Below are 50445 nucleotides of genomic sequence, written 5' to 3'. Positions count from 1 at the left end.
CCCGCGCCGGCCGGCCGCGCAGGGCCGCCACGACGGTCGCGCTGGCGGCCAGCCACAGCCAGCCGGTGCCGACCAGCGCCACGGCCGCGCAGGTGCGCACCAGGGCCTGGTCGAAGGTCGGGCCGCCGCCGAGGGCCGCGGGGAGCAGGCCGGCGCCCAGCGCCGCGGCGAGTGCGGTCGCGGCCGCCCAGACCGCCAGGCACCGCGTCACCGAAGCGTGCATCCCGAGAACCTCACATTAACGTACGTTTTCCTCTGTTTGCTTTAGGAGACGCTTCTTTACTCGCATAGTCAAGAGTTCCTCCACAGAGCGCTGCGAGGGCTGCCGCCGGCCGCCGGGGCGTGGCAGGGTCGGCCCATGGCCTGGGAGGAGGAGCTCTTCGCGGTGCTCGACGACCTCGAGCAGCAGGCCGAGGCGCTCTACGACGCCGAGCGGGAGGCGGAGCTCGCCGACCGGAGCCGGGCGGAGTACCAGCAGGTCACCCTCGCCAGCCGGCTGATGGCGTCGGTCGGGACGCCGGTGCGGCTCGAGGTGACCGGCCCCGGTGCAGTGAGCGGGACGCTCGATCGGGTCGGCAAGGGCTGGTGCCTGGTCAGCGGCCACGCCCAGGACTGGGTGATCCGCCTGGATGCCGTCGCGACCGTCCGGGACGCCTCGGACCGCTCGCTGCCCGAGGTGGCGTGGTCACCGGTGGCGCGGCTCGGCCTCGGCTCGGCGCTGCGCCGGATCGCCGGCGCGGGGGAGCGGTGCGTGCTCCACCTGCTCGACGGCAGCGCTCACGAGGCGGTCCTGCGCCGGGTGGGGGCGGACTTCGTCGAGGTCGGGGTCGGTGCCGAGCAGACCGTCCTGGTGGCGTTCAGCGCCCTGGCCGCGGTCCAGAGCCGGGACTGACGCCGAGTCGGCGCAACGTGCCCGCGACGGGACGTCGAGTCGGCGCAACTTGCCCGCTCGAGCCGTTGCCGGGAACGGCGACGCGGGCAAGACGCGCCGACTCGCCCGGGTGGGGTGGGCAAGACGCGCCGACTCGCCCGGGTGGGGTGGGCAAGACGCGCCGACTCGCCCGGGTGGGGTGGGCAAGACGCGCCGACTCGATGCTTGCGACGGCGGTCAGGTCGCGTCGGGGTCGTACGGCGGGACCTCGCCGTCGTGGAGCGGCCGCTGGCCGCGCCGGGCCGGGCGGGGCGCCGTCTCCTCGTCGTCGTCCTCGAGCGCCTCGGCGAGGTGCCGCTTGACGATCGTGCGCGGGTCCAGGTCGCGCAGCTCGAGGTCGGCGTACTCGGGGCCGAGCTCCTCGCGCAGCTCGTCGCGGGCGGCGTTGGCGAGGGACCGCACGCGGCGCATCACCTGGCCGGCCTGACGGGCCAGCTCGGGGAGCTTGTCCGGGCCGAACACGAGCACGGCGACGAAGGCGAGCACCGCGAACTCCGGCAGGCCGACCCCGAACACGGGCTAGAACCTACAGCCTAGAACTTGCTGGTCGGCGTCAGTCCGAGCTGCATCCCGGCCAGGCCGCGGCCGCGGCCCGCCAGCTTCTCGGCGACGGCGTCGAGCGCCCGGGCACTCGGCGCGGACGGATCCGAGTCCACGATCGGCTTGCCGTTGTCGCCGCCCTCGCGCAGTGAGGTGTCGAGGGGGACCTCGCCCAGCACCGGCACGTCGTACCCGAACCGTGCCGAGAGCGTCTGGGCGACGCGGGCGCCACCGCCGGCACCGAAGATCTCCAACCGGTGCTCGGTGCCCTGCTCGGCGCAGTGCGGGCAGGCCAGGTAGCTCATGTTCTCGACGACGCCGACCACGCGCTGGTGCATCATCGAGGCCATCGTGCCGGCGCGCTCGGCGACCTCGGCGGCAGCCTCCTGGGGCGTGGTCACGACCACGACCTCGGCACCCGGCAGGTGCTGGCCCAGCGAGATGGCGATGTCGCCGGTGCCGGGCGGCAGGTCGAGGAGCAGCACGTCGAGGTCGCCCCAGTAGACGTCGGCGAGCATCTGCACGAGCGCCCGGTCGAGCATCGGGCCGCGCCAGGCGACCACCTGGTCGCGGCGCGGCTTGAGCATCCCGATCGAGATCACCGAGACGCCGCTGGCGGTGGGGACCGGCATGATCAGGTCGTCGACCTGGGTGGGCCGCTGGTCGGCGACGCCGAGCATCGCCGGGACCGAGTGGCCGTAGATGTCCGCGTCCACGACACCCACCTTGAGGCCCCGTCCGGCCATCGCGATCGCGAGGTTCACGGTGACCGAGGACTTGCCGACCCCGCCCTTGCCGCTGGCGATCGCGAAGACCTTCGTCAGCGAGCCGGGCTGGGCGAACGGGATCTCGCGCTGGGCCTGGCCGCCGCGCAACGTCTGGTGCAGGCCGCTGCGCTGCTCGGCGGTCATCACGCCGAGGGTGAGGTCGACGCCGGCGACCCCGTCCACGCGGGAGACCGCCGCCGTGACGTCCCGGTTGATGGTGTCCTTGAGCGGACAGCCCGCCACGGTCAGCAGCACGGTGAGGTGCACGACACCGGCCTCGTCGACGTCGACGGTGTCGACCATGCCGAGCTCGGTGATCGGGCGCTTGATCTCGGGGTCGTTGACGGTGGCCAGTGCGGCGTGGACCTGCTCGAGGGACGGGGTGCTCACGATGTCCGAGTCTAGGCGGTGGGTACGTCGCTCTCGTCGCCGCCCGGGTGACGCTGGCCACCCTCCTGCGCGCGGTCGTCCAGCTCACTGAGCAGCGCGCGCAGCTCCGAGCGCAGGAAGTCGCGGGTGGTGACCTCGCCCACGGCCATCCGCAGCGAGGCCACCTCGCGGGCGAGGAACTCCATGTCCGCGTGCGCACGGGCGTTCGCTTGGCGGTCCTGCTCGGCGACCACCTTGTCCCGCTGCTCCTGCCGGTTCTGGGCGAGCAGGATCAGCGGGGCGGCGTACGACGCCTGCAGGCTGAGCATCAGAGTCAGGAAGATGAACGGGTACTCGTCGAACCGCGAGCCACCCGGGATGAGCAGGTTCCAGACCACCCAGATGACCACGAACAGCGTCATGTAGATGAGGAACTTCGCGGTCCCCATGAACCGCGCGAACTGCTCGGCGAAGATCCCGAACGTGTCGGAGTCGTACGACGGGCGCCGCACCAGCGGCCGGCGCGCCTCCTTGGGCGTGTCCAACCGGGCCCGCGGCGTGCGCCCCTCAGCCACGGCGCACCCCCTGTGAGCGGTCGGAGGAGCGGATCGCCTGGTCGCGCCAGTTCTCCGGGAGCATGTGGTCGAGCAGGTCGTCGACGCTCACCGCGCCGAGCAGGTGGCCGTTCTCGTCGACCACCGGCGCTGCGACCAGGTTGTAGGTCGCGAGGTGGGCGGCGACCTGGTCGATCGTGGCCTCGGGCTTGAGCGGGTCCATGGAGTCGTCCAGGACGCCGGCGACCAGCGTCGACGGCGGCTCGCGCAGCAGCCGCTGGATGTGTGCCACGCCGAGGAACCGGCCGGTCGGCGTCTCGAGCGGTGGCCGGCAGACGTAGACGAGCGCGGCGAGCGCCGGCGTGAGGTCGGGGTTGCGGACGTGCGCGAGCGCGTCGGCGATGGTGGCGTCCGGGCCCAGGATCACCGGCTCGGGCGTCATCATCGCGCCCGCGGTGTTCTCGACGTACGACATCAGCCGCTTGACGTCCTCGGCCTCGTCGGGCTCCATCAGCTCGAGCAGGGCGGCGGCGGTCTCCGGGGGCAGCTCGGCGATCAGGTCGGCCGCGTCGTCGGGGGACATCTCCTCGAGCACGTCGGCCGCCCGCTCGGAGTCGAGGTGCTCGAAGATCTCGACCTGATCCTCCTCGGGCAGCTCCTCGAGGACGTCCGCCAGCCGCTCGTCGTCGAGCGCGGCGACCACGGCGATCCGGCGCTCGGGGGGCAGGTCGTGGATCATGTTCGCCGCGTCCGCGGGGCGCATCTCGTTGAGGGCGGCGATCAGGTGGGTGGCACCCTGTGTCTCCTCGCGCTGGGTCAGGCCCTCGACGTCGCGCCACTCGATGACGAAGGTCTGCCCGCGCCGACGCAGCCCCTTCGCCGGCTCCTGGACCGCCACCCGGCTGAGCACCCAGTCACGGTTGCGGGCCTGCTCCATGGCGACGTCGAACACGGTCCCGGTGACCCCGGAGCTGGTGATCCGCACGGTGCGGTCGAGCATCTGCCCGATCACCAGGGTCTCGGTCGGGCGCTGCTCGAAGCGGCGCATGTTGAGCAGGCCGGTCGTGTAGACCTGGCCGCTGTCGATGTTGGTCACCCGGGTCATCGGCACGAAGATGCGGCGCCGACCGAACACCTCCGCCACCAGTCCGAGGACGCGCGGCTGGTGCACCTCCGAGCGGACGGCCACCACGAGGTCGCGGACCTTGCCCACCTGGTCGCCCACGGGGTCGAAGATCGGCAGCCCGACCAGGCGGGCCGCGTAGACGCGGACGGGGGCGGTGCTCACAGTGATGAACGCTACCGGCCGGAGCGGGTGGCACGATGTCACCGTGCCGTCACCAGCGCCGCGCATCGTCGTCCACGTCGGGCTGCCCAAGACCGGTACGACGTACCTCCAGGGGCTGCTCGCCGGCCAGCGCGACCGGCTCCTGGCGGCCGCGGTCGACTACCCCCTCGTGCGGCCCGGCGCGATGTTCCACGGCGCGGTCGAGGTCCGCGGCAGCCACGCGAAGTTCGGTCTGGCCGCCGCCGACGTCGCGGGGGCCTGGGCGGCGCTGTGCGAACGGGCCCGCGGCTTCGGCGGTACGACGGTCCTGGGCCACGAGGTGCTGGCCGGCGCGACGACCGCGCAGATCCGCACGGCGCTTGCGCCGCTGGCGGGCCACGACGTGCACGTCGTGGTGACGGCGCGCGACCTCGGCCGCCAGGCGACGGCCCACTGGCAGGAGGAGGTCAAGCTCGGCGCGACCTGGTCCTTCGCCGAGTTCGAGCGCGACCAGCTGCGCGCCGACTCCGGCCCCGACGCCGGTCCGGACGCGGGCGGGGTGCGCCCGCACTTCTGGCACGCCCAGGACTTCGCCGACTGCCTGCGCCGCTGGGGATCGGCGGTGGGGCCGGAGCGGGCGCACCTGGTCGTGGCACCGCCTCCCGGAGCACCGCCCGAGGAGCTCTGGCGCCGGTTCGCCGCGGCCGTCGGGATCGACCCGGGGCTGCTCGACGCCGCAGGACCGCCGGCGAACCCCTCGCTGGGTGCCGCGGAGGTCGCCCTGCTGCGCGCGGTCAATGCCGAGCTCGCCGGCCGGCTGGAGCCGCGCATCTACAACCGGGTGGTCAAGCGCGGGTACGCCGAGGGCCGGCTCGCCGGCCGGCCCGGTCCACGACCCCGGACCCCGCACGAGCTGGACGGGCTGCTCGCGGACGCCACGCAGCGGTGGGTCGCGCAGGTCGCCGCGGCCGGCCACCCGGTGCACGGGGACCTCGCCGACCTGGCGCCGGTGACCGCGCCGGCAGGGACGCCGCACCCCGACGACGTCACGCTCACCGACGACCCGGTCGCTGTCGCTCAGGTTCTCCTCGCCGAGGCCGATGGGAGGAGCGGGTCGACGTCCGCGTCCGGTCCTCACGGCCGACGGTGGCCGCGCCTGGTCGGACGTCGCCGGCAGGGTTGACGCGGGGTCGTTCGGGTAGAGTCAGCGCAGCCAGTCAGGCGGCGAACCGGCAACGAACCGGTGTGGAAGAGGGATCGCGAGGCATGTCCAAGCACGCCGGTCCGCACGGCCCGGAGGAGCGCAACGGCGCCGCGGTCGCGACGATCGCCGTGGTCGGCCTGCTCGGTCTCGTCGTCTCGGCCCTGGCCATCTTCCGGCCCGCCGACCCCGGCTCCGGCGCGACCGACGTAGCCCTCGCGACCCAGCGGCCGAGCGTCACCCGGACCATCGGCTCCACGGCGCCCACCGAGGTGCCCGAGGAGCAGGCCGTGCTCCCGGCGCCCACGATCCGGCCGCAGCAGGTCGGCAAGGTGGGCCGTGAGCTGCGCCGCAAGACCCAGCTGGTCGCTCGGCAGGCCCCGACCACCTTCCGGGTGAGCACGTTCAACGTGCTGGGCGCCTCCCACACCAACGCCGGCGGCAACAAGCGCGGCTGGGCCGGCGCCTCCACCCGGATGGGCTGGGCGGTCTCCGTGCTGCGCTCCTCGGGGGCCGACGTGGTGGGCCTCCAGGAGTTCGAGGAGTCCCAGTTCCGCACGTTCAGCAACCTGACCGCCGGCAGCTGGGGCGTCTACCCCGGGGTGAGTGGCGACCCGCGCGCGGTCCGCAACTCGATCGCCTGGCGCACCGACACCTGGGAGCTGGTCGAGGGCGCGACCATCCCGATCCCGTACTTCCGGGGCCAGAAGGTCCCGATGCCGTACGTCCGGCTGCACAACATCGCCTCGGGGCAGGACGTCTACTTCATCAACGTGCACAACCCGGCGACCACCGGACGCTGGGGGAACAACGAGCGCTGGCGCGACGCGGCCACGGCCCTCGAGATCGGGCTGATCAACCAGCTGCACACCGCGGGCTTCCCGGTGGTCCTCACCGGCGACTTCAACGAGCGCGACGAGGTGTTCTGCAAGGTCACCGGGTCGGGTGCGATGCGCGCCGCGAACGGCGGCTCGGTCGGCGGCGCGTGCCTGCCTCCCCCCGACATGAACGTCGACTGGATCTTCGGCTCCTCGGTCATCGAGTTCTCCGACTTCCTGGCCTCCACGGCCGGGCTGGTGCAGCGCGCGACCGACCACCCGTTCGTGGTCGCGGACGCGGTGATCCCCCCGCTCGAGCCGGTGCTCGCCCGGCGCTGAGCGACCGCCGAGCCGGCCCCGGTGTCGCGGACCTGCCCGAAAGGGCAGGTGGTGACGCGAGGGACTGGTGTGACAATGGGTGACCGTGAACACTCTCCGGATCCCGTACGTCGCCGTCCTGGTCCTCCTGAGCGCGCTCGCCGTCGCCGTGCCGGCATCGTGGTCCGCGGCCGCGCCGTCGCGGTCGGCCGCGCCGTCCGCCGCGAGGGTCGGCAGCTACGTGCCGCCCGCCGGCCCGAGCTTCAACAACCCGCTCGGCGAGCCCTGGCAGCAGCGCAAGCTGCTCCAGCAGGTGATCCGCACGGTCAACAGCTCTCCCGCGGGCTCGACCATCCGGATGGCCGTCTACTCCTTCGGCGACGGACAGACCGCCGACGCGCTGCTCGCCGCGCACGACCGCGGCGTCAACGTGAGGCTGGTCTTCGCCGGCGAGAACGTCTATCCCGCCATGGCGCGGCTGCGCAACGCGATCGGCACCGACACCACCAAGCCCTCCTTCGTCGTGATCTGCCAGAACAGCTGCCGCGGCGAGAAGGGCCAGATGCACGCCAAGTACTTCTCGTTCAAGGCGGCGGGCTCGGCACGCTGGATCACGATGGTCGGCTCGGTGAACCTCACGCAGTACAACGCGCAGGACCAGTGGAACGACCTCTACACCCGGGTCGACGACCGGCCGTACTTCCGCGCCTACGGGCGCTGGTTCGGACAGCTCAAGAACGACCAGCCCGTCGCGAAGCAGTACGTCCACAAGGCGACGGCGACCGCCGACATCCGGATGACCCCGGTCGACCTCACCGCCGAGACCGACCCGATCGCCGATGCGCTCGGGCGGATCCGCTGCCAGGTGACGATGGGGGAGCTCGACCCGGAGAGCCCGACCCCGGACGAGGTCGTGGCGACGGCGCTCTACATCAGCACCCACGCGTGGAACGAGGAGCGCGGCAAGACCCTCGCCCGGCAGGTCGTGGGGCTGCGCTCGGACGGCTGTGACGTGAAGGTGTTCTACGGCACCGGTCTGGGAGCGGCGGTCCGGTCCATCCTCGAGAACAACGGGGTGACCCTGCGCAAGGGGCACAACCCGGGGATCCGCACCCACCAGAAGGTGATGATCGTCGACGGCGCGTTCGGCGACGACCTCGACACCGTGCGGGCCTGGACCGGCTCGCAGAACTGGAGCGACCGGGCGGCCAACCGCGACGACCTGATCGTGCAGATCAACGACGAGGCCGACGCCCAGCGCTACGTCGACCGGTTCCTCTGGATGTGGGACCGGGCGTAGCCCGGCTGGATGTGGGCTGACGCGGCCCGCGGGATACGATCACGCGTCCGCACGTTCCGTCGACCCGCAGGAGCCTGACACCCGTGAGGAGCCCGCTGTCCCGGCTCGGCCGGGTGTCCTCCGTCTCGGTCGACGCGGACGGCATCAGCGCCCGGAGTCGCCGCGAGGTCGTCCTCGACGTCTCCTTCGACGGGCGGCGCGTCTACTCCTTCTGGCTGCACCGGGACGGCACCCCCACCGGCGCACCCGGCACCTGGCAGGTGCCGTGGCCCGGCAGCCTGCACCGCTTCCTCTCCGGCACGACGAGGCTGACCCTGGCCGTCCACGAGAGCCAGGAGGCCGTGTTCGACCAGGAGGTGACCCTCGGCGGCGGTGCCGGTCGGATCGCGGTCGTCAACGCCGCCGGGCAGCCGCTGAGCCTGGACAAGTCGCTCCGGCTCGTGCAGACCTTCGACAGCCGCAGCGAGGAGAACGTCCGGCCGCTCCTCGACGCCATCGACCACGTGCTGGCCGGGCTCGAGCAGGCCGGGATCCACGCGTTCCTGGCCTACGGCACGCTCCTGGGCGCGGTCCGCGACGGTCGGCTGATCGGCCACGACAGCGACGCCGACCTCGGCTACGTGAGCGAGCACGAGCACCCGGTCGACGCCATCAGGGAGTCCTTCCGGGTCCAGCGGGCGCTCACCCGGGCCGGCTACCGGATCACCCGCTACTCCGCGCTGGCCTTCAAGGTCGACGTCGTGGAGAGCGACGGGGTGGTGCGCGGCCTGGACGTGTTCGGCGGCTTCATGCGTGACGGCTACCTGCACCTGATGGGGGAGATCCGGACCCCGTTCAAGCGCTCGTGGGTCACGCCGCTGGGCACCGCCACGCTCGAGGGCCGCTCGTTCCCCGTGCCGGCGGACACCGACCGCTTCCTGACGGCGACCTACGGCCGGTCCTGGCGGGTCCCCGACCCGGCCTTCCACTTCGCCACACCGCGCTCGACGCACCGCCGGTTCGACGGCTGGTTCCGCGGGATCCGGGTGCGCCGCCCGCTGTGGGACCGCGTCTACTCCCGGCGGCCCGCCCCGTCCGCGACCCCGTCCGACCTCGCCCGCTGGGTCGCGGACCGTGAGGACCCGACCACGCCCGTGGTCGACCTGGGCTGCGGCACCGGCAGCGACGCGCTGTGGCTGGCCCGCCGCGGCACGCCGGTCACCGGTCTCGACTTCGTACGGCGCGGCTTCGAGCGCGCCGAGGAGGAGGCCGTGGCCGAGGGGTTGGACGCGCGGTTCCTGGCCTGCAACCTGCTCGAGCTCCGCTCGGTGCTCGCGACGGGTGCCCTGGTGGCGGCCGACCGGGGGCCGCGGATCGTGATCGCCCGCCACCTCGCGGACCACCTCGGCGCCGGAGCCCGCAGGAACGCGTGGACCGCCGCCCGGATGATGCTCCACGACGGCGGTCGGCTGTACCTGGAGTTCCTGATCCAGCGCGGCGACGGCCGCCTCGCACGCAAGCAGCGCGCCCGGGTTCGCACGCCCAAGGCGGTGGCTCGGGAGCTGCGGGCCCTGGGTGCCACAATCGTCGAGCGCGAGACAGTACGAATCCCCAGGAGCGACCGCGGTGGCGGTTCGCCCGCCAAGACCTGCCGGATGGTGGCCACATGGCAATGAAGGACCGGATGAGGAACGTCGCCGGACGGTTCCGGGCACCGGCGACCCACGACCTGCGCCAGCGCGTCGTGGCGCTCGAGGCCGAGGTGCAGGAGTGCCGCCAGCTCAACCTCCGGCTCGCGGAGCTGACCGACGTGGTCACCGCTCTGCTCGTCCCGCTCGCCCGAGCCGACGAGGCCGAGCTGCGCGAGGTGCTCGCGAAGTACCACGAGAGCCTCTGAGAGTCGTGGCCGACCGGGTCTTCCTCCACGTCGGGCTGCCCAAGACCGGGACGACCTACCTGCAGGGCGTGCTCTGGGCCAACCGTGGGCTGGTGGCCCAGGACGGTGTGCTGCTGCCCGGCTCCGGGCACCGCGACCACCTCTGGGCCGCGCTCGACGCCCAGGGCCGCAAGAACCTGCGTCGTCGGGGCCCGAAGGCGAAGGGTGCCTGGGGCCGGCTCCGGGACGAGCTCAACCAGGCGGATGGCACCGGGCTGGTGACCCACGAGTTCTTCTGCGGCGCCTCGCGGCAGCAGGCCGAGCGCGTGGTGGCCGACCTGGCGCCGGCCGAGGTGCACGTGATCGTCACGGCCCGGCACACGGCCGGCATGCTCACGGCGGGCTGGCAGGAGATGGTCAAGAACGGCGGCACGGCGCCGATCGACCAGATTCCGCAGAAGTCCGGGCCCGGCTCGGAGTTCAGCTGGCGCACGTGGGACCTGCAGGGCGTCCTGAAGCGGTGGGGGAGCGCGGTCCCGCCGGAGCGGGTGCACGTCCTCCCGATGCCGGGCAAGGGCGAGCCGGTCGACCGGCACTGGCGCAACTTCGCCGGCGTCGTGGGCCTGTACTCGGAGTACCCCCTGCCGGCGCGGGCCGCCAACCAGTCGCTCGGCGTCGTCCAGGTCGAGCTGCTGCGCCGGGTCAACGAGCACCTGAGCGGTTTCAAGGGCCCCACCGCCCGGGGTCGGTGGATCCGCGGCTACCTGGCCGAGGGCCACCTCGCCGCGCAGCCCGGTGAGTCGTTCGGGCTCGACGAGGAGCTGCTGGCGGAGTGTCGACGCCGCGCGGAGCGCGCCGTTCGCCTGATCCGACGACGCGGCTTCGACGTGGTCGGCGACGTCGAGTCGCTGCTGGTGCCCGCCGAGCTGACCGCCCAGCGATCGGTCACGAGCGTCACCGAGGCCGAGCTCGTGGATGCGGCCGGCCAGCTGGTCGCTGTTATGCTCGCCGACGTTCGTGAGATGTCCGGGGGCGCGACGGGGCGCCGCAAGCGTCGTTCGGCGAGGACCGCACCCAGCACCTGACCGGTTGCCCCTCGACTCTGTCCTGACGCGACGGCGGTCTCGATGGTGCGAGGTGCAAGAGGTGTGGGTGTGGGTGTGGCTGTGAGGTCCAGGATCCTGGCGCTGGTGGGCGCGGTCGCTCTCGGCGCCTCGCTGCTCGCCGTGCCCGCCCAGGCCGGTGCCGGCACGTCCTCGGCCGGCGCGGAGCGGACGGCGGCGCGCACCGGCGTGACCAAGCAGCGCTGGATGCCGACCACCGGCGGGTGGTTCAACGACCCGTGGGGTGACGCCGAGGCCAAGTACCGGATCGAGCGGCAGATCGTCGCCGCGATCAACCACGCCCGGAAGGGCTCCTACATCCGGATCGCGCTCTACTCCTTCGACCGCGTCAACGTGGCGAAGGCGCTGATCAACGCCCACGACCGCGGCGTGCGGGTGCAGGTGCTGCACAACGACCACCAGTACACGACCGCGATGAAGATGCTCAAGCACGAGCTGGGCAGCAACCGGTCGAAGAAGAGCTGGGACTACATCTGCAAGACCGGGTGCCGCAGCGAGCAGGGCGTGCTGCACGACAAGATCTACCTGTTCGAGCACACCGGCGGCGCCACCGACGTGGTGATGACCGGATCGCACAACCTGACCGGCAACGCCGTCAACCACCAGTTCAACGACCTGTTGATCAAGGCCGAGGTGCCCCGTCTCTACGACCGGCTGCTCGACCTGTTCACCGAGCTGAAGCGGGACAGGACGGCCAAGCCGCTCTTCCAGCACAGCGACCTCGGCGAGTTCGAGCTCTGGGTGATGCCGCACCCGCGCACCACCGAGCAGAACGACCCGATCATGAACATCCTGCGCCCGATCCAGTGCCAGGGCGCTCAGAACGGCACCGGCACCGGCGGCCGTACCAAGATCCGGGTCTCCATGCACGCCTGGAACGGCGCCCGCGGGACCTACATCGCCCGGCGGCTGCGCCACCTCTACGCCCAGGGTTGCGACGTCCGGGTCCTGTGGGCGCTCGGCGGTGCCGAGATGAAGCGGGTCATCGGCATGTCGACGCCGCGCGGGACCGTGCCCCGGCACACCGACAGCTACAACACCGACTGCGACGAGCTGCAGCAGGTCGACATGTACAGCCACCAGAAGTACCTGACGGTCTCCGGCCACTACGGCGAGGACCGCTCGGCGTCGTACGTGTTCACCGGGTCGAGCAACTACACGCACTCCGGGCTCGTGGGCGACGAGATGATCCTGCGGGCGCCCGGTGTCCACCTGGTCAACCAGTGGAACCGCAACTTCGACTTCATCTGGAACGAGCGCTCGCGACCGGTCGGCGACAGCCCGGGACCGACGTTCGCCCCGACCCCGCCGACCTGCACCACGTACCGGACCGGCTCCTCCGCGGCCGCGCGTCGCGCGACGACCACGGACCTGTCGTTCTCCGGGCGCTACTGGGAGAGCGACTGATCACGTGGCCGAGCGGATGGTCCTGCACGCCGGGACGATGAAGTCCGGAACGACGTTCCTGCAGAACGTCGTCTCCCACAACCGCGAGGCCCTGCGCGGGCAGGGCGTCAGCTTCCTGGGGCGGAAGTGGCGCGACCAGATCAAGGCGGCCCAGGACGCGATCGAGCACGGCGGCAAGGGCCAGCCGGAGATCGCGCCCGACGGGCCCTGGGCCCGGATCGTCCGGGAGGCCGAGGCCTGGCCCGGCACCGCCCTGTTCTCCGTGGAGTTCTTCGGCGCCCGCAAGCCCAGCAAGATCGAGCAGATCGTCGGCTCCCTCGGCTCGACCCCGGTGACCGTCGTGCTCACGGTGCGCGACCTGGCCCGGAGCATCCCGAGCATGTGGCAGGAGTCGGTCCAGAACGGCGGCCGCGCGACCTGGGAGGACTACCTGGTCGCGATCCGTGAGGACCGCAACGACTCCGCCCTCGCGAAGTCCTTCTGGCGCCAGCAGGGCGTGGCCTCGATGGCGCGTCGCTGGGCGGCGGTGGTCGGCACCGAGAACGTCGTGCTCGTGACCGCGCCCCCGAAGGGTGCCCCGAGCCGACTGCTCTGGGACCGGTACGCCGAGGTCCTCGGGATCGACCCGGAGTCGTGCAGCCTGGAGGTTCCGGCCAACCCGTCCCTCGGGCTCGCCTCCACGCTCGTCCTGCGGCAGCTCAACGACGAGCTCGCCGCCGACCCGCTCTCGCGCGGTGCCTACCACCAGAAGGTGAAGCGGGCGCTGGCGAAGAACGGCATGGCCCGGCACCGCCGCGACGAGCCGGTGCTCGGCCTCGACGAGCCCTGGGTCTACCAGCGCTCCGAGCGGGAGATCGCCGCGCTCCGCAAGCTCGGCTGCCCGGTGGTCGGCGATCTCGGGGAGCTGACCTCCCACCCCGTCCCCGGGGTTCAGCCCGACGCCGTGTCCGTCGAGCAGCAGCTCGAGGCGGCCGTGCGTGGCCTTTCTCACGCGGTGCGTGATCTCACATGGGCCAGGACGGGGAAGAAGAAGTAGGTTACCCGCGAGTTGGTCCCGCTGCCGGGACGCCGCCGACCGAGAGGACGCCAATGGGCCGCCTGTGTGAGACCGAGGGACTGACCGAGGACCAGACCGAGATCCTCAAGGCGGTCCGGACGTTCGTGGAGGAGCGGATCCTCCCGGTCGCCACCGAGCTGGAGCACGCGGACGAGTATCCGCAGGAGATCATCGACGGGCTCAAGGAGCTCGGGATCTTCGGGCTCACGATCCCCGAGGAGTACGACGGGCTGGGCGAGTCGCTGCTGACCTACGCGCTGTGCGTGGAGGAGATCGCGCGCGGCTGGATGAGCGTGTCCGGCGTGATCAACACGCACTTCATCGTGGCCTACATGCTGATGAAGCACGGCACGGAGGAGCAGAAGCGCAAGTACCTGCCGAAGATGGCGACCGGGGAGGTCCGGGGCGCGTTCTCGATGTCGGAGCCGGGCCTGGGCTCGGACGTGGCGGCGGTGAAGACGAAGGCGACGAAGGACCCCGATGGTTCAGGCGACTACGTCATCGACGGCCAGAAGATGTGGCTGACCAACGGCGGCACGTCCAACCTCGTCGCGGTGCTCGTGAAGACCGACGAGGGTGCCGATTCGGTCTACAAGAACATGACGACCTTCCTGGTGGAGAAGGAGCCGGGCTTCGGCGAGACCGCCCCCGGCCTGACGATCCCGGGCAAGCTGGACAAGATGGGCTACAAGGGCGTGGAGACCACCGAGGCGGTCTTCGAGGGCCACCGGGTCTCCGCCGACCAGGTCCTGGGCGGCGCCCCCGGCCAGGGCTTCTACCAGATGATGGACGGCGTCGAGGTCGGCCGGGTCAACGTCGCGGCCCGGGCCGTCGGCATCGCCAACCGCGCCTTCGAGCTGGCCATCGCCTACGCCCAGCAGCGCGAGACCTTCGGCAAGCCGATCGCCGAGCACCAGGCGATCCTGTTCCGTCTCGCGGAGATGGCGACCAAGGTCGAGACCGCGCACGCGATGATGGTCCGGTCCGCCCGGATCAAGGACCGCGGCGAGCGCAACGACGTCGAGGCCGGGATGGCCAAGATGCTGGCTGCGGAGTACTGCAACGAGGTGGTCCAGGACTCCTTCCGGATCCACGGCGGCTACGGCTACTCCAAGGAGTACGAGATCGAGCGGCTGTACCGCGAGGCGGCGTTCATGCTGATCGGCGAGGGCACCTCGGACATCCAGAAGATGATCATCGGCCGCTCGCTGCTCAAGGACTACCAGCTCAAGGGCTGACGCGCGGACGCCGCCAATGGGGCCGGTGTGACGGATGTGACGTTAGAGTTCTTCCGTCGCCCTACCTTCCCCGGAGGACCTGATGCTGTCCGACCCCCGTTCGCGCTCTCGTGCTGCCGTCGTCGCGGCCCTGCTGCTGGGCATGGTGCTCGGCGCCCTGGTGCTCCGCGTCGCAGGCGGGGCCGGGGAGGGTGGCGAGTCCGCCCGCCTCGCGGAGGGCAACGCCACCACGAGCCCGACCCCGACCACCACGCCGACGCCGGGCCTGGCCACCCAGGTCACGATCAGCTCGCTCAACGTGCTCGGCGCCGACCACACGGAGCCCGGCGGGAACAGGACGGGCTGGGCCTCCGGCGAGCAGCGGATGCGGTGGCTGACGAAGGTGATCCAGGCCAACGGCGTCGACGTCATCGGGCTTCAGGAGTTCCAGAACCCGCAGTACCAGACCTTCCTCGAGGAGACCGCGGGCACGTACGCCACCTACCCGGGCCTGCTGTGGGGCAAGAGGGGGATGCGCAACTCGGTCGCCTGGAAGGTCGACGAGTGGGAGCTGGTCAGCGCGAGCTGGGTGAAGATCCCGTACTTCCATGGCACGATCCTGCGGATGCCGGTCGTGCTGCTGCGCAACCTGCAGTCCGGCCAGCAGGCCTACTTCTCCTCCTTCCACAACCCGGCCGACGCCCGCGGCCACGCGGCGAAGTGGCGCAAGCAGGCCACCGACATCGAGGTCGCGCTGGTCAACCGCCTGCGCGCCGAGAGTGGGCTGCCCGTCTACGTCACCGGCGACATGAACGAGCGCGACATCTACTACTGCCGGATGACGTCGGGCACCGACATGGTCTCGGCCAGCGGCGGCATGAACGACGGCCGGACGTGCGCGCCCACGCGCCCGACGTACATCGACTGGATCTTCGGCTCACCGGAGACCACGTTCAGCGGCTACGTCGCCAACCGCGGTCCCCGGATCCGCAAGTCCACCGACCACCCGATGATCATCGCCCAGGCCGAGCTGCCGCCGGTGATCACTCCGACCGACTGCCCGACGCCCACCACGTCGCCGACCCCGACGCCGACCGGCAGCCCGACGCCGAACGTGTCCTGAGCGACCGGCCGGGCGCGGCGGGACCGAAGTCCGTGGCGCGTTCGGGGCGGTCGTGCAAGGGTGGAGGGACCGGTTCGCAGGACCGGGTGGCAACACTAGATGGCAGCACTGGCCGGCTCGACCCGTGGAGGATCCATGACCGACTCGAACGCCAACGACGACCTCAAGACCAAGATGCGTGAGGCGCTCGACCGGAAGAACGCGAAGGAGAAGGGCGTCCACCAGGACGGCCCGATCCGGGAGAAGGCGCACGGCTCCGAGGTCTCCGGCGGTGGCCCGCGGCTGCATCGCCGCAAGGCCGGCGGCGGGGGCTCCTGAAGCCCACGTCCGGCTGCTGGTGAGATAGGCCACGGTGCGACCGGGTCCGAGGCCGGGCAGAGTGTGCGCATGCAGTTCGGACGCAGCTACGAGGAGTTCGAGGTCGGCGCGACCTACAAGCACTGGCCCGGGAAGACGGTCACCGAGTACGACGACCACCTGTTCTGTCTCCTGACGATGAACCACCACCCGCTGCACCTCGACGTGCACTACGCGGAGGAGACGACCCAGTTCGAGAAGAACGTCGTGGTCGGCAACTACGTCTACTCGATCCTGCTCGGCATGAGCGTGCCGGACATCTCCGGCAAGGCGATCGCCAACCTCGAGATCGAGTCCCTGCGGCACGTGGCGCCCACCTTCCACGGGGACACGCTGTACGGCGAGACCACGGTGCTCGACAAGTGGGAGTCGACGTCCAAGGACGACCGTGGCGTGGTCCACGTGGAGACCATCGGCTACAACCAGGACGGCAAGGTCGTGTGCATCTTCCGCCGCAAGGTGATGGTGCCCAAGAACAGCTACCTGGAGGCGCGCGGCGGCGAGCAGCCCGGCCGCCCGGTCCCGCAGCCGGACCGCAACTGGAGTGGCCCCGCACCGAGCTAGCGGTGAGCGGCCGACGGACCCTCAGTCCTGACGGGACACGAGTCGCGCGGCGATGCGAGGCGCGAACGCCGGCGCCAGCGGCACGATGCCGAGCACCAGGACCATGGGGACGGCGAAGCCGATCCGCAGCGAGTCGGCGCCGATGAGGCCGGTGAGCACCGAGCCGAGCAGCGCGCCGACGTAGTTGAACTGGTTGAACCGGGCGATCACCGCGTCCACGCGCGCCTGCCGGACGGCGGGCTCGAACTCCTCGCCGTCCTCCGCCGCGCCCGCGATCCGGGCCGCCGCCGAGAAGCTCAGCGGGGCGACCACCGCGACCCCGCCACCGAGCAGGGCGAAGCCGAGGACCGCCACCTGCCAGCCGGGCGAGAAGACCACGACGGCGAGCGCCGCCGCGCCCACGAGCGCGCCGGCCCGCAGCACCGGGACCGGGCCGAAGCGGCGCACCAGGCCGTCCCCGGCCAGCCGCACGGCGCCGCTGACGAGCAGGTAGGCCAGCGCCGCGAGCGCGACGTACCGCGCGGGGGTGGGGAAGGTGTGGTCGAGGAACAGCGGTCCCCAGGTCTGCACGGCGGTGTCGACCATGTAGAAGAGCACCATCGCGGTCCCCACCAGGAGGATCGGCCGCCACGGGACCGCGACCTGCGCGGCGAGCTCGGTAGGTCCGTGGTCACGCGGGAGGAACGGCAGGAACGCGACCAGCAGCGGGATCACGCCGACCGCGGCGTTCGCGGAGAGTGGCAGGTGCGAGGTCGCCAGGGTCACCGCGGCGCCGAGCACGCCGCCGAGCGTCCAGGCGCCGTGGAAGGACGGCAGGATCGGGCGCGCGTAGCGGTGCTCGAGCGCGACCGCCTGCATGTTGGTGCTCGCGTCGACGATGCCCAGTCCGAAGCCGTAGACCGCGATGCCGGCCACGAACATCCCGGTCGTCCGGGCCGTGCACAGCACGGGCACCCCGACCGCGACGATCAGCAGCCCGGTGCGGAGCAGCAGCGCGCTGTCGCGGCGCTTGGCGAGGGCCTCGGCGGCCACCGAGCCGGCGCCGGCCAGCAGGATCATCATCAGCAGGATCAGGGAGAGCTGTACGTCGGAGAGGTGCCAGCGATCCTGGAACTCCGGCAGGCGGGTCGTCAGGCTCAGCAGGATCAGGCCCTGGCTGAGGAAGCCGGCGGCTGTCGCCAGGCGCGCCCGGGGGAGGTCCATGCGCCGCATCGTGGCACGGGTTGGTCGAAAAGCAGTGCCACTTCGGCCAACGTGGTCCACCATTCCGTGAGCACGTGCCTGACGAGCGGGCCTGCGGGAAGAGGGACGATGGCGCGCACGGGGCAGCAGCTGCGGCAGCGTACGGCGAAGGCGATGGCCCAGCCGCACGGCACGACCGGCTCGGCGCCGGCCCGGGCGGCGAACGCGCCGCGCTCGGGCTGGGGCGACCGGCTCCGCTACGGCTTCGACAACAGCATGTCGCGAGGCACGCCCGCGCTGATCATGTGGCTGTGCGTCGCCACGGTGGCCCTGATCGTGGTGTTCACGGTCCTCGTGAGTGTCTTCAGCCTGCGCGGCGGGAGCGAAGGTGGGTTCTTCCGGGAGCTGATCCAGAGCCTGTTCCACGCGCTCGACCCCGGCACGGTCGCGGGGGACGGCGAGAGTCCCTGGCGGTTCCTGCTGACGATGCTGCTGCTGACGATCGGAGGCCTGTTCATCGTCAGCGCGCTGATCGGCGTGATCGCCGCCGGCATCGACACCAAGCTCGCCGAGCTGCGCCGTGGCCGCTCCATCGTGCTCGAGAGGGACCACACGGTGATCCTCGGCTGGTCGGACTCGATCTTCACGATCGTGCGCGAGCTGACGATCGCCAACGAGAGCCGCCGCAAGCCGGTCATCGTGATCCTCGCCGACCGCGACAAGGTCGAGATGGAGGACGACCTGCGCGCCAAGGTCGACGACTTCCGAGGCACCCGGGTGATCTGCCGCTCCGGGTCGCCGATGGACCTCGACGATCTCGCGCTGAGCAGCCACCCGACCGCGCGCTCGGTGATCCTGCTCGCCCCGGAGGGCTCCGACGACCCCGACAGCGAGGTCATCAAGTCGCTGCTGGCGCTGACCCACGCCGGCCCGGACGGCCCGCGGATCGTCGCCGAGATCCGCAACCCGACCAACCTCGAGGCGGCCCGCCTGGTCGGCGCCGAGCGCACCGTGCTCCTCGACATCCGCGAGACGGTGGCCAAGCTCGTCGTGCAGACCTCCCGGCAGTCCGGCGCCGCGGCCGTCTACACCGAGCTGTTCGACTACGACGGCGACGAGATCTACTTCCTCGAGGACCACCGGCTCGACGGGACGACGTACGCGGACGCGCAGCTCGCCTTCGAGAGCGCGTCCGTGATCGGCCTGATCGCGGACGGGGTGCCGACCCTGAACCCGTTGCCCGGCACCGTCATCGCCGGGCACACGCTGATCGTGGTCGCGGAGGACGACTCGACCCTCCGGGGCGAGCCCGACGCCGTCGCGCGCCCCGACGTCGACCTGCTCGGCACCGCGGTCGCGGGCGAGGAGCATCCCGCCCGGGCGCTGCTGATCGGCTGGAACGAGCGAGCGCCCATCGTCGTCCGCGAGCTCGACCACTACGCCCCGCCCGGTTCGACGCTGACCGTGCTGACGTCGTACGCCGTGCCGAGCGTGCCCGGACTCACCAACCTCGCGGTCACGGTGGCCCCCGGCCCGACCACCGACCGTGCGACGCTGGAGCAGTACGTCGTCGACGGGCTCGACCAGGTGATCGTGCTCTGCTACTCCGACGACCTGGCGCCGCAGGCCGCCGACGCCCGCACCCTCGTCACGCTGCTGCACGTGCGCGACATCCTGTCCCGCTTCGACGCGGCGACGCCGGTGGTCAGCGAGATGCTCGACGACCGCAACCGGGTGCTGGCGCAGGTCGCGCACGTCGACGACGTGGTCGTCAGCGGCGAGATCGTGAGCCTGCTGGTCACCCAGCTCTCCGAGGACCCCCGGCTGGAGCTGGTCTTCGGCCAGCTGCTCGGCAACGAGGGCAGCGAGATCTACCTGCGGCCCGCGGAGTGGTACGTCCAGCCGGGGGCCGAGGTCTCCTTCGCGACGATCGTCGCGGGCGCCGCCCGGCGCAACGAGACCGCGATCGGGTACAAGTCCGCGGCCCTGGCCGACGCGGACGCGTCGTTCGGGGTGCGGGTGAACCCGGCCAAGTCGGAGACCTTCCGGGTCCTTCCCGGCGACCGGGTCGTGGTGCTCGCCGACGACTGAGCTGTGTTCTGATGACCGGGTGAACCAGCCTCCCGCCCACGAGCTCTGGGTCGTCCGGCACGGCGCCACCGAGTGGAGTCGCGACCATCGGCACACCTCGACCACCGACCTGCCGCTGCTGCCGGAGGGCGAGGAGGTCGCCCGGTCCCTGGCGCCCCGCCTGGCCGCCGAGGACTTCGCACTGGTGCTGACCAGCCCCCGGCTGCGGGCGCGGCGTACCGCCGAGCTCGCCGGCTTCCCGGACGCCGTCCCCGACGACGACCTGGTCGAGTGGGCATACGGCGACTACGAGGGCACGACGACCGAGGAGATCCGCGAGCAGGTCCCCGGCTGGACGGTCTGGACCCACCCGACGCCCGGGGGCGAGACCGCCGAGGACGTCACCCGTCGGCTGGACCGCGTGGTCGCGCGCGTCCGCGGCGCGGACGGCCCGGTGCTGGCCTTCGGCCACGGGCACGCGCTGCGCGCACTGGCCGCGCGGTGGCTGGAGCTCCCTGCCGCCGACGGCCGGCACCTCCGCCTCGACACCGCCACGGTCTCGGTGCTCGGCTACGAGCGGGAGACCCCGGTCCTGCGCTGCTGGAACTCCTGAGTCGACTCCTGGCGGCGGCGCACCTGACGCACAGGTCGCGGATCGGCCCCTTCGCCGACCGGTACGTCAGGTGCGAGGACCGCACCGCCGAGCGGCACCCGGACCTTGTGCCCTTGACGCCTGACCGCACGATCCGCACCGTGGACCCATGTCGCTCGCGGCCAGCTGTGTGCGGTGCTCCGGTCCGGTGCTGGAGGCGCCGGACGACCCCGACGGACGTTGGTCGTGCCCCCAGCACGGGCTGACCCGCGCCCTGTGGCACGCCGGCGAGGCGACGTACGACGCGTTCGGCGAGCACCTGGCGGTCTCGCGGCAGTTCCCGACCTACCTGCCGTGGCCGCTCAGCCCGGGCTGGAGCGTGACCGACTTCGCGGCGGTCGGGGACGGACCGGAGCGGACCCGGGCCACCCTGACCTGCGTGTCGGGCACCAGCGAGCTGGACGGCCCGGTGGACGTCCTGGTGGTGGCCGAGGAGGCGGGCACCGGGCTCGGTGCGCGCTGCGCGAGCACCCGGTACGACGATCCCGGCGCCGAGATCGGGCACCGGCCGCCGGCGGTGCGGATCCGGATCGGCAGCCAGGCGGTGAGCCTCTGGGACGTCTCGACCAGCAGCGCGGACGACGAGTTCGACCGGTCCGTGGTGGCCGGGGAGGCCGGTGGACGGTGGCTGTGGATCGTGCTGCGGCCCGCGTCGGCGCTGCTGCTGCTGCGCGACGACTGGATCCTGCGCGACGTGTCCCACCTGGGACCGCAGCTGGTGGAGCTGCCGTTCGGAGGTCCCCGGCCGAGCTGGTGAGCCGCCCACCACGCACTCTCGCGGCGGCCGAGAACCGATCCACGCCCTAGGCTGCACGGGTGGTGGGTCCTGCGCGCTGTGCTCGGTCGGCGGGTGTGGGCGCCATGTCGCGACGACCATCGGCAGGCCGGGTGCCGGAAGGCCGCACCCACGGTTCGAGAGGGGGATGGGGAAGCGGGCCGGTCATGGCACCGCGTTCCTGACGACCGATGCGCATCGACCTCCACACGCACTCGCGGGCCAGCGACGGGACGGACACCCCGACCGAGCTGGTGCGCGCCGCGGCGGCGGCCGGCCTCGACGTCGTGGCGATCACCGACCACGACACCGCCGCGGGCTGGGCGGAGGCGACGCGCGCGGCGGAGGCGGCGGGCGTGCAGGTCGTCCTCGGCATGGAGATCAGTACCCGCCACCGCGGCCGCAGCGTGCACCTCCTGGGCTACCTGCCGGACCCGACGTACCCGCCCCTCGTCGAGGCCCTGGACCGGGTGCTGGAGGGCCGCGAGGCCCGGGTGCCGGCGATGATCGAGCGGCTCCGTGGGCTCGGCATCGACATCACCGCCGAGGACGTCCGCCGGGCCTCCTACGGCACCGCCGCGACCGGGCGGCCGCACGTGGCCGACGCGCTGGTCACGCTCGGCGCCGTGGTCGACCGGGACGAGGCGTTCGCGACCTACCTCGGGTGGGGAAAGCCCGCGCACATCGACCGGTACGCCGTGCCCCTGGTGGACGCGATCCGGCTGATCGCCGAGGCCGGCGGGGTCTGCGTGGTCGCCCACCCCTGGGGCCGCGGTGGGCTCGCTCTCGGCGGGCCGGGCCGCGCCGACGAGGAGGCGCTGAGCGGGCTGCAGGAGCTCGGCCTGGCGGGCATCGAGGTCGACCACCAGGACCACGACGCCGCGGCGCGGGACCGGCTGCGCGCGGTCGCCCGCAACCTGGGCCTGGTCGCCACGGGGTCGAGCGACTACCACGGCGACGGGAAGAACGACCACGAGCTGGGCTGCAACACGACCGACCCGGAGGAGTACGCCCGGCTGCTCGAGCTCGCCCGGACCGCCGCGCAGCGCTCGGGGCGGGTCACCCCCGCCGTACCGGGCCGAGCCGGAGGCTGAGGGTCAGCGCCGACCCATCGACTGGAACCGCTGCAGCAGGCCGGTCGGCACCAGCCGGGCCGCGGTGGCGATGGCCTGGTACTGCGCGCCCGGGATCGAGAAGGCCTTGCCGCGGGCGTGGTCCTTCAGCGCCCGCGCCACCAGCGTCTCGGCGTCGAGCCACATGAAGTCCGGGGCCGAGTCGCGGCGCACGCCCATCCGCTCGTGGAACTCGGTGCGCGTGAAGCCGGGGCACAGGCACGTCACGGTCACCCCCTGCGGCCCGTACTCGTAGTGCGCCCACTCCGAGAAGCTGTTCACCCACGCCTTGGCGGCCGAGTAGGACCCGCGGGGCAGGAACGACGCGACGCTGGAGACGTTGATGATGCCGCCGCTGCCGCGCGCCGACATGGGGGCGAGGGCGGCGTGGCTCAGGCGCATCACCGCGGTGACCAGGACGTCGAGCATCGCCTGCTCCTCCTCGACCGAGTTGTCGAGGAAGCGCTTCTTCAGGCCGAAGCCGGCGTTGTTGACCAGCAGGTCCACGGGCCGGTCCGGGTCCGCGAGCCGGGCGGCGACCACGTCGAGCTGCGCCCGGTCGGTCAGGTCGGCCGGCAGCACCTCGACGAGCACGCCGTACGCCGCGCGGAGCTCCTCGGCCTCGGCCTCCAGCCGGGCCCGGTCGCGGGCGACCAGCACCAGGTCGTGGCCCTGCTCGGCGAGCCGGTGGGCGAAGGCGCGGCCGATGCCCGCGGTGGGGCCGGTGACCAGTGCGGTTGTCGACATGACGCAAGTCAAACAGGTGGCTGCACCATCTCGGCACCCCCGTCCGGCATGATGGGCAGCGATGAGCACGACACTCGCGATCGCCAACCAGAAGGGCGGCGTCGCCAAGACGACGACGGTCGCCTCGGTGGGGGCTGCCCTCGCGGAGCTGGGTCACTCGGTCCTGCTCGTCGACCTCGACCCGCAGGCCTGCCTGACGTTCTCCCTGGGCATCGACCCCGAGGACCTCGAGCTCTCGGTCCACCACGTGCTCACCAAGGGCCTGGACCCGGCCGAGGTGATCATCGAGACCGAGGACGGCGTCGACCTGGTGCCCGCCACCATCGAGCTGGCCCGCGCCGAGGCCGAGCTGCTGACCCGCACCGGCCGCGAGCAGGTGCTCCGGTCGATGATCGAGGCGCTGGCCGAGGGCGAGATCGACTACGACTGGATCCTGCTCGACTGCCCGCCGTCCCTCGGCGTCCTGACCGTCGCGGCGCTGACCGCCGCGGACGGCGTGCTGGTGCCGTTGCAGTGCGAGACGCTGTCGCACCGAGGCGTGGGGCAGCTGCTCGACACGGTCCACGACGTACGCCGGTTCACCAACCGGGGTCTCGAGGTCTGGGGCGTGCTGCCGACCCTGTACGACGGCCGCACCAACCACTCGCGCATGGTGCTCGAGACGATCTCCGAGACCTACGACCTCGAGGTCGTCGAGCCGCCCATCCCGAAGACGATCAAGTTCGCGGAGGCGCCGGCGGCCGGGCGCTCGATCCTCGCGACCAGCCGCAGCAGCAAGGGCGCCCAGGCCTACCGGGAGGTGGCCAAGAGCCTGGTCGCGCGGTCCCAGCGGCCCAAGGTCAAGGCGGGCTCCGCGAAGGGCCGGGCCGGGAAGGCGCGGCCGTGAGCCGCCACCGCGGCGCCCCGGTACGCCCGCGCTACGGCCGGCTCGCGGCGCTGGGGTCCTCGCTCTCCGTGACCGTGATCGCGGTGCTGGGCGGCACCGGCGTGCTGCCCTCCGCGGTCGGCGACCCCCAGGGCTCGGCCGCGGCGATCGAGCAGGCGGCCGACCCGGCGCCGGCGTCGACGCCCTCGGCCGACCCGGACGCGGGCGCCTCGACCGGCGGCGGCGCCGCCGGGACTACGGACGGGACGACCCTCGCCGCCGAGGACGGAGCCGAGGACGGGGCCGAGGACGGGGCCGAGGAGACCGCGCTGCCCCCGGGCAGCGGCCACGGCAAGCGGATCGTGTTCAGCCAGAGCGGTCAGCGGGTGTGGCTGGTGAGCCGGGCCAAGCACGTCGAGCGCACCTACCTGGTCTCCGGCAGCGTCACCGACAACCTCGACCCGGGCACCTACACGGTCTACTCGCGCTCCGAGCAGGCCTGGGGGATCGACGACTCCGGCACGATGCGCAACTTCGTGCGCTTCACGCAGGGCGACACGGGCGCGGCCATCGGCTTCCACGACATACCGATCGACGAGGGCGAGCCGGTGCAGACCCTGGCCCAGCTCGGCACCCCGCAGTCGCACGGCTGCATCCGCCAGAAGCACTCCGACGCCGTCGCGCTCTGGGACTTCGCGCCGATCGGCACCACCGTCGTCGTCACCGCCTGAGCGCCGCTGCCCTCAGTCCCGAGGCCGGGTCGTGTGCCTGAGCCCGCGCCATGGCGCGGGCTCAGGCACACCCGGGAGGCGGCGTGCTACTCCGCGGCGGCCGCGGGCTTGCTGCCGCTCGAGCGGCGGCGGTTGCGCGAGCGGGACCGGTTGCGGGAGCCGTTCGACCGGGCCTCCCCGCCCTCGGCCTCGGGTGCCGCCGACGTGCCGGCCGGCGCACCAGCGGCGACGGTCTCGCCCGAGCGGGTCCGGGTCCGGTTGCGGTTGCGGTTGCGGTCGCCGGAACGCTCCCGGCGCTCGCCGCCACGGTCCTCCCGCGGCTTGCGCTCCACGGGCGCCGGGTCGACGATCCGGCCCTTGGTGCCGGGGGCGATGCCCTGGTCGTGGTAGAGGTGCTCGGAGGTGGAGTACGTCTCCTGCGGCTGTTCGAACGGCAGGTCGAGCGCCTTGTTGATCATCTTCCAGCGCGCCAGGTCGGCCCAGTCGACGAACGTGATCGCGATGCCCGAGGCGCCGGCCCGGCCGGTACGGCCGATCCGGTGCACGTAGGTCTTGTCGTCCTCGGGGCAGCTGTAGTTGATGACGTGCGAGACGCCCGCGACGTCGATGCCGCGCGCCGCGACGTCGGTCGCGACCAGCACCCGCAGCTTGTCCTCACGGAACTTGGTCAGCGCCTTCTCGCGAGCGACCTGCGCCATGTCGCCGTGCAGCGGACTGGCGCTGAAGCCCCGCTCGGCCAGGTCGTCGGCGACCCGCTGCGCCTGCCGCTTGGTGCGGGTGAACACGATGATCTTGCCGGCGTCCTCGGCCTGGAGCACACGCCCGATGATCTCGGGCTTGTCGAGGTCGTGGACCTGGTAGATGAACTGGGCCGTGGCCGGGACGGTGGCGTTCTCGTAGGACGACTCCGCGCGGATGTTCATCGGGTGCCGCATGTGGATGCGGGCCAGCGACACGATCGCGGCCGGCATCGTGGCCGAGAACAGCATGGTCTGGCGGGTCTCCGGCGTCATCGCCAGGATCCGCTCGACGTCGGGCAGGAAGCCGAGGTCGAGCATCTCGTCGGCCTCGTCGAGCACCAGCGCGTGCACGTGGGAGATGTCCAGGGCCCGGCGGTTGCACAGGTCGATGAGCCGGCCCGGCGTGCCGACGACGATGTCGACGCCGCTCGCGAGCGTGTCGAGCTGGGTGTCGTAGCCGACGCCGCCGTACACGGTGAGGACTCGGAGGCCGAGGTCCTTGCTGGCGAGGTGGAGGTCGTTGGAGACCTGGAGCGCCAGCTCACGGGTCGGGGCGACGACGAGCGCCTGGGGCTTGCCCTGCGGCAGGTCGGCGTAGGCGGGGTCGCTGGGTGCGACGCTGCGCTGCAGCACCGGGATGCCGAAGGCGAGGGTCTTGCCCGTGCCGGTGCGGGCCTGCCCGATGAGGTCCGTGCCGAGGAGGGCGACCGAGAGGGTCATCTCCTGGATGGCGAACGGGGTGACGATGTTGGCGCGCTCGAGCGCGTCGCAAATCTCGGGGAGCACCCCGAGCTCTCGGAACGTGGTCAGGGTCTTGTCGCTTTCGTGAGTCAGCCGGGATCAACCGAATGAGATGTCGGATGCGGCGGACTCGGGAATGCGGTCTGCCGCGCACATACGTGGGCCGCTTGGGCGACCTCGATCACTGGCAGTCTATCGGTAGGGTGCGCACGTGCCTTCATCCCCGCCGGACGACGCCCCTGTCACTGCTGCTGGCGGCACCGACGGTGTCGCCTTCCAGGACCCGGAGTACCGCGAGGCGGTGGTCGACCTGCTCGGGGCGATCGCGTACGGCGAGATCTCGGCCTTCGAGCGGCTCGCCGAGGACGCGAAGCTCGCGCCGACGCTGGCGGACAAGGTGGCCATCGCCACCATGGCGACCGCGGAGTTCGGCCACGTCGCCTGGCTCAACGAGCGGCTCGCCCAGCTCGGCGCCGACCCGTTCGAGGCGATGGCCCCGTTCGTCGAGGCGATCGACCGGTTCCACGAGCACACCGCCCCGAGCGACTGGTACGAGGGGCTGATCAAGGCGTACGTCGGCGACGGCCTCGCCAACGACTTCTACCGCGAGATCGCGGCGTACCTCGACACCGAGACCCGGGACCTGATCGTGGCCTCGCTGGAGGACAGTGGTCACTCGGCCTTCGCCGTCGAGCGGGTCCGGGCCGCGATCGAGGCCGACCACCGTCTCGGGGGCCGGCTCGCCCTCTGGGGGCGCCGGCTGATGGGGGAGGCGCTGACCCAGGCGCAGCGGGTCGCCGCCGACCGGGACGCGCTCTCGGCGCTGCTCGCCGGTGGCGTGGACCGCCCGGGCCTGGACCTCGCCGCGATCGGCCGGATGTTCACCCGGATCACCGAGCGGCACGCGGAGCGGATGGCCGAGCTCGGGCTCGCCAGCTAGCGGCCACCGCCGTCGGTTTCCCCGGGTACCCGGGGAAACCAGTACTCCTGGGCCGAAACTTCGGCCGATAAGTGCAGGCTTTGGCTGAGGAGACCCCGCCCGACCGACTACCTGGGTGCCGCGGCCCGCCCGGTGCTGCGGGCCGCGACCGAGACCAGGACCGCGGCGACGACGACCTGCCAGATGTGGCGCCACCAGTCGACGCCGCTGCTGTCGCCGGCGAAGGCCAGCCCGTAGAGGAAGTCGCCGATCAGCACCCCGCCGATGCCGCAGATCACCGTCAGCCACAGCGGCACGTTGTCGCGGTCGCCCGGAGCGACCGCCTTGCCGAGCAGCCCGATGATCGTGCCGCCGATCAGGGCCCACAGCAGCGCGGACACCATGTCTCGATCCTCTGCACGACCGGGCTCGGGACGCAAGCGGCCGTTCCGCTGAGCGGCTCAGGTCTCGACCCGCCGGCCCGCGGCCTTTCGGCCGGGCGACGCGCTCGACCCCCGCAGCGGATCCGCCGACGCACTCGGCTAGCTGCGGAAGCCGACCTGGCCGAGGGTGCCGTGGCCGATCTCGACGTAGGCGAGCTTGGCGGCCGGTACGACGACCTTGCGGCCCTTGGTGTCGGTCAGGGTGAGCACGCCATCGCCGGCGACCGCCTCGCTGATCAGCTTCTCGACGTGGTCGGCCGACTCGTCGGTTTCGACGGTCAGCTCACGGGCGGCGTTCTGTACGCCGATCTTGACCTCCACGAGGTCCTCCTTCTGCTCCGGGATGGTGCGGGGATGGATCAGTGCTCGTCGGACTTGGGGTAGCCGCGGATCCCGCGCCAGGCGAGACCCGCGACCAGGGCCGCGGCGTCGGCCTGGCTGATGCGGCCGGGGTCCGTGAGCCAGAACCGGGCGCTGACCTGGGCCATTCCCACCAGGGACACTGCGAGCAGCCGGGAGGCGTCGGCGGGCAGCCCGGTGTCGTCGGAGATGACGAGCGCGATCATCGACGCGCACTCGGTCGTGACCCGGTCGACGTGGCCGCGGACCGCGGGCTCGTTGGTCAGGTCGGACTCGAAGACGAGGCGGAAGGCGCCGGTCTCGCCGGCGACGTACTCGAAGAAGACCTCCATGGTCGCGGCGACCCGCTGCTTGTTGTCCTGCGTCGACTCCAGGGCCGCGCGACAGTTGTCGATGATCGTGTCGCAGGACTCGTCGAGCAGGGCGAGGTAGAGGTCGAGCTTGCCGGGGAAGTGCTGGTACAGCACCGGCTTGGAGACACCGGCGCGTTCGGCGATGTCGTCCATGGCGGCGGAGTGGTAGCCCTGGGCGACGAACACCTCGAGCGCGGACTCCATCAGCTGCGCGCGGCGCTCGCGCCGCGGCATCCGGGCGCCGCGCGGTCGCGCGGCCGGTGTGTCGTACTGCTCAGCGGTCACCTGCGAACTGTATCGGCAACGCATCACGGTGCCGGGGATGGCGGTCGAGCGGGCCGCGTCGGCGTCCGGATGACGGGACACGGCCGCCGTCGGCGTGATCCCGCGGGGAACATGGGAGGGCCGGGCGGCGTTGTGTCGAGGACCCGCCCGGGCGAACCGACCAAGTCAGGAGTACGCCGTGTCCTACCCCGCGCTCGTGGAGCCCGCGGACGAGCTGAGCATCGACGAGGTACGTCGGTACAGTCGCCACCTGATCATCCCCGACGTCGGGATGACCGGCCAGAAGCGGCTGAAGAACGCCAAGGTGCTGGTCATCGGCGCCGGCGGCCTCGGCAGCCCCGCGCTCCTCTACCTGGCCGCGGCCGGCGTCGGCACCATCGGCATCGCGGAGTTCGACGAGGTCGACGAGTCCAACCTGCAGCGCCAGGTCATCCACGGCGTCTCCGACATCGGCAAGTCCAAGGCCCTCTCGGCGAAGGAGTCGATCGCCGAGATCAACCCCTACGTCAACGTCGTCCTGCACGAGCAGCGCCTCGACAACGACAACGTGATGGGGGTCTTCGAGGGCTACGACCTGATCCTCGACGGCACCGACAACTTCGCGACCCGCTACATGGTCAACGACGCGGCGTACTTCCTCGGCATCCCCTACGTGTGGGGCTCGATCTACCGCTTCGACGGCCAGGCGTCCGTGTTCGCCCCGTCGATGGCGGACGACGCTCCCTGCTACCGGTGCCTCTACCCGGAGCCGCCGCCGCCGGGGATGGTCCCGAGCTGCGCCGAGGGCGGCGTGCTCGGCGTGCTCTGCGCGGCGATCGGCTCGATCCAGGTGAACGAGGGGATCAAGCTGCTCACCGGCATCGGCGAGCCCCTCGTCGGCCGGCTGATGATCTACGACGCCCTGGAGATGGAGTACCGCAAGCTCAAGGTCCGCAAGGACCCGAACTGCGCGCTGTGCGGCGAGAACCCGACCGTCACCGGGCTGATCGACTACGACACCTTCTGTGGCGCGGTCTCCGACGCCGCTGCCGACGCGGCTGCCGGCTCGACGATCTCGGTCACCCAGCTCGAGCACATGCTCAAGGAGCGCGAGGAGGGCACTCGCGACTTCGTGCTGGTCGACGTGCGCGAGCCCAACGAGTACGAGATCAACCGGATCCCCGGCTCGGTGCTGATCCCGAAGGGCGAGTTCCTCAACGGCTCGGCGCTCGAGCAGCTGACCTCGCTCACCGGGGGCGACAAGCAGGTCGTCATGCACTGCAAGTCGGGCGTCCGCTCCGCGGAGACCCTGGCCATCGTCAAGGGCGCCGGGTACGCCGACGCCGTGCACGTCGGTGGCGGCGTGGTCGCCTGGGTCAACCAGATCGACCCCTCCCAGCCCTCCTACTGAACCCGATCTCCTGCGCCGAGTCGGCGCATCTTGCCCGCTCACTGCGGCCGAGTCGGCGCATCTTGCCCGCTCACCACCGCCGAGTCGGCGCGTCGTGCCCGCTCAGGTGGGCAAGACGCGCCGACTCGGCGCGTTCAGGCGGGCAGGTTGCGCCGACTCGGCCGCAGTGAGCGGGCAAGATGCGCCGACTCGGCCGTGGTGAGCGGGCAAGATGCGCCGACTCGGCCGTGGTGAGCGGGCAAGATGCGCCGAGTCGACCTACCGGTGCGTAACCCGCGCGGGTGCGGTGTCGTTGGGCTGCCGTCAGGATTCGTGACCGGCACGCGCCGGCCTGCCCTACCGGGAGGGACCAGTCCCCATGATCAACGCCACCTCGTGGTCGGCACGTCGCGCCGTCACCGTCCTCGCGCTGCTGTGCAGTGCGGTGCTGGCCGTCGCGCTCATCTCGTCCTCGCCCGCGGACGCGAAGCCCCGCAAGCACCGCGCCACGGTCGCGTGGGCGCCCGCGGACACCGCGCAGATCCACCCCGGCACGATGATGTACACCGAGGGTGCCCAGTGCACCGGCAACTTCGTGTTCACCGACGGCGCCGGCAACGTGTACGTCGGCTACGCGGCCCACTGCGCCGGCACCGGCTCGGCCACCGACACCGACGGCTGCCTCTCGAACTCGCTGCCGCTCGGCACCAAGGTGACGTTCAACGAGGGTGGCAGCCTGGTCAGCGACGGCACGCAGGTGGGCACCGGCACCTTGGCGTACTCGTCCTGGGACACCATGGACAAGATCGGCACCACCGACGACAACACCTGCGCCTACAACGACTTCGCGCTGGTGAAGGTGGCCGCGGCGGACGTCGCCAAGGTCAACCCCTCGGTCCCGTTCTGGGGCGGCCCGGTCGGCATCGACACCGACGGCACCGCCGCCGGCGACCAGCTCTACACCTACGGCAACTCCAGCCTGCGCGCCGGCATCGAGCCGCTCTCCCCGCACACCGGCATCAGCCTCGGCGACGACCCGGCCGACGGCGGCTGGAGCCACCCGCTGTACACGGTGACCCCGGGCATCCCCGGTGACTCGGGCTCGGGCTTCCTCAGCGCCGACGGCTCGGCCATCGGCGTGCTGTCCACGCTCGGCCTGGCGCCGCTGCCGGCGTCGAACAACATCGGCGACCTGGCCAAGGAGCTGGCCTTCGCCCAGCAGCACTCCGGCATCTCGGGGCTGCAGCTGGTCAACGGCACCGAGCCCTTCTCGCCGATCCTCTGACGTGCTGAGCACCGGTTCAGCAGCAACCTGAGGGAGCGTCCCGGAGGCCCGCCACTTGCCTCCGGTGGTTCGACGACGACGGCCCCGCCCACCCGGGCGGGGCCGTCGTCGTGGTCGGGTAGTTTGCGAGCCATGACCGCGCGGCAGGCAAGCAGGCTGGCGGTGGCGTCGGTCGTCGTGACCGCCCTGCTGGTCGTGGTCCTGGCGGCCTGGGCCGCCTCGATCGGCCCCAGCGGCGTCCTGCGCGGGGAGGGTCCGTCGCCGGCCGGCACGCCCACGCTCACCCAGTCCGCCTCCGCCTCGGCCGGCCAGGGCACCACCGTCGACACGCCGGCCGAGCCCCGCGGCGCGCCGCCGTGGGTGCGGGCGTTCGCGCTGCTGGTCGACCTCGCGGTCGTCGGCGGCCTGGTCCTGCTCGCGGCCCGCTACGGCGTGGTGCCCGCGGTCCGGTCGGCACGGCGTCGCCGTGCCCGGCGACGGCGTACGACGGAGCACCTCGAGTTCCCCGTCCTGGAGCCGCCGGCAGCGGTGGCGCGGGAGATGCTCGCGGACGCCTCGACCCAGCGCCGCCTGCTCGCGGAGGGCGGCACCCCTCGCAACGCGGTCGTCGAGTGCTGGCACCGGTTCGAGACCCAGGCGGCGGCCGCCGGGCTCGCGCGCGGCGCCTGGGAGACCTCCTCGGAGTACACGATGCGGGTGCTCGACCTGGTCGACGCCCACCAGCCGGCGGTGACCCGGCTCGGCGAGCTCTACCGCGAGGCGCGGTTCTCCGAGCACGAGCTCACCGAGGCCCACCGGCAGGACGCGCTCGACGCGCTCGACACCATCCACCGCACCATCGGCCTGACCGCGGGCGCCGACACCGGAACCGGGGTGCCCGGGTGATCGCGCGGCGCTGGTGGCGCCGGCTGGTCGGGGGTGCGGTGGCGTACGCCGCGCTGGAGGTCGGCCTCGAGCTCGCGCAGGCGGACCCGGACCCGGTGCGGCTGGCTCTGCTGGTCGCCGGCTCGGTGGCGGTCCTCGGCCTGCTCCGCGACGCGCTGGCCGACGGCGGCGCGTCCTGGGACATCGAGGTGGAGCGACCCTCGCTGCGCGAGCGCGGCGACCCACGACTGCGCCAGTACCTCGGGCTGCTCGAGGCGCACCTGGCGGCCCGCACCCCCGACCCCGCGCTGCGCGACCGGCTCACCCTGCTGGCCACCCGGGCGCTCCAGCGGCCCGGGATCGAGCCCGGGACCCAGCCCGAGACCCCACCCGAGACCCAGCCGGCGTGGCTGTGGGACGGGCCGGCCCGCCGGCTGACCCCGGCCGAGATCGACCGCTGCCTGACCCAGATCGAGGAGCTGTGAACATGCCCGAGGACCCCGTGTCCGAATCCGTGCCCGTGCCCGTGCCCGACCCCGTGCCCGAGCACCTGTCCGTCCCCGCGGCCGCCGAACTGGCGGGCCGGGTGCTCGACGAGGTCGAGAAGGCCGTCGTCGGCAAGCGGGAGCCGCTCCTGCAGGTGCTGGCCGCCGTGCTCGCCAAGGGCCACGTGCTGCTCGAGGACTACCCCGGCCTCGGCAAGACCCTCGCCGCCCGCTCCCTGGCTCGGGCGCTGGGCATCGACTTCGCGCGCGCCCAGTTCACCCCGGACCTGCTGCCCGCCGACCTGACCGGGTCGTTCATCTACGACCAGCGCCGCGCGGAGTTCCAGTTCCGCCGCGGGCCGCTGTTCACCGGCCTGCTGCTGGCCGACGAGATCAACCGGACGCCGCCGAAGACCCAGGCCGCGCTGCTCGAGGCGATGCAGGAGCGGCAGATCACCGTCGAGGGCGAGACGTTCCCGCTGCCCGCGCCGTTCCACGTGCTGGCCACCGCGAACCCGATCGAGTACGAAGGCACGTTCCCGCTGCCCGAGGCCCAGCTCGACCGGTTCCTGCTGCGCGTCTCCTTCGGCTACCCCAGCCCGCACGAGGAGTACGACGTGCTGGCCCGGCGGATGGCCCGCCGGCAGGAGGAGGTCGAGCTCGACCGGGTCACCGACGGCCCCGGGCTGCTGGCCATGCAGGCGGCCGTCGAGACGGTCGTGGTCGACGAGAGCGTCGGGCGGTACTGCGTGGACCTGGCGGTCGCCACCCGGCACCACCCCGACGTGCTCACCGGCGCGTCGCCGCGCGGCTCGCTCGGGCTGGTCCTGGTGGCCCGCGCGTTCGCGCTGCTGCGCGGCCGCGACTACGTCGTGCCCGAGGACGTCAAGGCGATCGCCCGCCCGGTGCTCGCCCACCGGATCACGGTCAAGCCGGAGCTGTGGATGTCGGACGCCAGCGGCCGCCGGGTGGTCGACGCGGTCCTCGGGCAGGTGCCGACCCCGACCACCCTCGACGGGCGCCGATGAGCCCGGTGCGGCCCGCCCCGGGCGGACCCGCCGCCTGGCGGCCGACCACCGCGCTCGGCCGGGCCCTCGTCGTGGGCGCGCTCGGCGTGGTCGGGGCGCTGCTGGCCGGCGAGCCCGCGGTCGTGGTGCTCGCGGCGCCGTTCGTGACGCTGGCGGCGCTGGGGGTGGTGCACCGGCCGACCCACGATCCGGTCCTCGACTCCCGGCTCGACCACCTCACGCTGCGCGAGGGCGTCGGCACCACCTCGCGGCTGAGCCTGTCCGACGCCGAGGACGCCGAGTACCTCGTGCGGGTCACCGGGCAGCCGCCGTACGTCGTGATGCGCCCCAGCGGCGGCCGGGTCGGCCGGCTGCTCGTCGACGGAGGCGTCCCCGAGGTCGAGATCAGCCCGCGCCGCTGGGGCCGGCGGATGCTGGGGGAGGAGAAGGTCGCGCTCTACACGCCGTGGGCGGGCTACCGGTTCGGCCCGGTGGGGATCGGCGGCCAGTGGACGCGGGTGCTGCCGACGACCGCGCCGTACGACTCGCGCGCCGAGGCCCCGCAGCCGCTGGGCCTGGTCGGGGCGCACCGCTCGCGGCGCACCGGCAACGGCACCGAGCTCGCCGGGATCCGGCCGTTCCAGCCCGGCGACCGGCTCCGGCGGGTCAACTGGCGGGTCTCCCTGCGCACCGGCGACCTGCACGTCGTCACCACCCGCGCCGAGGAGGACACCGGCGTGCTGCTGGTGCTCGACGCCCTCGCCGACCACGGCGCCTCCGACGGCGTCGACGGCGCGGCCAGCAGCCTGGACCTCGGCGTCCGTGCGGCGGCCGCGATCGCCGAGCACCACGTGCGCCGGGGGGACCGGGTCGCGCTGCGCGTGGTCGGGCGCGGCCACGAGCAGGTCGGGTACGGCGCCGGGCCGCGGCACCTGCGCCGGATCCAGGACCGGCTGGCGACGGTGCGGATCGGTGCCGCCGCCGAGCCCGACTCCGGCGTCCTCCAGCTCGGCGTCACCGGCGGCGCCGTCGTCGTGGTGCTGTCCCCGATGCTCGCCGAGCCGGTCGCCACCGTCGCCGCGACCCTCACCCGGCGCGGCGTGGCCGTCCTGGTCGTCGACACGCTCCCGCCCGACCCGCGACCCGACGTCCCCGAGGACGCCGACGCCACCCTCGCCGCGCTGGCCTGGCGGATGCGGATGGTGGAGCGCTCGGTGGTGCTCGACCGGCTCGCCGCCCTCGGCTGCCCGGTCGTCGCCTGGCGCGGGCCGGGCACGATCGACGACGTGCTGCGCCGCCTCGCCCGCCGCGCCCGGCTCCCCCGGGTGGTGGGCCGGTGAGCCCGCTGCAGGGGTACGGCGAGCCGGACGACTGGGCCCGCTCCCAGATCGCGCTCCGGGTGCTGGTCCTGGTCGGTCCGGTCGTGGCCGTCCTCGCCGCCGGGCCGGCCGGCCACGCGCCGCCCTGGTGGCTGGTCGGCGTGGTCGCTGCGCTCGCCGGCGCCTCGGCGTGGGTGCCGGACTCCCCGTTCGGGGTGGCGCCGTTCCTGGTCGTGCTCGGCTGGTGGGCGGCCGCCCTGGGCGACGCCTCCTCGGCGTGGGTGCTGGTCGCCGCCGCCGGGCTGGTCGTGGCGCACGTCGCCGGCGCGGTCGCGTCGTACGGCCCCGCGACGATGCCGGTCGACGTCGCCACCGTGCGGTTGTGGGCCGGCCGTGGGCTGCTGGTGCTGCTGACCGCGCCGGTCGCGTGGGCGGTGACCCGGCTGCTGGGCGACCAGCCGGAGCAGCCCGGCGTCTGGGTGCTCGGCGTCGCTGCGGCATGCTTGGCCACCGTCGTCGCGACCGCCGCGCTGGGAACCCGGGAGGAGGAGCGGTGAGCATCGATCCGGAGGAGTACGCCGAGCGGGTGCTGCAGTGCGTGGAGTCGGTGCCCCGGGGGCGGGTGACGACGTACGGCGCGATCGCGGAGGTCGTGGGCGAGCTGCTCGGCGGCGGCGGGCCGCGCCAGGTCGGCTCGGTGATGTCCTCGCAGGGCGGTGCGGTCGCGTGGTGGCGGGTCGTCCACGCGGACGGGTCGCCGCCGACCTGCCACGACGGCGAGGCGCCCCAGGCCTACCTGGAGGAGGGCACCCCGCTGCGCCCCTCCGGCAGGATCGACCTGGCCCGGGCGTTCTGGCGGCCCCGACTCGAGGCCGAGCCCCAACCCCGAGCCTGAACCCGCAGCCCCAAGTGGCGCCTCTCCTGGCGCTTCCGCGGGTGCAGCGCGGTGTCCTGGCAACCGAGCTGGGCCTCGGAACGGTTGCTCGCGCACCGCCGGCCCGGCACGAGCGACACGGATCCAGCACGAGAGCGCAAAGTCGGTGGCCGCTGTCGGCGGCCCCCGGCACAGTGGTGCCATGCCCACCGCGATCCGAGCCACCGGCCTGGTCAAGAAGTACGGCGCGGTCACCGCGCTCGACGGGCTCGACCTCGAGGTGGCGGAGGGCACGGTCCTGGGGCTGCTCGGGCCCAACGGCGCCGGCAAGACCACCGCGGTGCGGGTGCTCACCACGCTGCTGCGGCCCGACGCGGGCCACGCGGAGGTCGCCGGCGTCGACGTGCTGCGGCACCCCCGGGAGCTGCGCCGGCGGATCGGGGTCTCGGGGCAGTACGCCGCCGTCGACGAGCACCTGACCGGCTTCGAGAACCTCGACATGGTCGGCCGGCTCTACCACCTCGGCGCCGCGGCGAGCCGGGCCCGGGCCCGCGAGCTGCTCGACCAGTTCGACCTCGCCCACGCCGCCGAGCGGGTCGTCAAGGGCTGGTCCGGCGGCATGCGCCGGCGCCTCGACCTGGCGGGCGCGCTGGTCGCGAGGCCGCCGGTGATCTTCCTCGACGAGCCCACGACCGGGCTCGACCCGCGCGGCCGGGTCGGCATGTGGGACGTGATCGAGGAGCTGGTCCGCGGCGGGACCACGCTGCTGCTCACCACCCAGTACCTCGAGGAGGCCGACCGGCTCGCCGACCGGATCGCCGTGATCGACCGCGGCACGGTCATCGCGCTCGGCACCGCCGACGAGCTGAAGTCCCAGGTCGGGGGCGAGCAGGTCGAGGTGCGGCTCCCGGTGGGCGGCGACCTGACGGCGGCGGTGCGCGCCGCCGCGGGCCTGGGCATCGGGGAGCCGGTGGTCGACGAGCGGGACCGGCGGCTGACCGTCCCGGTCGACGGCGGCACCGGCGACCTGCGGGCGCTGCTCGACCGGCTGGACCGGGCCGGCATCCTCGTCGCGGAGGCCGGGCTGCGCCGGCCGACGCTCGACGACGTGTTCCTGGCGCTGACCGGTCACGCCGCGGAGGAGCCCGAGGTCGTCGACGAGGACGGAGCCGCGTGATGTCCGTCCTGGTCGAGGGCGCCTCCGACGCCTGGGTGATCACCCGCCGCAACCTGCGCAAGATCCTGCGGGTGCCCGACGTACTCGTCTTCACGACGCTGTCGCCGATCATGTTCGTGCTGCTGTTCGCCTACGTGTTCGGCAACGCGATCGGCACCCAGGACACCGGCGTCGACTACAAGGAGTTCCTGGTCCCCGGCATCTTCGCGCAGACGGTCGTGTTCGGTGCGACGTTCACCGGCTACAGCCTCGCGGAGGATCTCCAGAAGGGGATCATCGACCGGTTCCGGTCGCTGCCGATGTCCTCGTCCTCGGTGGTGCTCGGCCGCACCGTCGCCGACATCGGCATCAACATCGTCAGCCTGGTGGTGATGGCCCTGACCGGGCTCGTGGTGGGCTGGCGGATCCGCTCCTCGGTGCTGGAGGCGCTCGCCGGCTTCGTCGTGCTGCTGGTGTTCGCGTTCGCGATCTCCTGGATCATGGCGACCGTGGCGCTGCTGGTGCGCACGCCCGAGGTGGTCAACAACGCGTCGTTCATCGTGATCTTCCCGGTCACGTTCATCGCCAACACGTTCGTCTCGATCAGCAACCTGCCCGGCCCGCTGGCGAGCTTCGCCAACTGGAACCCGGTCTCCGCGGTCTGCCAGGCCGCGCGCGAGCTGTTCGGCAACACCGACCCCTCGGCCCCGGTGCCGGACGTGTGGTCGATGCAGCACCCGGTCCTCTACACGCTGGTCTGGGTGGTGCTCATCCTGGCCGTGTTCGTGCCGGTCTCGATCCGTCAGTACCAGCGCGCCACGAGCCGTTAGCGGTCCACCCGCGACGTCATACGGACAGTGTGTCCCCCTCCTCAGGACGTATGACGTCCGGGGACGAGCTCGGCCAGCCGGGCCAGTGCCTTCGGGAAGATCTCGGCGGGCGGGTTCACCAGGCCGGCGCCGACCTGGCCGACGCCGGCGAGCCGGCCGGCCATGCCGGTGTTGATCTGCGGCAGGATCCCGGTGCGGCAGACCATCGTGACGTCGATCCCGGTCGGCGTGCCCTGGAACTCCAGCACCGGCACGGACCACCGCGGGTTCTCGCCCAGGGTGATCTCGTGCATCCGCCGGGTGGTCGCGAGCGCGTCCGGGACCGAGCCGCCGACGAACCGCACGATCGCGGGCGCGGTGGCCATCGCGAACCCGCCGATGCCCGCGGTCTCGGTGATCGCCGAGTCGCCGATGTCGGGGTTCGCGTCCTCGGGGCCGTAGTCGCCGAGGAAGAGGCCGTCGGCCAGCTGCGCGGGGCCGGTGAACCACTCGTCGCCGGTGCCCGCGACCTGGATGCCGAAGTCGGTGCCGTTGCGGGCCATCGCCACGACCATGGTGGAGCCGTCGATGCCGCGGGCCGCGTCCAGCGCCAGCTTGCACGCCGGCATCGCGAGGTTGAGGAAGAAGTGGTCGTTGGCGCCGATGAAGCGCAGCGCCTCGGCGACGTCGGCCACGGGCACGCCGCTCGACCCGATGGCGCCGACCATCGCGGGGGAGAGGTCGCGCAGCAGCATCAGGGTGCCGGCCCGGTTGCGGTTGTGGGCCTCGTCGCCCATCTGCAGCATCTGGGTGAGGATGCCGGTCACGTCGACCGGTCCGGCGTCCGAGTCGCGCACGGTGCGGACCGCGCGCTGCAGGAGCGGGCCGAGCACGTCGCCCATCCAGCGCAGCCGGGTGATCACCTCGGGCGAGTAGGCGCCGTACCGCAGCACCTTGCCGAGACCCTCGTTGAGCGAGCAGTAGCTGCGCCGGCCGGTGGCGGGGTCCTCGAGCACGAACAGCCACATGCTCGGCGTCACCACGCCCGCCATCGGGCCGACCGCGGAGCGGTGGTGGCACGGCTCTAGCGAGACGCCGGTCCCGGACTCGAACAGGGCGGCGGCGTCCTCGGGGTCGGCGACCAGACCCTCGAGCGCGGCGCCGCCCATCAGGGCGCCGCGCAGCGGGCCCGGGGCCCGGTCCCAGCCGATCGGCGGGCCGGCGTGCAGGAACTGCCCGGGCTCCAGGCCGAGGGCCTCCGAGGCGGGCAGTACGTCGACCAGCGTGGCGGTGACCCCCAGCATCGCGGCCAGGGCCCGCTCGTTGGCCGCGTGCCGGCGCGGGTCGGCGGCGACGACAGCCAGGTCGGCGGCGGTGCCCTCCATCGGAGGGCGCCAGTCGACGCGGGTGACGGGCACGGCCTGGTCGGCGACGGCGTCGGCGAGCAGGTCGGCGCCGACGTTCACGACGGTGTCCGGGGTGGTCATCGGGTCTCTCCCAGCAGCTCGATCGCACGGCGGGTCGCGCCGGCGTTGGACAGGTGCACCTCGGCGCCGGCGTCGACCAGGGCGCGGACCTGACGGTCCCGTCCCTGCGGGTCGCCCGCGGTCCCGACCACCGCGACCACCACCGGCTGCTCGACCCCGGCGAGGGCCGGGGCCAGCGACTCGGCGGGGTCGGGCTCGGCGCCGTGGCCGAGCACGACGTCGAGCAGCAGCACCCCGGTCGCCGGGTCCGCTGCGGCCCGCGCGAGGTGCTCGAGCCGGATCGACGGGTCGATCATCGGGTGCGCCCGGCCGGTCGTGTACTCGTCGTCGCCGAAGTCCACGAACGTGTGCCCGCCGCCCTCGCCGAGCAGCTCGCTCGCGACCAGGGCGGCCTCGCTGGCGAGCGTCCCGCCGACGAACAGCCCGCGGAGCGCCCCCGGGCTGACCGGTCTGGAGCCGGCGGGCCGGTCGACGGGCCAGGCGGGCACGTCGCGGCCGAGCCGGCGCAGGACCGCCTCGGCCGCGGCCGTGAGGTCCGGCCGGCCCGGACCGAGCAGCGCCAGCTCGACCGGCGTGGCCAGGGAGGCGGCGTACTCCTCGATCTCGGCGGTCACGTCGGCGGCCGGCGGCTTGGAGATCAGCACGATCAGCTCGACGGCCGGGTCCTCGTCGAGGCGGCGCAGCGCCTCGCGGGTGGCCAGGCCGCGGACCTCCGCGGAGAGGTCGCGCCCGCCGACGCCGAGCGCGGAGGTGACCCCGACGCCGGCGTGGTCGAGCAGGGCGAGCAGCTGCTGGCAGCCGGTGCCGGAGGCGGCAACGATGCCGACCGGTCCGGGCGTGACGACGTTGGCGAAGCCGAGCCCGACGCCGTCGATCACCGCGGTGCCGCAGTCGGGACCCATCACCAGCACGCCGCGCTCGGCGGCCGCCCGCTTGAGGGCCAGCTCCTGGTCGAGCGGGACGTTGTCGCTGAAGACCATCACGTCGCGGCCCGCCTCGACGGCGTCCATCGCCTCGACGAACGCGTGCGCGCCGGGCACCGAGACCAGGGCGACGGCGTCGTGGCCCGAGGTGTCAGCGGAGCGCCGCAGCGCGCTCGCCGTGGTGCGCGGCGGGGCGACGACGGCGGCGCCGTCGTCGCGGCGGTTCGCGTCGCGCAGCGCCTGGTCGACCCCGGCGAGCGCGGCGGCCAGGGCGTCGGCGTCCTCGAGCCGGAGGGCGACCACCAGGTCGTTGGGGCCGGCCTGCGCCGGGACCTCGAAGCCCATCCCGGTGAGCACCTCGATGTTGAGCGGGGTCGCCATCGCGACCTGGGCGGCGAGCACGCCGGCCAGCCCCTGGACCACCCGGCTGACCTGCAGCAGCGTGACGGAGTCGGCGTACGCCCCGGGGCGGAGCTCGACGTGGGTGGGATCGGGGGTGCTCATGCGGCGCCTCTCAGGTGGTCGAGGACGAAGCGGGCGCCCTGGAGCAGCCCGCGTCCGGAGGTGTGGCCGACGGCGGCCAGGGTCGCTGTGCGGTCGGGGTCGTCGGGGGTCGCCACCCAGGCGGCGAACTCGGGGATCACCTCGCCGTGCATGGCGCAGTCGAGGAGGGTGGCCGAGAGCAGCGTCGTGCGGTCGAGGCAGGCCCGGATCGCCGCGTCGGCGTCCGGCGTCGGCACGCCGAGCCCCCGGTGGACGGCCAGCCAGCCGCACAGCACGTCGTCGTCGTACGGTGTGAGCCCGTCGCCGCGGCCGACCATCGCCCGCACGTCGCCCGGCAGCGGCGCCGGTCCGGTGGGGTCGGGTGCGGTCGCCGGGACGAGCCGGGGCACGGTCACGTCGACGAGCCGGCCGATCACGAGCGGCTCGCCGTCGAGGTGCAGCACGCCGCCCTCGACGTGGGCGGAGGTGGCGTCCAGCGCGTCCAGGGTGGTCCGCAGCGCGCACGGCACCGCGGTCGCGCGGGCGCCCACGACGCCGAGGCAGCGCCCGGCCAGGTCGAGGTACACCGCGTCCCGGCCGCGGTGCACCACCGGCAGCGGTCCGTCGGGCGCCGCGTGCAGGCGGGCACGCACCCGAGCCGGCGCGCTGACGGGGATCACCTTCCCGACGCTATCGGGGCCGATTACCGTTTGCGATGTGAGGTTGTGCCAACGGGGCACGCAGAGGAGCGCAAGTGTTGATAAGCAACGACCGCGAGGAGCTGGCCAGCGCCGCGCTGGCCAAGGTGGACGCCCTGCACACGGGGCTGACCCAGATCGTGCTCGAGGGCGGCAACCTCGACGGCATCGCGGCCGAGGTCGCGCGGGTGCTGGAGGTCGGGGTGGCCTTCACCAGCACCGACGGCCGCGAGCGCGCCTCGGCGCTGCCCGAGGACCTGCGCTCGGCCCTGGACGCTCACGACCTGGTCGACCCGACGGGTCGGCTGCGGGTCGAGCGGATGGACGGTGACGGGGCCTCGGTCGGGCCCGGCGAGGCGCGCAGCCTGCGGGTGGCGGCCGGTGGTGTGGACCTGGCCCGGCTGGTGTGCCTGCGGCCGGGCGAGCCGCTCAGCTCCGACGACGTGCACGCCCTGGAGCGGGCGGCCGCCGTCGCCGCGCTGCTGATCACCCGTGAGGAGGCCGTCACCGCGGTCGAGAACAAGTACCAGGGTGACTTCCTGCGCGACCTGCTGATGCGCCGCGGCGGTCTGGCCAACGACCAGGCGTACGTCGCCGAGCACGCCGCGACCTTCGGCTGGGACCTGACCCGCCCGGTCGTCGTGGTCGCCGCCGAGATCGACCCGGTCGCGGGGGAGGAGCGTGCCGGGAGCGCTCAGCGCCGGCAGTGGCAGGAGCGCTTCTCGGCCGCGTGGCGCCAGGTGACCGGTGGCCTCGGGGCGGGCATCCCGAGCGTGGACTTCTCCTCCGAGGTGGTGACCCTGCTCCCGCTCGGCGGGGCCGGGGACGGGCCCGGCGAGGAGGCGCCGACCGGCCACGACGTCGTACGCCGGGCGGTGACCGCGGTCGCCGGGGACAAGGGCGGCGGCCGGCGACCGTTCTCGGTCGGCGTCAGCCGGGTGGCGTGGACGCTCGACGAGCTCTCCGCGGCGTACGCGCAGGCGCGCCGCGCCGTCGACGTCGGCCGCCGGGTCCAGGGCGGCGGCTCGACCACGTTCTTCGACCAGCTCGGCCTGCACCGGCTGATCGCGCTGATCCCCGAGGAGGAGAACGGCGAGCTGCGCTCGTTCGTGCGCGACGTCCTCGGGCCGCTGGCCGAGCAGACCTCCGAGGCCGCGGACCTGCGCGAGACCCTCCAGGTGCTGCTGGACACGAACTTCAACGTCGCGGAGGCCGCCCGGCTGCAGTTCTTCCACTACAACACGATGCGCTACCGGGTCTCCAAGCTGGAGCGGCTCCTCGGCCCGCTCTCCACCGACTCGCACCTGCGCCTCGACGTGGCCGTCGCCCTGCGGGTGCTCGAGATCGCGGGCTGAGGTCCGAGCCGACCGGTTGCGGGGTCCGGCTGTCAGCAGCCGAACCCCGCACGACACGCCGGTGCACCCCGGCGTGTCGTGCGGCTTTCGGCTGCCAGGTCCCCCGGATCAGGGCTCCCGGGGTGCGTGACTGCCGCGGTGGGGCCCGCCTCGCCCACAACAGGTGCCAGCCATCTCGGCGTTCCTTCGGCATTTGTCGCCGTCGTCGGTGTGTTATGTGGATCACTAGTTTGTGACCCACTCGGGGACCGGTCACCAAGGCGGAAGGGTGCTTTGTCATGTCGATGTTCAAGTGGGAGTTGGTCGATCCCAAACCTGGAGAGGCCGTAGCGCCGAACCAGCGGCTCAGCTGGGGCAAGACGGTGGGCCTCGGTGCCCAGCACGTCGTGGCGATGTTCGGGGCGACGTTCGTCTTCCCGCTGATCATGGGCCTCAATGCCAACCTCGCCATCATGATGAGCGGCATCGCGACGATCTGCTTCCTGCTGATCGTGCAGGGCAAGGTGCCGAGCTATCTGGGGACCTCGGCCTCGTTCGTGGGCGCCGCGGCGGCCATCTACGCCTACCAGGGCGGCGACGGGCCGGGCGGCCCCGCCGACGTGACGGGCGCGATCCTGGTCGCCGGCATCGTGCTGGCCATCGTCGGCGTGATCGTCCACTACCTCGGCGCCGACTCGGTCAACGCCGTGCTGCCGCCGGTCGTCACCGGGGCCGTGGTCATGCTGATCGGCTTCAACCTGGCTCCGGTCGCGACCCTCACCTACATGCCCTCCGACCCGTGGGTCGCGCTGATCACGATGACTGCCGTCATCTTGATGGCGGTCGGCTTCCGCGGCTTCTTCGGCCGGATCGCGGTGTTCCTCGGCCTGATCTTCGGCTACCTGCTCTCGGTGGTCTGGGACTGGATCTTCGGCCAGAGCACGCTGCCGCTGCCCGGCAACCCCGAGCCCGGCCCGCACGACCGCGTCAACTGGGACGCCGTCAAGAACGCCGACTGGTTCGGCTTCCCGGTCCACACCAAGGACGGGCTCGTCGGCAACCAGGCCTTCACCGACGGCTACGCGAACGTCGGCTGGCACATGCCGTCGTTCTCGATCGCGTTCATCCTGCTCGCGCTGCCGGCGGTCATCGCCCTGGTCGCCGAGAACATCGGCCACGTCAAGGCGGTCGCGGAGATGACCAAGACCGACCTCGACCCGGTCATGGGCCGGGCGATCGCGGCCGACGGTGTCGGCACCGTCATCGCCTCCACCGTCGGTGGCTCGCCGACCACGACGTACGCCGAGAACATCGGCGTCATGGCCGCCACCCGGGTCTACTCGACGGCCGCCTACTTCGTGGCCGCCATCGTGGCGGTCCTGCTGGGCCTGGTGCCCAAGTTCGGTCAGATCGTGAACGCGACCCCGCCGGCCGTGCTCGGCGGCATCACGCTCGTCCTCTACGGCATGATCGGCCTGCTCGGCGCCAAGATCTGGAAGGAGAACGGCGTCGACTTCGCCAAGCCCATCAACCTGGTCCCGGTCGCCGCCGGCATCATCCTCGCGATCGGCAACGCCGACCTGAAGGTCACCGACGACTTCCACCTGACCGGCATCGCGCTCGGCACCCTCGTGGTCGTCCTCGGCTACCACCTCGCGCGGGTGGTCGCTCCCAAGGACCTCGACGACGGCACGATGATCGCCGTCGGCCACGAGGGCGTGCACGCCGAGGATCACGCGGCACCGCACGACCACCACCACTGATCCAGCAAAGGAAGCCGTGAAGCCAGCACCGTTCGAGTACCGCCGGCCGGGGACGATCGCCGAGGCAGTGGCTGCCCTGGCCGGCGGGACGGAAAGCAAGGTGCTGGCCGGTGGCCAGAGCCTGGTCCCGTTGCTCTCGATGCGCCTCGCCGCTCCGGCGCTGCTCGTCGACATCAACGCGATCCCCGGCCTGGACACCATCGAGGTCGAGGGGGAGGACGGCGGGGTCCGGGTGGGTGCGCTCGCCCGGCACGCCGCCGTCCTGGCCTCCCCGGACGTACGCCGCGTCCAGCCGCTGGTGCCGATGGCGCTCGCGAACGTCGCCCACGCGACGATCCGCAACCGCGGCACCACGGTCGGCTCGCTCGTCCACGCCGACGCCGCCGCCGAGATGCCGGCGGTGCTCGCCCTCCTGGGCGGCAGCGTCGAGGTGGCGGGCCCGGCCGGGCGGCGCACCATCTCGGCCGACGAGCTCTTCGTCGGACCCCTGGAGTCCTCGCTCGCCCACGACGAGATCGCGCTCTCGGCGTACTTCCCGGCGCTTGCGCCGGGCGCCGGGGTCGCCTTCGAGGAGATCGCCCGCCGGCACGGTGACTACGCGCTGGTCGGCGCGGCGGCCCTGGTGGACGGAGACTCGGTGCGGGTCGGCTACCTGTCGGTCGCCGACGTGCCCACCGTCGTCGACCTCTCCGGAGTGCCGGAGGCGGGGCTGGGGGACGCGGCGCTCGCCCGGCTCGAGCCCGGCGACGACATCCACGCCACCGCCGAGTACCGCGCCCAGCTGGTGCGGGTGCTCACCGCGCGGGTGGTCCGATCGGCACGCGAGCATGCCCGACAGTCCAGGGAGGGACGACGGTGACCGAGGAGCTGCACGACGTTCGGCTGAGCGTCAACGGCACGATGTACGAGATCCAGGTGCCCGCGCGGCGGCTGCTGTCCGACGCGCTGCGCCACGACCTGGGGCTCACCGGCACCCATGTGGGCTGCGAGCACGGCGTCTGCGGCGCCTGCACGATCCTGGTCGACGGCGAGCCGATGCGCTCCTGCCTGATGTTCGCGGTCTCAGCGGTGGACCACGAGCTCACGACGGTCGAGGGACTGACCAACGAGGACGGCTCGCTGAGCCCCGTGCAGCAGGCGTTCTCGGAGTGCCACGGGCTCCAGTGCGGCTTCTGCACCCCCGGCTTCCTGACCACGATCACGGCCGGACTGCGCGACAACCCGACCCCCACGCACGAGGAGGCCCGCGACATGATCGCCGGCAACCTGTGCCGCTGCACCGGCTACCAGAACATCGTCAAGGCCGTGGAGCGTGCAGCCGTGTTGGTCGACCTCGCCGAGGCACCCGCACCCGAGGCGGGGCGACGGCCGTGACCACCAAGCTGATGGGCCAGAAGGTCCAGCGGGTCGAGGACCAGCGGTTCCTGCGCGGGCAGGGCCGGTACGTCGACGACGTCGGCATCGCCGGCGGCGCCCGGCTCCTGCACGCCGCGGTGCTGCGGTCCCCGCACGCACACGCCCGGATCCTCGACATCGACGTCGAGGCGGTCCTCGACCTCGAGGGCGTGCACGCCGTGTGGACCTACGACGACCTCGCCGACCTCGCCGCGCCGATGGCCGAGCCGCTGCCGCTGCTGATCCCGCACCCCGCGCTCACCCACGGCCGAACGCAGTACGCGCTGGCCAAGGACGAGGTCAACTACGCCGGCGAGGCGATCGCCTTCGTGGTCGCCGACGACCGCTACGTCGCCGAGGACGCGATCGGGCGGATCCGGGTCTCCTACGAGACGCTGCCCCCGGTCGTCGGGATCGACGCCGCCCGCGAGGCCCGCTCGCTCGTGCACGAGGACGTGCCCGGCAACATCGGCGCCCGGCTGGAGCAGAACGTCGGGGACGCCCCCGCCGCGATCAAGGCCGCGCCGCACACGCTCTCCCTCGACCTGACCGTCGAGCGCAGCGCCTGCACCCCGCTCGAGGGGCGCGGCACGGTCGCCCGCTGGGAGCCCGACCTCAACCGGCTCCAGGTGTGGACCTCGACGCAGAGCTCCACCGGGGTGCGTGCCGCCGTGGCGGTGAAGCTGGGCCTCGACCTGGGTCAGGTCGACGTGATCACCCCCGACGTCGGCGGCGGCTTCGGCGTGAAGATCAACCACCCGTGGCCCGAGGAGCTGCTGGTGCCGCTCGCGGCCCGCGCCCTGGGCCGTCCGGTGAAGTTCACCGAGGACCGGCGCGAGCACTTCATCTCCTCCGCGCACGAGCGCGGCCAGGTCCAGCACATCGAGGTCGGCTTCGACGACGACGGACGGCTGCTCGGGCTCGACGTCGAGTTCTGGCACGACCACGGCGCGTACACGCCGTACGGCCTGATCGTCCCGATCATCACCTCCACCCAGCTGCTCGGCCCGTACAAGCCGCACAACTACCGGGTGGTCTTCGAGTCGCTCTACACCAACACCGTGATGGTCACGCCCTACCGCGGCGCCGGCCGGCCCCAGGGCTGCTACGCCATGGAGCGGACGATGGACGCGATCGCGACGTACCTCGGCAAGGACCGCGCCGACGTCCGCGCCGTGAACTTCATCCAGCCCGACGAGTTCCCCTTCGACCAGGGGCTGATCTTCCAGGACGGGCGCGAGCTGGAGTACGACTCCGGCGACTACCCCGCGTCGCTGGAGAAGATCAAGGCGCTGGTCGGCTGGGACGAGTTCCCCGCGTTCCAGGCCGAGATGGCCGCGCAGGGGCGCCGGGTCGGCATCGGCCTGGCCTGCTACGTCGAGGGCACCGGCGTCGGCCCCTACGAGGGCGCGCACGTGCACATCGAGACGAGCGGCAAGGTCAAGGTCGCCACCGGGCTCACCACCCAGGGCCAGGGCCACGCGACCGTCTTCGCGCAGCTGGTCGCCGACGAGCTCGGCGTGAAGTTCGAGGACGTCGAGGTCGTCACCGGCGACACCCGGCGGATGCCGTACGCCGTCGGCACCTTCGCCTCGCGCGCCGCCGTGATGAGCGGCTCGGCGATCCACCTCGCGGCCAAGCGCGCCAAGGAGAAGGCGCTCAAGATCGCGGCCGACGCGTTGGAGGCGGCGCCCGAGGACCTCGAGATCGTCGACGGCGTCGTCTCGGTCAAGGGCTCGCCGGGCGCCTCCATCGACCTCGGCACGGTCTCGGTGCTCTCCAACCCGCTGCGCTACGCCTTCGACGAGGCGTCCAAGGCCGCGACCCAGTTCTCGGTCGGCGACCCCGGCAAGCCGCCGGTCGCGGAGGACGACGAGCCGGGCCTCGAGGGGCGCGACTTCTACTCCCCGGAGCGGGCCACCTTCGCCTCCGGCATGCACGCCGTGATCGTCGAGACCGACCCCGAGACCGCCGAGATCAAGATCCTGAAGTACGCGGTCGTCCACGACTGCGGCCACCTGATCAACCCGATGATCGTCGAAGGCCAGATCCACGGCGGCGTCGCGCAGGGTGTCGGCGGCGCGCTCTACGAGCGGATGGCGTACGACGAGTCCGGCCAGCTGCTGAACGCGTCGTTCATGGACTTCCTGATGCCCTACGTCACCGAGGTCCCCGACGGCATCGACATCGACCACCTCGAGACCCCCTCGCCGCTCAACCCGCTCGGCATCAAGGGCGCGGGCGAGGCCGGCGTGATCCCGTCGGCGGCGGTGTTCGCGGCGGCGATCGAGGACGCCGAGCGGGTCGACCGTCCGGCGCTGGCGATCACGGCGATGCCGATCTCGCCCTCCGAGCTGTACACCCTGCGACAGGAGCACCCCTGATGAAGATCACCGGATCCAACGTCGTGCCGTACCCCGTCGAGCAGGTCTGGGGCGCGCTCCTCGACCCGCGGGTGCTGGTCGCGACCATCCCCGGCTGCGAGCGGCTGGAGAGCACCGGTGAGCACGCCTACGGCATGACCGTCACCGCGGGCGTCGCCGCGATCAAGGGCACCTACGCCGGCGCCTGCGTCCTCTCCGACCTGGTCGAGCACGAGTCGCTCGTGATGCGCCTCGAGGGCGCCGGCGCGCCGGGCACCATCGACGCGACCGTCCGGGTCTACTTCGGCGAGGCCGAGCCCGGCCACACCAAGATCGACTACGACGCCGACGCGGTGGTCGGCGGCATGGTCGGCGGCGTCGGCCAGCGGATGCTCACCTCGGTCTCCCGGCGGATGGCCGGTGAGTTCTTCACCAACGTGGGCGGGGCCATCGGCGCACCCGCCGGTGCCCCCGCAGCCGCGGCGGCTCCAGGCGTCCCCGGCGCCCCGGTCGCGTCCCCGGCCGCCGGGCAGGTGTTCACCGCACCCCCCAAGCCCGGGATCGCCGCGCGCGACGACTTCCTCAAGGGCATCGCCGTCGGCGCCGGCCTGGTCCTCCTCGGCGTGCTCGCCGGATCGCTGCGCCGGCGCCGGTGATGACTCGGGGGGCGGCGGTGATGGTTTCCCCGGGTACCCGGGGAAGTTGTCACTTATCGGCCGAAGTTTCGCCCGAACAGTGCAGGTTTCCCCGGGTACCCGGGGAAACCGACCGGGGACCGGAGCAGGGCGGAGCAGGGCGATGAGCGGGGTCTCGGTCGACTCGACGGCACGCGAGCAGGCGGCCGCCGTACGCACCAAGGAGATCTCGGCGCGCGAGCTCCTCGACCTGCACCTGACCCGGATCGCCGAGCGCAACCCCGAGCTCAACGCGATCGTCTCGCTCGACGAGGAGCGGGCCCGCGAGGGCGCCGCCGAGGCCGACCGGGCGCTCGCCGCCGCCGGGCGTGGCGGCACCGAGGTCGGCGCCCTGCACGGGCTGCCGTTCGCGTTCAAGGACACCCATGCGGTCGCCGGGTGGCGCACCACCTACGGCTCGCCGCTGTACGCCGAGCACGTCCCCGACACCGACGAGCTGATCGTGGAGCGGGTACGCCGCGCCGGCGTCGTCGTGATCGGCAAGACGAACGTGCCGGAGTTCGCCGCCGGGTCGCACACGTTCAACCGGGTCTTCGGGACCACCCTGAACCCGGTCGACCCGTCGCGCTCGGCCGGGGGCTCCAGCGGGGGAGCGGCCTGTGCGCTGGCGACCGGGATGGTGCCGCTCGCGGACGGCTCGGACATGGGCGGCTCGCTGCGCAACCCCGCGTCGTTCTGCGGGGTCGTGGGACTGCGGCCCTCGCTCGGCCGGGTCCCGGAGTGGCCGCTGTACAACCAGTGGGAGACCACCTCGGTCGGCGGGCCGATGGCTCGCAACGTCGGCGACCTCGCGCTGCTGCTCTCCGTGCTGGCCGGCCCCGACCCCCGCGCGCCGCAGGCCCTCGGCGACCCGGGCGCGACCTTCGCGCCGCCGCTCGCGGGCTCGTTGGCCGGGTTGCGGGTGGCCCTGTCGGTCGACCTGGGCGGGGCGTTCGAGGTCGACCACGAGGTGGCCGCCGTCGTCGAGTCCGCGGGCCCGGTCCTGACTGCGGCCGGTGCGTCCGTCACCGCCGCCCACCCGGTGCTCACCGAGGCCGACGACACGTTCCGGACGCTGCGGGCCTGGCACCTGCAGGCCAAGCTCGGCGGGCTGCTGGCGGCCCACCCCGACGGCCTCAAGCCGTCCCTGGCCGACAACATCCGGCTCGGCGAGCACCTCACCGGGGCCGACGTGGCGCGGGCCTACACCCAGCGCACCGCGCTGTCCGAGCGGATGCGCGAGTTCTTCGCCCCCGACGGCCAGGGCCACGACCTGCTGGTGCTGCCGGTCTCGCAGGTGCCGCCGTTCCCGGCCGACCAGGAGTACCCGACGCAGATCAACGGCCGCCCGATGGCGACCTACCTGGACTGGATGCGCGCGGCGTACCTGATCACGGTCACCGGGTGCCCCGC

The 50445-nt window shown here is 72.8% G+C and carries 51 protein-coding genes (1 of these 51 only partly in view); 37 read left to right on the top strand and 14 right to left on the bottom strand.

The features are described 5' to 3' along the window. Window positions 1-223: hypothetical protein (locus QMC84_RS16215; RefSeq protein WP_300376435.1), on the bottom strand; the 223-nt coding region annotated here is incomplete at its 3' end. 135 nt (window positions 224-358) lie between these two features. On the opposite strand from QMC84_RS16215, the gene QMC84_RS16210 reads away from it, so the two are divergent. Continuing rightward, complete coding sequence (locus QMC84_RS16210; protein ID WP_300376433.1) at window positions 359-892, top strand: hypothetical protein; 534 nt, start codon at window positions 359-361, stop codon at window positions 890-892. A 216-nt stretch (window positions 893-1108) separates the two neighbouring features. On the opposite strand, the gene QMC84_RS16205 is transcribed toward QMC84_RS16210, so the two are convergent. From QMC84_RS16205 to QMC84_RS16190, 4 genes are read right to left on the bottom strand one after another with little or no spacing between them, the layout of a single operon-like run. Beyond that, complete coding sequence (locus tag QMC84_RS16205) at window positions 1109-1447, bottom strand: sec-independent translocase (RefSeq protein WP_300376431.1); 339 nt, start codon at window positions 1445-1447, stop codon at window positions 1109-1111. 17 nt (window positions 1448-1464) lie between these two features. Continuing rightward, complete coding sequence (locus QMC84_RS16200; RefSeq protein WP_300376429.1) at window positions 1465-2628, bottom strand: P-loop NTPase; 1164 nt, start codon at window positions 2626-2628, stop codon at window positions 1465-1467. Between the two features lie 11 nt (window positions 2629-2639). Continuing rightward, window positions 2640-3182 carry a DUF1003 domain-containing protein gene (locus tag QMC84_RS16195; RefSeq protein ID WP_300376427.1) on the bottom strand — a complete coding sequence of 181 codons (543 nt, stop codon included), beginning with the start codon at window positions 3180-3182 and terminating at the stop codon, window positions 2640-2642. Beyond that, window positions 3175-4449, bottom strand: coding sequence for a CBS domain-containing protein (locus tag QMC84_RS16190; RefSeq protein WP_300376425.1), 1275 nt, complete (start codon window positions 4447-4449; stop codon window positions 3175-3177). Before QMC84_RS16190 ends, QMC84_RS16195 begins: the two co-directional genes overlap by 8 nt. Window positions 4450-4492: 43 nt before the next feature. On the opposite strand from QMC84_RS16190, the gene QMC84_RS16185 reads away from it, so the two are divergent. The 12 genes from QMC84_RS16185 (at window position 4493) to QMC84_RS16130 (ending at window position 16769) form a co-directional block, all read left to right on the top strand. Then, window positions 4493-5611, top strand: coding sequence for a hypothetical protein (locus QMC84_RS16185; protein ID WP_300376423.1), 1119 nt, complete (start codon window positions 4493-4495; stop codon window positions 5609-5611). Window positions 5612-5694: 83 nt separating this feature from the next. Next, window positions 5695-6786 carry an endonuclease/exonuclease/phosphatase family protein gene (locus QMC84_RS16180; protein ID WP_300376421.1) on the top strand — a complete coding sequence of 364 codons (1092 nt, stop codon included), beginning with the start codon at window positions 5695-5697 and terminating at the stop codon, window positions 6784-6786. 85 nt (window positions 6787-6871) lie between these two features. After that, window positions 6872-8065 (top strand): phospholipase D-like domain-containing protein, encoded by a 1194-nt coding sequence (locus QMC84_RS16175; protein ID WP_300376419.1) that lies wholly within the window; start codon window positions 6872-6874, stop codon window positions 8063-8065. 83 nt (window positions 8066-8148) lie between these two features. Next, window positions 8149-9720 (top strand): LicD family protein, encoded by a 1572-nt coding sequence (locus tag QMC84_RS16170; protein ID WP_300376417.1) that lies wholly within the window; start codon window positions 8149-8151, stop codon window positions 9718-9720. Next, window positions 9711-9941: a DUF6752 domain-containing protein gene (locus QMC84_RS16165; RefSeq protein WP_300376415.1), complete on the top strand. Its 231-nt coding sequence runs from the start codon at window positions 9711-9713 to the stop codon at window positions 9939-9941. Before QMC84_RS16170 ends, QMC84_RS16165 begins: the two co-directional genes overlap by 10 nt. A 5-nt stretch (window positions 9942-9946) precedes the next feature. Next, entirely contained in the window at window positions 9947-11005 is a 1059-nt protein-coding gene (locus tag QMC84_RS16160; protein ID WP_300376413.1) for a hypothetical protein, read from the top strand. Between the two features lie 81 nt (window positions 11006-11086). After that, window positions 11087-12451 (top strand): phospholipase D-like domain-containing protein, encoded by a 1365-nt coding sequence (locus QMC84_RS16155; RefSeq protein WP_300376411.1) that lies wholly within the window; start codon window positions 11087-11089, stop codon window positions 12449-12451. 4 nt (window positions 12452-12455) lie between these two features. Further along, window positions 12456-13487: a hypothetical protein gene (locus tag QMC84_RS16150; RefSeq protein ID WP_300376409.1), complete on the top strand. Its 1032-nt coding sequence runs from the start codon at window positions 12456-12458 to the stop codon at window positions 13485-13487. A 53-nt stretch (window positions 13488-13540) separates the two neighbouring features. Then, on the top strand, window positions 13541-14746 hold the full coding sequence (locus tag QMC84_RS16145; RefSeq protein WP_300376407.1) for an acyl-CoA dehydrogenase family protein: 1206 nt from the start codon (window positions 13541-13543) through the stop codon (window positions 14744-14746). An 82-nt stretch (window positions 14747-14828) separates the two neighbouring features. Beyond that, complete coding sequence (locus tag QMC84_RS16140; protein WP_300376405.1) at window positions 14829-15848, top strand: endonuclease/exonuclease/phosphatase family protein; 1020 nt, start codon at window positions 14829-14831, stop codon at window positions 15846-15848. A 135-nt stretch (window positions 15849-15983) separates the two neighbouring features. Continuing rightward, complete coding sequence (locus QMC84_RS16135; RefSeq protein ID WP_300376403.1) at window positions 15984-16166, top strand: DUF5302 domain-containing protein; 183 nt, start codon at window positions 15984-15986, stop codon at window positions 16164-16166. Window positions 16167-16235: 69 nt separating this feature from the next. Beyond that, entirely contained in the window at window positions 16236-16769 is a 534-nt protein-coding gene (locus tag QMC84_RS16130; protein ID WP_300376401.1) for a MaoC family dehydratase, read from the top strand. 21 nt (window positions 16770-16790) lie between these two features. Here the strand turns inward: QMC84_RS16130 and QMC84_RS16125 are convergent, their stop codons facing one another. Next, window positions 16791-18140 carry an MFS transporter gene (locus tag QMC84_RS16125; RefSeq protein ID WP_366145757.1) on the bottom strand — a complete coding sequence of 450 codons (1350 nt, stop codon included), beginning with the start codon at window positions 18138-18140 and terminating at the stop codon, window positions 16791-16793. Between QMC84_RS16125 and QMC84_RS16120 the strand changes: the two genes are divergently transcribed. From QMC84_RS16120 to QMC84_RS16105, 4 genes are all read left to right on the top strand, one after another. Beyond that, window positions 18081-20042 carry a hypothetical protein gene (locus QMC84_RS16120; RefSeq protein ID WP_300376397.1) on the top strand — a complete coding sequence of 654 codons (1962 nt, stop codon included), beginning with the start codon at window positions 18081-18083 and terminating at the stop codon, window positions 20040-20042. The genes QMC84_RS16125 and QMC84_RS16120 overlap by 60 nt on opposite strands. A 19-nt stretch (window positions 20043-20061) precedes the next feature. Beyond that, entirely contained in the window at window positions 20062-20634 is a 573-nt protein-coding gene (locus tag QMC84_RS16115) for a histidine phosphatase family protein (RefSeq protein WP_300376395.1), read from the top strand. A gap of 148 nt (window positions 20635-20782) precedes the next feature. After that, window positions 20783-21430, top strand: coding sequence for a DUF6758 family protein (locus QMC84_RS16110; RefSeq protein WP_300376393.1), 648 nt, complete (start codon window positions 20783-20785; stop codon window positions 21428-21430). Window positions 21431-21639: 209 nt separating this feature from the next. Next, window positions 21640-22542, top strand: a complete 903-nt coding sequence (locus QMC84_RS16105; RefSeq protein ID WP_300376391.1) for a PHP domain-containing protein — start codon at window positions 21640-21642, stop codon at window positions 22540-22542. A 3-nt stretch (window positions 22543-22545) separates the two neighbouring features. On the opposite strand, the gene QMC84_RS16100 is transcribed toward QMC84_RS16105, so the two are convergent. Then, window positions 22546-23307 (bottom strand): SDR family oxidoreductase, encoded by a 762-nt coding sequence (locus QMC84_RS16100; RefSeq protein WP_300376389.1) that lies wholly within the window; start codon window positions 23305-23307, stop codon window positions 22546-22548. Window positions 23308-23368: 61 nt separating this feature from the next. Here QMC84_RS16100 and QMC84_RS16095 point away from each other — a divergent pair, with 61 nt between their 5' ends. Together QMC84_RS16095 and QMC84_RS16090 are read left to right on the top strand one after the other, a co-directional pair. Continuing rightward, complete coding sequence (locus QMC84_RS16095; protein ID WP_300376387.1) at window positions 23369-24193, top strand: ParA family protein; 825 nt, start codon at window positions 23369-23371, stop codon at window positions 24191-24193. Continuing rightward, the gene (locus QMC84_RS16090; protein WP_300376385.1) at window positions 24190-24903 is read left to right on the top strand and encodes a L,D-transpeptidase; all 714 of its coding nucleotides are present in this window, start codon (window positions 24190-24192) and stop codon (window positions 24901-24903) included. Before QMC84_RS16095 ends, QMC84_RS16090 begins: the two co-directional genes overlap by 4 nt. An 86-nt stretch (window positions 24904-24989) precedes the next feature. Here the strand turns inward: QMC84_RS16090 and QMC84_RS16085 are convergent, their stop codons facing one another. Beyond that, window positions 24990-26477, bottom strand: a complete 1488-nt coding sequence (locus QMC84_RS16085; protein ID WP_366145758.1) for a DEAD/DEAH box helicase — start codon at window positions 26475-26477, stop codon at window positions 24990-24992. Between the two features lie 118 nt (window positions 26478-26595). Between QMC84_RS16085 and QMC84_RS16080 the strand changes: the two genes are divergently transcribed. Continuing rightward, entirely contained in the window at window positions 26596-27324 is a 729-nt protein-coding gene (locus QMC84_RS16080) for a ferritin-like fold-containing protein (protein WP_300376381.1), read from the top strand. Between the two features lie 107 nt (window positions 27325-27431). On the opposite strand, the gene QMC84_RS16075 is transcribed toward QMC84_RS16080, so the two are convergent. The 3 genes from QMC84_RS16075 to QMC84_RS16065 all read right to left on the bottom strand — a co-directional run bounded on the left by QMC84_RS16075 (window position 27432) and on the right by QMC84_RS16065 (window position 28693). After that, the gene (locus QMC84_RS16075) at window positions 27432-27707 is read right to left on the bottom strand and encodes a hypothetical protein (protein WP_300376379.1); all 276 of its coding nucleotides are present in this window, start codon (window positions 27705-27707) and stop codon (window positions 27432-27434) included. A 138-nt stretch (window positions 27708-27845) separates the two neighbouring features. After that, window positions 27846-28067 carry a DUF3107 domain-containing protein gene (locus QMC84_RS16070; RefSeq protein ID WP_300376377.1) on the bottom strand — a complete coding sequence of 74 codons (222 nt, stop codon included), beginning with the start codon at window positions 28065-28067 and terminating at the stop codon, window positions 27846-27848. Between the two features lie 38 nt (window positions 28068-28105). Further along, entirely contained in the window at window positions 28106-28693 is a 588-nt protein-coding gene (locus QMC84_RS16065) for a TetR/AcrR family transcriptional regulator (RefSeq protein WP_300376441.1), read from the bottom strand. A 229-nt stretch (window positions 28694-28922) separates the two neighbouring features. Here QMC84_RS16065 and moeZ point away from each other — a divergent pair, with 229 nt between their 5' ends. From moeZ to QMC84_RS16015, 10 genes are all read left to right on the top strand, one after another. After that, window positions 28923-30134: an adenylyltransferase/sulfurtransferase MoeZ gene (gene moeZ / locus QMC84_RS16060; protein WP_300376375.1), complete on the top strand. Its 1212-nt coding sequence runs from the start codon at window positions 28923-28925 to the stop codon at window positions 30132-30134. Window positions 30135-30492: 358 nt separating this feature from the next. Continuing rightward, entirely contained in the window at window positions 30493-31398 is a 906-nt protein-coding gene (locus QMC84_RS16055) for a hypothetical protein (RefSeq protein ID WP_300376373.1), read from the top strand. A gap of 132 nt (window positions 31399-31530) precedes the next feature. Further along, window positions 31531-32283 (top strand): DUF4129 domain-containing protein, encoded by a 753-nt coding sequence (locus QMC84_RS16050; protein ID WP_300376371.1) that lies wholly within the window; start codon window positions 31531-31533, stop codon window positions 32281-32283. Further along, window positions 32280-32747 carry a hypothetical protein gene (locus QMC84_RS16045; RefSeq protein WP_300376369.1) on the top strand — a complete coding sequence of 156 codons (468 nt, stop codon included), beginning with the start codon at window positions 32280-32282 and terminating at the stop codon, window positions 32745-32747. Before QMC84_RS16050 ends, QMC84_RS16045 begins: the two co-directional genes overlap by 4 nt. A 2-nt stretch (window positions 32748-32749) precedes the next feature. Then, window positions 32750-33775 (top strand): MoxR family ATPase, encoded by a 1026-nt coding sequence (locus QMC84_RS16040; RefSeq protein ID WP_300376368.1) that lies wholly within the window; start codon window positions 32750-32752, stop codon window positions 33773-33775. Continuing rightward, window positions 33772-35094: a DUF58 domain-containing protein gene (locus tag QMC84_RS16035; RefSeq protein WP_300376366.1), complete on the top strand. Its 1323-nt coding sequence runs from the start codon at window positions 33772-33774 to the stop codon at window positions 35092-35094. The genes QMC84_RS16040 and QMC84_RS16035 overlap by 4 nt, the downstream gene beginning before the upstream one ends. Continuing rightward, window positions 35091-35630, top strand: coding sequence for a hypothetical protein (locus QMC84_RS16030; protein WP_300376364.1), 540 nt, complete (start codon window positions 35091-35093; stop codon window positions 35628-35630). The genes QMC84_RS16035 and QMC84_RS16030 overlap by 4 nt, the downstream gene beginning before the upstream one ends. Beyond that, a complete protein-coding gene (locus QMC84_RS16025) occupies window positions 35627-35968 on the top strand; it encodes an MGMT family protein (RefSeq protein ID WP_300376362.1) in 342 nt (113 codons plus the stop codon). Before QMC84_RS16030 ends, QMC84_RS16025 begins: the two co-directional genes overlap by 4 nt. A gap of 181 nt (window positions 35969-36149) precedes the next feature. Next, entirely contained in the window at window positions 36150-37124 is a 975-nt protein-coding gene (locus QMC84_RS16020) for an ATP-binding cassette domain-containing protein (RefSeq protein ID WP_300376360.1), read from the top strand. Beyond that, window positions 37124-37933: an ABC transporter permease gene (locus tag QMC84_RS16015; RefSeq protein WP_300376358.1), complete on the top strand. Its 810-nt coding sequence runs from the start codon at window positions 37124-37126 to the stop codon at window positions 37931-37933. The genes QMC84_RS16020 and QMC84_RS16015 overlap by 1 nt, the downstream gene beginning before the upstream one ends. A 41-nt stretch (window positions 37934-37974) precedes the next feature. Here the strand turns inward: QMC84_RS16015 and QMC84_RS16010 are convergent, their stop codons facing one another. From QMC84_RS16010 to QMC84_RS16000, 3 genes are read right to left on the bottom strand one after another with little or no spacing between them, the layout of a single operon-like run. Then, window positions 37975-39399 carry a DUF1116 domain-containing protein gene (locus tag QMC84_RS16010; RefSeq protein ID WP_300376356.1) on the bottom strand — a complete coding sequence of 475 codons (1425 nt, stop codon included), beginning with the start codon at window positions 39397-39399 and terminating at the stop codon, window positions 37975-37977. Then, window positions 39396-40826, bottom strand: coding sequence for an FdrA family protein (locus tag QMC84_RS16005; RefSeq protein ID WP_300376354.1), 1431 nt, complete (start codon window positions 40824-40826; stop codon window positions 39396-39398). Before QMC84_RS16005 ends, QMC84_RS16010 begins: the two co-directional genes overlap by 4 nt. Next, on the bottom strand, window positions 40823-41485 hold the full coding sequence (locus tag QMC84_RS16000; protein WP_300376352.1) for a DUF2877 domain-containing protein: 663 nt from the start codon (window positions 41483-41485) through the stop codon (window positions 40823-40825). Before QMC84_RS16000 ends, QMC84_RS16005 begins: the two co-directional genes overlap by 4 nt. Before the next feature lie 77 nt (window positions 41486-41562). Here QMC84_RS16000 and QMC84_RS15995 point away from each other — a divergent pair, with 77 nt between their 5' ends. The 7 genes from QMC84_RS15995 to QMC84_RS15965 form a co-directional block, all read left to right on the top strand. Beyond that, complete coding sequence (locus tag QMC84_RS15995) at window positions 41563-42858, top strand: helix-turn-helix domain-containing protein (protein ID WP_300376350.1); 1296 nt, start codon at window positions 41563-41565, stop codon at window positions 42856-42858. A gap of 278 nt (window positions 42859-43136) precedes the next feature. Then, complete coding sequence (locus tag QMC84_RS15990; RefSeq protein ID WP_300376348.1) at window positions 43137-44600, top strand: solute carrier family 23 protein; 1464 nt, start codon at window positions 43137-43139, stop codon at window positions 44598-44600. Window positions 44601-44616: 16 nt separating this feature from the next. Further along, the gene (locus QMC84_RS15985) at window positions 44617-45459 is read left to right on the top strand and encodes an FAD binding domain-containing protein (RefSeq protein WP_300376346.1); all 843 of its coding nucleotides are present in this window, start codon (window positions 44617-44619) and stop codon (window positions 45457-45459) included. Then, window positions 45456-45974, top strand: coding sequence for a (2Fe-2S)-binding protein (locus tag QMC84_RS15980; protein ID WP_300376344.1), 519 nt, complete (start codon window positions 45456-45458; stop codon window positions 45972-45974). Before QMC84_RS15985 ends, QMC84_RS15980 begins: the two co-directional genes overlap by 4 nt. Continuing rightward, window positions 45971-48379 (top strand): aerobic carbon-monoxide dehydrogenase large subunit, encoded by a 2409-nt coding sequence (gene cutA / locus QMC84_RS15975; RefSeq protein WP_300376341.1) that lies wholly within the window; start codon window positions 45971-45973, stop codon window positions 48377-48379. The genes QMC84_RS15980 and cutA overlap by 4 nt, the downstream gene beginning before the upstream one ends. Beyond that, window positions 48379-49014: a carbon monoxide dehydrogenase subunit G gene (locus tag QMC84_RS15970; protein WP_300376339.1), complete on the top strand. Its 636-nt coding sequence runs from the start codon at window positions 48379-48381 to the stop codon at window positions 49012-49014. The genes cutA and QMC84_RS15970 overlap by 1 nt, the downstream gene beginning before the upstream one ends. A 142-nt stretch (window positions 49015-49156) precedes the next feature. Next, window positions 49157-50445 carry the 5' portion of an amidase family protein gene (locus QMC84_RS15965; protein ID WP_300376337.1) on the top strand. 118 nt of this gene lie beyond the right edge of the window, so the window shows 1289 of its 1407 coding nt (coding positions 1-1289); it begins with the start codon at window positions 49157-49159; the stop codon falls past the right edge of the window.

Source organism: Nocardioides sp. (genome assembly GCF_030019515.1).
Classification (GTDB): domain Bacteria; phylum Actinomycetota; class Actinomycetes; order Propionibacteriales; family Nocardioidaceae; genus Nocardioides.
Note: the sequence above shows the minus strand (reverse complement) of the source record. Positions and strands in the feature narration are given on the sequence as shown.

Coding starts and splice junctions, on each gene's coding strand:
- QMC84_RS16210 (WP_300376433.1), top strand. CDS start 359: ATGGCCTGGGAGGAGGAGCTCTTCGCGGTGCTCGACGACCTCGAGCAG.
- QMC84_RS16180 (WP_300376421.1), top strand. CDS start 5,695: ATGTCCAAGCACGCCGGTCCGCACGGCCCGGAGGAGCGCAACGGCGCC.
- QMC84_RS16165 (WP_300376415.1), top strand. CDS start 9,711: ATGGCAATGAAGGACCGGATGAGGAACGTCGCCGGACGGTTCCGGGCA.
- QMC84_RS16145 (WP_300376407.1), top strand. CDS start 13,541: ATGGGCCGCCTGTGTGAGACCGAGGGACTGACCGAGGACCAGACCGAG.
- QMC84_RS16140 (WP_300376405.1), top strand. CDS start 14,829: ATGCTGTCCGACCCCCGTTCGCGCTCTCGTGCTGCCGTCGTCGCGGCC.
- QMC84_RS16135 (WP_300376403.1), top strand. CDS start 15,984: ATGACCGACTCGAACGCCAACGACGACCTCAAGACCAAGATGCGTGAG.
- QMC84_RS16130 (WP_300376401.1), top strand. CDS start 16,236: ATGCAGTTCGGACGCAGCTACGAGGAGTTCGAGGTCGGCGCGACCTAC.
- QMC84_RS16120 (WP_300376397.1), top strand. CDS start 18,081: ATGGCGCGCACGGGGCAGCAGCTGCGGCAGCGTACGGCGAAGGCGATG.
- QMC84_RS16110 (WP_300376393.1), top strand. CDS start 20,783: ATGTCGCTCGCGGCCAGCTGTGTGCGGTGCTCCGGTCCGGTGCTGGAG.
- QMC84_RS16105 (WP_300376391.1), top strand. CDS start 21,640: ATGCGCATCGACCTCCACACGCACTCGCGGGCCAGCGACGGGACGGAC.
- QMC84_RS16100 (WP_300376389.1), bottom strand. CDS start 23,307: ATGTCGACAACCGCACTGGTCACCGGCCCCACCGCGGGCATCGGCCGC.
- QMC84_RS16095 (WP_300376387.1), top strand. CDS start 23,369: ATGAGCACGACACTCGCGATCGCCAACCAGAAGGGCGGCGTCGCCAAG.
- QMC84_RS16075 (WP_300376379.1), bottom strand. CDS start 27,707: ATGGTGTCCGCGCTGCTGTGGGCCCTGATCGGCGGCACGATCATCGGG.
- QMC84_RS16065 (WP_300376441.1), bottom strand. CDS start 28,693: ATGCCGCGGCGCGAGCGCCGCGCGCAGCTGATGGAGTCCGCGCTCGAG.
- QMC84_RS16055 (WP_300376373.1), top strand. CDS start 30,493: ATGATCAACGCCACCTCGTGGTCGGCACGTCGCGCCGTCACCGTCCTC.
- QMC84_RS16050 (WP_300376371.1), top strand. CDS start 31,531: ATGACCGCGCGGCAGGCAAGCAGGCTGGCGGTGGCGTCGGTCGTCGTG.
- QMC84_RS16040 (WP_300376368.1), top strand. CDS start 32,750: ATGCCCGAGGACCCCGTGTCCGAATCCGTGCCCGTGCCCGTGCCCGAC.
- QMC84_RS16035 (WP_300376366.1), top strand. CDS start 33,772: ATGAGCCCGGTGCGGCCCGCCCCGGGCGGACCCGCCGCCTGGCGGCCG.
- QMC84_RS16020 (WP_300376360.1), top strand. CDS start 36,150: ATGCCCACCGCGATCCGAGCCACCGGCCTGGTCAAGAAGTACGGCGCG.
- QMC84_RS16015 (WP_300376358.1), top strand. CDS start 37,124: ATGTCCGTCCTGGTCGAGGGCGCCTCCGACGCCTGGGTGATCACCCGC.
- QMC84_RS16010 (WP_300376356.1), bottom strand. CDS start 39,399: ATGACCACCCCGGACACCGTCGTGAACGTCGGCGCCGACCTGCTCGCC.
- QMC84_RS16005 (WP_300376354.1), bottom strand. CDS start 40,826: ATGAGCACCCCCGATCCCACCCACGTCGAGCTCCGCCCCGGGGCGTAC.
- QMC84_RS15990 (WP_300376348.1), top strand. CDS start 43,137: ATGTCGATGTTCAAGTGGGAGTTGGTCGATCCCAAACCTGGAGAGGCC.
- QMC84_RS15970 (WP_300376339.1), top strand. CDS start 48,379: ATGAAGATCACCGGATCCAACGTCGTGCCGTACCCCGTCGAGCAGGTC.